Raw genomic sequence first — 57501 nt, forward strand, 5'->3', positions numbered from 1 at the left:
ATGAGCGAAGCTGAGCAGGACCTAGACATTGCCATCGGGCACTACGCAGAGCTTCTCGCGTCAAACCTTCATGCGCAACGTGCGGCCCGCTTCCCTCCCGACGCCAAGAAAGTCATGCGCAGCCTGACTAGCGGCGAGGCGGCAGAGTTGCTTGGCGTCGATCATACCTACCTTCGCAAGCTTCATCGAGAAGGAAAGATCGCTGACGTCGAAACCACTGCGGGCAGCCACCGTCGGTATACACTCGATGATATCTGGGAGATCCGCCACGCCCTAGAGGCAAACGCGAAGAAGCCTGGGACCTACGTGCCGGGGCGTCGTGCCGGTGACGAGCTTCAGATTGTCTCCGTTGTGAACTTCAAAGGCGGCTCGGGGAAAACGACAACATCAGCTCACCTTGCGCAGCGCTTGGCTCTCAAGGGATATCGTGTCCTTGCGATCGATCTGGACCCCCAAGCATCCTTTTCCGCGCTGCATGGCATCCAACCTGAGCTGGACCTGATGGAGGGTGGAACGCTGTATGACGCAGTTCGCTATGATGAACCGGTCCCGATCTCGGAAGTAATCCGTAAAACCTACATCCGAGGCCTCGACCTTATCCCCGGGAACCTAGAGCTCATGGAATTCGAACATGAGACGCCGGCTGCCATCCAGCGAGGCGGCGCCCGCGCGTTCTTTGCCCGTGTGCGTGATGCGCTCGATAGTGTTGAAGCAGACTATGACGTCGTCGTCATCGACTGTCCGCCGCAGCTTGGCTTCCTGACCATGTCTGCCTTGTCGGCGTCCTCCGGGGTGCTTGTCACCGTTCACCCACAGATGCTCGATCTCATGTCTATGTCGCAGTTTTTGCGCATGACCGCTGATCTGCTTGGCGTCATCCGGGACGCCGGCGCAAACCTTCGCTTTGACTGGCTGCGTTTCCTGCCAACTCGCTACAAGGTGGGTGATGCACCGCAAACTGAGGTCATTGCCTTCATCCGGGGTCTTTTCGGCAGGTCCGTTCTGACCAATCACATGGTCGAATCGACTGCGATTTCGGATGCGGGGCTCACAAAGCAGACGCTCTATGAGGCCGACAAGAAGGAATTCACGCGCCAGACTTTCGATCGCGCGATCGATTCCATGAACGGCGTCAACGACGAGATCGCTGCGATCATTCAGAACACGTGGGGACGCAATGGCAAGAAAGCCTAAACTTGGTCTGCCCTTGCAGACCCTGCGCAACGCGCCCGACGCTCTTGAGGGGCGCAGGCTCCGAGGTGGTGTTTTCGAAATCGACCCCGGTCATATCGAGACTGCAGGTCGGTTAGATGACCGACTTCAGATCGAGATCGAGGGTCTGAGGGCATCGATTTTCAAGAACGGCCAACGTGTTCCGATTCTAGTGCGCCCACTTGAGAGTGATCGCTACAGCCTGATCTATGGCCGCCGTCGCCTTGAGGCTTGCAGAGAACTTGGGATCAAGGTCCGCGCAATTGTCACGGAAATGGAGGGTGATCAGGCGCTTCGCGATCAGTTGCTGGAAAACCAGGAGCGGCGAGATCTGAGCTTTATCGAACGCGCGCTCGTAGCCGCTGCCTTGCTTGATGGGGACCACCTGGGCGAGTCAGAGCGCACCAACAAGGGCGTTGCCGAGGTTCTCAATCTGACCGAGGCTGGGGTTTCGCAGTTGTTAAGCGTTGTCCGCACCGTAGGAGAAGATCTTGTCCTGGCCATCGGTGCGGCACCTGGGATCGGCCGACCCCGATGGGAGGAACTCAAGAAGTGTATTGGGGCTGCAGATGTGGACCACGAGCGACTCGCAGCCTTGGCCAATGAAACCAAGTCAATCCATTCGGGTGGAATAGATGAGAAGTCCGACCGGGCATTTTTGGCAGTCCTTTCTGCGGCAGGGAAGACCGAGCACTCCACTTCCTCGATTCGCTCGCGCAGCCAGCCTGAAACGGTCATTCCAGGGGTCGGTGCTGCAACCGTCACGACCGGACGCCGTGGCAAGCAACTCAAGCTCGAGTTGAAGTCCGAGGATACTGAATTTGTCAGCTGGCTTGAGGGCAACGCCCCGCAGCTGCTTACCGAGCTTCATGAGCGCTGGAAGCGCTCAGAAGACTGAGGAAGAGCAACCAACAAAAAGGAGGCACGATACAGGCAAGAATGAAAAAGGCCCCGAGAAGCTAGCTTCACGAGACCTTAATTAGGTTTCGAACGGGACCAGCCCGCTACAAAACTTCAGTTTTCGCACCTCTGAATGTAGCGATCTGGCCCCTCTCCCGCAAGCGCAAAGCGATTCGCGGGCCACTCAAATTTTGCCTTCGTGAATATTTTCATGGAGTACACACCAATTTCGCCGTTTATGCGGCCGATATCGCACGCCCATCTGCGCGTGATCGAGCGGCCCGAGGCATCTGTTCCAGGCAAGCCCGTCAACAAGTGGGAGCTCCTCCGCGAGTTGTCCAAGGCGCAGGCAGCCTTTGGGGTTTCCGAGCGCGATCTGACCGTTCTTCAGGGACTTCTCAGCTTCTTTCCGGACGATGCGCTTGGCGGGAACACCGAAATGGTCGTCTTCCCATCCAACAAGGCGATCTGCGAGCGGCTGAACGGCATGCCTTGCTCGACGATGCGCCGTCACCTCGCCCGGTTGGTAGACGCAGGCTTGCTCATGCGGCGCGATAGCCCCAACGGGAAGCGGTATGTGCGCAAGCGTGGCGAAGATCGCGTGGCCTTCGGCTTTGATCTCTCCCCGCTCTATTGCCGGGCAGAGGAGATTGCACGGGCCGCAGAGGCTGTGCGTGAGGCTGAGGACCGTGTGCGGCGACTGAGGGAGGTGGTGAGCCTCATGCGTCGCGACCTGGCCGCTCTGGCGGAGTTCGGCGAGGAGATCCAGCCCGGGCTTGGCCTATGGGACCAGCTCAGCGATACGGCCTCCCTCACAGCCCGCGCTCTTCGCCGCAAGCTTTCGCTTGAGGATCTGTCGGCATTCCGGACTGAACTGGAGACCCTCCTTGACCAGGCGCGTAATGTCATTGACGGCCCTGAAACAGAAGAAATGAACACCAATGATGCCCAATTTGAGCGTCACCATCATAATTCAAATAAAGAATCTATAGATCTTGAACCTGCCTTAGAAAAAGGCGGAGCGGCGGCGAGTGGCGCGCCTGATATTGATACGGATGAGCCTGTGGCTGACGTTGAAGAGCCTGACACGAGGCGGGTACCGAAAATCCCACTCCACCTGGTGATCGCTGGCTGTCCCTCGCTCAAGACTTTCTATCAGGGCGACGTTCGACACTGGCACCAGCTTTTCGACGCGGCTTGTCATGTACGGCCGGCCATGGGGATCAGTGTTTCCGCTTGGGAAGAAGCGCAGCGCTGCATGGGACCAGAGCAAGCCTCGATCGTCGTCGTGGCCATGCTGGAACGTTTTTCCGACATCAGATCACCGGGTGGATACTTGCGGGCGCTGACGTCCAAGGCCGCGGCGGGCGAATTCTCTTGCGGTCCGATGGTCATGGCTTTGATCGGACGGCGAAGTGCGGCTTAACAGCTGTTAAGTTTCGACGTCGTCGGTGCTCAGTTGGCCAGACTTAACAGCTGTTAAGTCGCCTCTTGGCAACCATCCGATTATCGAGAGGCAAAGGAGTGTTGGTTTGAGGGTGACGGGAAGTGAGATCGGGAGAGCGGCTTCCGGTGCCCGTCGTGGAGAAGATCTGATGACGAAAACTGTCCAGAAAATCACCCTGTCCCCGTCCCGGGATATCCCTTTCGACAAGCTGGTGCTGAGCCAGTCCAACGTGCGGCGCATCAAGGCTGGCGTGTCCGTCGAGGAACTGGCCGAAGACATCGCCCGCCGCGGTCTGTTGCAGAGCCTGAGCGTGCGGCCCGTGTTGGCTAACGATGGGACCGAGACCGGCAAGTTCGAGATCCCGGCCGGTGGCCGCCGGTTCCAAGCATTGTCCTTGCTGGTGAAGCAGAAGCGTTTGGCGAAGACGACGCCCATTCCCTGCATCGTGCGGGATGCGGGGTCCGCGATTCTGGTCGAGGACGATTCCCTTGCAGAAAACATGCAGCGCGTCGCCCTGCACCCGCTCGACCAGTTCCGCGCGTTTGTGTCACTGCGTGACAAGGGTCAGAGCGATGCAGAGATTGCTGCCGCCTTCTTCGTGACGCCGCAGATCGTGAAGCAGCGCCTCAAACTCGCTTCCGTCGCCCCTGCCCTGCTTGAGATCTATGCCGAGGATGGCATGACGCTGGAGCAGCTCATGGCCTTCACCGTGAACCCCGATCACGCGCGCCAGGTTCAGGTCTGGGATGTGATCCATTCATCCTGGAACAAGGAGCCATTCCAAATCCGGCGCATGCTGACCGAGACCTCGGTCCGGGCGTCAGACCGGCGTGCGGTCTTTGTGGGTATTGAGGCCTATGAAGCGGCTGGTGGCACGATGCTGCATGACCTCTTTCAGGGCGATGACGGTGGCTGGCTCGAGGATCCTGCCCTGCTCGATCGGCTGGTGACGGAAAAACTCCAGGCCGAGGCTGAGACAGTCGCGGTTGAGGGCTGGAAATGGATCGAGGTCGCGCTTGACCTGCCCTACGGCTACAGCCACGGCCTGCGGTCTCTGTCCGGTGATCCGGCGCCAATGACGGATGACGAAGGAGCGGCCCATGCCAAACTGCTCGCCGAGTATCGGGCGCTGGAAGAGGAATACGCGGGACAGGATGAAATCCCCGATGAAATCGACACGCGGCTTGGCCTGCTGGAAGCAGAGATGGAAAAGATCGAGACCCGGCCGTTGATCTTCCACGCGGAGGAGATCGGGCGGGCAGGGGCGTTCGTCACGCTCGACCGCTACGGCGCGCTGGCAGTCTATCGCGGCTATGTGCGTCCAGAGGATGAGCCCGTTGAGGAGACCGCGGTCCAGGATGGTACTGATCCTGCGGTGGCGGGGCAGGGGGCTGATCGTGATCTCACCGATGGCCATGGCAGTGCCGCTCATGGCGGAACCGTCATCATGTCGGGTGGCCAGCCGATCGGAGCTGACTTGCCGGAGGATGAGGACGACGGGGCGTTGAAGCCGCTGCCCGAGCGGTTGGTGATGGAGTTGACGGCCCACCGGACGCTGGCGCTGCGTGAAGCGATCGGGCGCTCGCCCGATGTCGCGCTGACGCTGCTGCTTCTGAAGCTGGTGACGGACACCTTCCGCACCTCCTCAGCTTCGGGAAGCTGTCTCGAAGCCTCAGTGCGTCACGTCTACATGTCGGCGCAGGCGCCCGATCTGAAGGACAGCGTGGTGGCAAAGCTGGTCGACGAGCGTCACGCGGAATGGGAAGCCGATCTGCCGCTTGGCGATGATGCGGCACTCTGGGACTATCTGACGGTCCTCGACCAGGGCAGCCGTCTGGCTTTGCTGGCGCATTGCCTCAGCTTCGGCGTCAACGCGCTGCATGAGAAGGTGAACCCTTACGGGGCAGGCATCTCCGCAGGCGGTCTGACCCGGCGGATGGCGCATGCCGATCTCGTGGCGCGCGCCACAGGTCTCGATATGGTCGAGGCGGGATGGGAGCCGACGGTCGACACCTATCTCAACCGCGTGCCCAAGGCCCGCATCCTCGAGGCCGTGCGGGAGGCGAAAGGGGAGGTGACTACCCAACTCCTCGATCACCTGAAGAAAGGCGAGATGGCCAGTGAGGCCGAGCGCTTGCTGAAGGGCAGCGGTTGGTTGCCCGAGGTCCTGCGCCGGAACGATCTCGTGGCGCTGGACGGTGAGGACTGTGCCGAAGGGCAAGGGGCGGATGTCGATGCCGAAGTGGCCGACAGCGTCAGTGAGGCTGACCTTCCCGCGTTCCTGACGGATGACCTGCCTGCTCAAGGCGCGTCGATGCTGGCCGCGGAATAACGTGATCCAGCGGGGGGCGGAGATTCCGCCCCCAATCACACTATAGTGTAACAATATCAATAAGATGAGTGCGATTACTCGCATTCGGAATGAGGAATCATGTCTGCACCAACCATCATCGACACCGCGCCCCTCGGGGCGCTCATTCGCTACACTGACGGCAGTCCCAAGCCGCCAGCACGCTTCACAAAGAAGCTGGCGGCCTGGGAGCGTTCGAACGGTGTCGGCCGCCTTGTGAAAAAGGAGCCACCCCGGCCTTACGCGACCTGGACTGCTCCCGCGTCGTTCACGCTGCATGAGGGTAACCTCTCCTCGGACGGGGTGATCCTCGTCACCATCATGCGCAGCCATTCCGCTGACAGCGCCCTCGTCTTCGAGGTGGCCGAGGAGCCGAAGCCCGGGCAGGTGCGCGTGCTCCTCGACTTCGGCGGCAACACCGAGCTGCTGCATCTGGCGGAATCCATCACCGCGGCCGAGCTTTGGATCGCCAAGGAAGGATACCGCAACGCGCGACTTGAAATCGTCAGCGATGAAAATAGCGAAAGGGCAGGGGGCGCGGACCTAGCCGCCTGAGCCCAACTGAAACCGAGCGGCCCGCCCAAGCGCGGGCCTCTCAACCATCACAACCTTGTCCTTTGAGTTCGCGGGGCACCAAAGGATCCATCCCCACGGAAGGACGTCTTCAACCAAGAGCGTGGCCGGGAGGCTGGCGGCGTTAGAACATCAGCGGGACAATCGGCTCCTGACGTTGGGGGACCATCCCCCGCTCGCCATTCCCTTCCTTGCCCCGAATTCTGTCTTCGAGATCAACCCGCGAGGGGTCGGACTACGGGCAAGCCCGTGCCGCCGGATGGATTCGGACGAGCCGAACGCACCCGGTGATGTCAGCCAGTCTTCGGGCCTGCGGGGTCCTGTCGCGCGAGGGATGGTCCCCCGCCTCCAAAGACGGGAGCCAAACAGATGTCCCGCAAAGACGCACACGCCTTCGCCGCCTCCCTCGCCGCCACGCTCATGGTTTCGATCGTCGTCTTCCAAGTTGGGGATGGAACCTTCGGCGCCGTCCCTGCCGATGAAATCGACGGCGACGAAGTTCAGGTACTGGTTGAGGTTGACCCGTGGGCTTAGCCGCAATAATTCATGAAGCTGCAGCTTTCTGCTTGGGTAGTTGGTTTTCCGGGCCTGGGGGTTCTCGCGCGCATCCGATGTCGGCGTCCGGTTGACAGTCCGGCCGGCGACTTGGTCTTGGGTCATATGGATTGATGTTTCGGGGTTGTCGGGGCGCGCGTGCGTCAGGCTGGCCCTGGCGGGGCGAGGGCATCGAAGAGCAGGCGCAGGAGGCCTTGCTGTGGGCAGGATGCTGGCAGCGTCACGATGATCCGGGTCTTCTTCTCGACGATGGTGGCGGCCAGCTTGGCGAGATACAGGCGCAGCGTGTCGAACTGGGCACGGCGCCACGGAGATTTCTTTGGACAGGCGGCGCGCAATTTCCACCAGATCCAGTAGGCGGCACCGTGCAACATCAGACGCATCTGGTTGGCGGTCGCCTTCGAGCACGAGGTCCGGTCCGAGGCGAGATGGGTTTTCCACGCCTTGATGTGGTTCTCGGGCTGACCGCGGGCGGAGTAGAGCTTCTCGTAGAGGTGCTTGCCGCGCCCGCCCTCGAGATTGGTGACGATGTAGCGGGTGTCGCGCCCATTGGGGCTGACCTCGACCCGGGCGATGACGCGGCGCGTTTTCGACCAGGACCGGGCCGCATAGAAGAATGTCTTGAACCGGCGCAGCTTCTGGCCGGGCTTGCGGGCATAGCGCGCGGCCGTCGAGGTCTCGAGGGGCAGGATGTGCTCCGCCAGACGGCTGTTTTTGGGCAGGCCGAAGACATAGCGCAGCCCGAGCCTGTCACACAGGTCCAAAACCTGGGGGGTTGCGTAGTGGCCATCAGCGCGCAGCAGGATCTCGGTCTTGGGCCAATGCCTGCGGATCTGCCGGATCAATCGGCGAATGTGGGCTGCGCTTTCAGCCCCCTTGGGCCTGCGCGCCGGGCGTAGCAAAGCTCCGACGAGCCGCCCGTCGCCGTCAAAGACAACGATGGGCTGGAAGCCGTATTCGTCGTAGTAGGCATTGAACAGACGCAGCTGCTGATGGCCATGCACCGCGTCGAACGTGTCGTCGATGTCGAGGATGATCTGACCGGGCGGCTGCGCAAAGGACTGGCAGTAAACCCGGACCATCTCCCGACCCATCCGGATCAGCGCGCGCATATCGGCCAGGTTCTCCATCCGCGAGATCGTGGGTTGGGAACACAGCGCCGCCCCGGTCTCGGGGCCGCGCTCCAGGGCCAGCTTGAAGCCGGGATCGTGCCGCAAAGTGGCGGCATCGTTTCCGTCCTCATATCCTGCGGCAATCATCATGATCCGGAAGCGCATGATCTCGGCCAGGTTGTGTTGAACCTTGGCCGGATCACGCGGATCAACCATGCACGAAGCAAGACGCTGTGCCAGACCTGCTTGACGCTCGATCTCGCGCAGCAGGGTCAGCCCGGCATCAGAACTCATGTCCGCGCCATCAAACCAAGCAGGATTGGCTTGCCATTCACAGGTGACAAACGGGGGTGAGAGCGTGTAGATTTGTCCATGGTGAGAAGTGGCTCCTCGAAATCCAGGATTTTGGCTTCAACACTCAAAATCTACACGATCTCAAAACCTTACACCACTCTCACCGCCTCTTCATGAATTTTCCGGGTTAGGCCCACGGTTTCCGCCAAGGTTCAGGTTCGGCGCAAGGGCGCCGACCTGAGTTCTACGCCTGCCAGTCGCCGCAGCTGAACGAGACAGAGTGCCGATGCAGGCCGGCAGATCGTCACCTTCCTCGAATTGTCAGGCTAGTCAGAGCCCTACGGGCCGCCCGAGACGTCTAGGAAGAGTTTCACCAAGGCGACGTTGATGAAGTAGTTATTCTTCCCAGACCGGTGCTTTTCCACAAAGCCCCGCTCCGCCAAGGTGTCGAGATACTTCGCAGCGGTTTGTCTGCTGACATCCAGATCCTTCTGCAGGTATTCGATCCGCGTGTAAGGGTGGCGGAAGAGATTGTTCAGCAGTTCCTGGCTGTAGATCTTGGGCAACTCATACCGCAGCCGATGCTTGACGTCCGCCATTTGCTGCCGGATACCGGTAACAATCTCGAAGGTCGTCGCAGAGGTCTCTGCAACGGCCTCGAGCATGTAGATGACCCAGTTCTCCCAGTTTCCGGTATCACGCACATCCTGCAGGTGCTGATAGTAGTCCGCCTTGTTGCGAGTAATGAAACGCGACAGGTACAGCACGGGGATGTCGAGCAACCCGGTGCGGGTAAGGTAGAGGACATTCAGAATGCGGCCGATTCGCCCGTTCCCGTCTGGAAAGGGGTGGATGCTTTCGAATTGGTGGTGGATGAGCGCCATCTTGATCAGCGGATCAAGGTCGCTGAGACCGTCATCGTTGATAAACCGTTCCAACGCGGTCATGTGGGTGACGATCTCGCGCGCATCCTGAGGCGGCACAAAGACGATCTCTTCGGTCTTCTCGTTCTTCAGGGCGGTTCCCGGTGTTACTCGAAACCCATCACTACGCCCTTTCAGCAGACGAAACATGTCGATGATCGCTGAGTTGGGGATCAAACCGCCGGTTTCACCCAACCGTGCATAGCCAAGCCGGAGAGCATCGCGATAAAGGGCGACCTCTTTGGCCGCAGGGGATTGCGGATCGTCGGGGAAGATGTCCGCCTGAAACAGCTCATCTTGCGTCGTGACGATGTTTTCGACTTCGGAGGAGGCCTTGGCTTCCTGGAGAGCGAGGGTATCGATCAAAATGCCCTGATTTGGGATGGTCTTTGCCTGCCCCTTCAGGTCCGCAAGCGCACGGCTAGCGCGAGCGAGCGCTTTGAGCACAGGAATAGTTTCGATTTCCGCCGTCGGGGGCAGAGTGGGGATGATATAGGTCGGCTTTAACATGTTCCCTGCCTCGTGTTAAGAAAGCGTCGCTTTGCTAACATGATCTTCGTGTCATGTCAGTAAAAAGCTGTTTTCTTAACTTGGGTCTGTGCCCGCCTTGAATGCGTCAACGAACCACTTCGGGTCACGCCCACGGATAGACCGGATGAGCTGTAGGGTTCTTAGGTGGTGAGGATTTCGCAGCGGATTGCACACGGGTGGTTTTCACCTTGGAGCCGACAAGTTCGGCAAGAGAGTAGCCCAGTTCCGGCGCAGGCTTCCGCCTTTTGTCGATCTTGATAGGTGGAAGCCGCCTTCGACATCCTTCTGCATTTTCTTCAGCTCGCTGAGCGACAGGGCCTCGAGATCGAAATCAGCCATTGGTGCGGTCCGTGTCCTGAATGTTCCGATATTGATAGCCCGTTGCAGCATAGGCCCGAAACTTCCGGAAGGCAGGGGCAGAAGGGCGCGAGTCGATGATCGTCATTTTCGTCGCCGCCAGAGTCGCCGCCAGAGAGGTGCAGGGATTAGGTTCAGATAAGTCCGACTGGCAAGATGACAGGGTCTGGCATGGGCTCCCCGTGCCTTTCTGTCCTCTGGGTCCTTACTTCGACTGACAATCCCCTAATCCGGTTCGGTCTCCTGCGCGCAACCCCGCGACAGTCCGGGCCGTGTTGGCCGCCTGTGGCGTCCTGCCCGCACCACCCCGGTCCTTTGGGGGTTTCCGGCGTCCGTGCCGTCCACCGTGCACGTGTCACCCGACGGGCTGTCGAAGGGACGGTCCCGAAGACAGGAAACACAGGAGCTTACCCATGCAGAGCATCGTCATCCTCGCCGGCAACATCGATCAGAACCCCGAAGCCCGCACCACCCAGGGCGGCTCCCAGATCACCAACTTCAGCCTTGCCACCTCGCGCCCCCGCCTCTCGGAAGGTCGCGTGATGCGCGACGACAACGGCTACCGGGTCATGGACACGGAATGGCACCGCATCACCTGCTTCAACGGTCTCGGCAAGACGGTCACGGAGTATTGCGAAAAGGGCATGAAGGTCCTCGCCCACGGTCGTATCCACTACAGCAAGTGGATCGATAGCATGGGCATTGACCGCTACGGCTGCGAGATCATCGCCGAAACTTCCTTAGCCCCCCGAAGTCGACCGAGGGTCAAGACCCCGAGCTGGTCGACCGCGACGACGAGATCCCGTTCTGAAGAACGGTGTCTCCCCTTCGGCCCGGCGGGACAGCCCGCCGGGTACAAAGCGCGCCGTAAACGGTTAGGTCCAGCCTGGTGGCGCTGGCGCACTTATTGACAAACTTTGGCAATCTATGCCATCTTCATCAAAAAGGAGATCAAGATCATGGCCACGATGAATGTCTCTTTACCCGATTCGATGAAGACCTGGGTCGAGACGCAAACCAAGGATGGGCGTTATAGCAACGCCAGTGATTACGTGCGTGATCTGATCCGCCGGGATCAGGACCGCCATCAGGCCATTGCGGAGCTGCAGCAGCTCGTCGATGAGGGCATCGCCAGTGGTCCCGCGAGGCATTTGGATGTCGGGGCATTCCTTGCCCGCAAGCGAGATCAGAATGCCGAAACGAACGGTCACTGAATACCGGCTAACTCCCGCAGCATTAAGCGATCTGGACGCGATCTGGGATTACACCGTACGTATGTGGTCTGTTGGCCAGGCCGAAACCTACATCCGCGCGATTGCCAGTGATATGTCCTTGCTGCTCCGACACCCTGAAATCGCGCGCGAACGGCTCGAAATTCGCCCGCCGGTGCGGGTGTACCGCTCAGGGTCCCATCTCATCATCTATCGGATCGAAGCCAGCTGGCTGGATGTGTTGCGTATTGTGCATGCGCGGCAAAATTGGACGGCTTATCTCAACGAATGATCCTGTCCTTCTGTCCCACAAGCCGACAGTCGACATTTTTCTATCACATGAGGATTTGACCATGAAACCCGCTGACGAAGACCGCATCGCGGCCAATCTTGCGAAGATCATGGCCATGATCTGCATCCGCAATTCGCGCCTCGAAGACCTGCACGCAGGCACGGTGCCAACAACCAGGACGGGGGATTATTCCGATGTCCTCGTGATCGATGCCGAGGGCCGCGAAATACCATGGCTTGAGGCCGCCCATATCGACGACGCCCAGATGGCAAGCCTGATGCGGGACATCGTCAATCGCCTGTTCACGTTTCACATCAAGAGCGATGATCCGGGTTTCCGGGAGGACCTTGATCGCTGGATGGCCGTCGCTGGCAGATGGGACGATCCGGTGCTGGATCAGGCCTTCCTTGATGCGATGGCCAGCTTGAAGTCTCGCCCGAACAGTTAGGTCAGCACCCGGTGTCACTGTGCCTGCGCCGGGCTGCTTGCCAACAGGCGGTACTTCGACCTCGGCCTGCGTTTGAGAGTCAGAGAGGTGTTGGTTGATTTAGCGACCGGTGTGCTTCCTGTTCGGAGTGAGAGGCATTATCATTGGCAAATTCAATAGGTTGAATAGTTCATTGCCGACCTGTAATTCAAATGCCTTTATATCGGAGCAAAAATGCATTCTGCGCTCAAACTTGCTTTTGGAAGTCTTGTCGTTGGGAGCATTGTTCTAGCGTTAAAGACACTGGCATGGCTGATGACAGGCTCCGTGGCGTTGCTCTCGGACGCGCTCGAAAGCACTGTGAACCTCGCAACTGCGTTCGCCGCGCTCGTTGCGATACGGATCGCGGCGCGACCGCCGGACGCAAATCATCCCTTTGGTCACCACAAGGCGGAGTTCTTCAGCGCCGTCCTAGAGGGGGTGATGATCATCGTAGCGGCGATATTCATCCTGCGGGAGGCGTACGAAGGCTTCCTAAGCCCTCGCGCGCTTGGCGCTCCGATAGAGGGCCTTCTGGTGAACGGAACGGCCACGATGCTCAATGCGATGTGGGCCTTCGTGCTGGTTCGAAGAGGGCGTCTACTGAAATCTCCAGCGTTGGTCGCCGATGGGAGGCATCTATGGACCGATGTCTTTACGTCCGCAGGCGTCGCGATGGGAGTTCTTCTTGCACTTGCTACCGGATGGTGGGTCCTTGACCCGCTTATGGCTGCATTGGTTGCGATCAATATCATATGGTCTGGTTCTCGCGTCGTGAAAGAGTCGCTGAGCGGCCTGATGGATGAGGCGGTTCCAGAAGAGATTCTGGCCAGCATACGTGAAGCCATCTCAATCGAAGCGGCCGGAGCGGTCGAAGCGCACGATCTCAGGACCCGTCATGCGGGCAGTGCGACCTTTGTAGAATTTCATCTTGTGGTCCCAAGCGAAATGACGGTTTTCGACGCCCACGAGATCTGTGACAGAGTTGAGGTTGGTATCGCCAAAGCGGTTCCAGATGCGCGCATCACCATCCACGTTGAACCTGAGCATAAGTCAAAGCGCACTGGAATTGTCGTGTTAGAATAGAGCGCGTTGAATGACCATCACATCATCTCAACTGAAAGAATGCTTGGCATGGTGAGCGTTCGGCAAGCCACGTTTCGTCGCAAAAATTTTCCATCAAGCTGCGGAGTTAACAGTCAAAGAGGTGTTGGTTGCTTTCGCGACGGGTTAAAGGCTGGGAGAGTGGCTTCCAGCGCCTATCACGGAGGAATGCCGATGGGTGTTGTGGAATTCTTGGACGCTGTACTACCAACAAGGGCAGGTGGCTATAAGGTAGATGTCAGCCGGGGCGAGCGGAACGGGCGGATGTCGCCCGAATGATTCAGCCGACCCGATGACGAGCAGTATCTTTCACTGGACGATCTCGCAGCCAACGTGCAAGGTCGCTACGCGCGCAGCCGCAGCCGGGTGTTGCAGACCGGCGATATCCGGGTCGAGGCGGTGCGCGACGGCCCCGCCGGTTGCAGTTGATCCTGCCGAAGGGTAAAAAACTGCTGAACTTATTTGTGCAAAACGACATTAACGACTTCGCAACAGCAGTCTTCTTGTCCCACGAACTGATATTTTTGCTGCGTATGACCGGTTTCGCGGGCGGTGGGGCGCGCTGGTTTGCGCCGCGATATCGCCCGCGATCTGCCGTCTCGATCAGCCGGTGATCTTTCCGGTCATCTCGACCAGGCGCCTGGCCTGATGGGTCACTGCCGCCTTCCCAGCATCGTCAAAGCCATTGGCGTTGGTCGAGAAGCCGTAGGGGTTGCCGCCAGCGTCAAAAATCGACTGATCGGTAAAACCCGGCGCGACAATGATGGCGCCCCAATGCATTGCAGTGGTGTACAGGCTGAGAATGGTCGCTTCCTGACCGCCATGCGGATTCTGGGCGCTCGTCGTGGCCGTGAAGGTCTTGTTGGCCAGCTTGCCGGCACCCCAGAGCCCGCCCAGCGTATCAATGAAGGCCCGAAGCTGGCTGGCGGCCACGCCGAAACGGGTCGGTGTCGAGAAGAAATAACCGTCGGCCCATGCCATGTCGTCGGCCGTCGCTTCGGGGATATCGCCCATCTTGTCCAGTTGCGCTTTCCAGACGTCCTGGGTTTCGACAACCTCTTTCGGGGCCGTCTCGGGAACGCGGCGAAGGCGGACATCCGCGCCTGCGTCGCGGGCTGCCTCTGCCGCCGCCAAGGCGACGGCATGGTTGGTTCCGTAGGTCGAGTAGAAGATAATTGCGATCTTGGGCTGTGCCATTGTCTTTTCCTTTTCAGTTGGTTGGTTTTTCGTATCGGGCGGCATCCTCACGCGTGCTTTATGAAGGTGCCGTTGTTCAGTTCGAGGAGTGCCTGGCGCAATTCCTTCTGGGTGTTCATCACGATGGGGCCATGCCAGGCGACAGGTTCCTGAATCGGTCTGCCGGTCATCAGCAGGAAACGGATGCCTTCGTCGCCAGCCTGAACCGTGATCTCGTCGCCGGATCCGAAACGGACCAGCGTGCGGTTTCCGGTCATGTCGCGGATGTTCAGCTCGGTCCCGCGATATTCCTTTTCAACCTTGATGCCTACAGGGTCGCTGGCATCGCGGAAAGTGCCGGAACCAGCAAAGACATAGGCAAGCGCATTGGCCCGCGTGTCCACCGGAAGCACCTTACGCCGCCCGGCTGGGACCGAGACATCGAGCAGCATCGGATTGGCCGCGATCCCGTCCACCGGGCCGGTCTTGCCCCAGAACGAGCCAGTGATCACCTTGACCACCGTGCCGTCGTCATCGCCCTCGACGGGGATGTCGCAGGCGGTAATGTCCTGGTAGCGCGGCGCCGTCATCTTGAGCGACGCGGGCAGGTTGGCCCAGAGTTGGAAGCCGTGCATCTGGCCCTTGGCGTTGCCCGCAGGCATTTCCTGATGCACGATGCCCGATCCGGCGGTCATCCACTGAACGCTGCCCGGGCCGAGCAGGCCGCGGTTCCCAAGCGAATCGGCATGCTCGACCTGACCGTCCAGAACATAGGTGATCGTTTCGATCCCGCGATGCGGATGCCAAGGGAACCCCTTGGAATAAAGCCGAGGATCATCGTTGCGAAAATCGTCCATCATCAGAAACGGATCGGTTAACGAAGGATCGTCGAAGCCGAATACGCGCTGCAGATGCACGCCCGCACCTTCCAGTGCGGGTTGCGCCTTGCTGGTCGCTGCGACTGGTCTGAACGTCATGGAGGCTCCTTTATTCTTATACATCCAAGATGGCCCTTGGAGGCGAAATCGCTGTTGGCGAAGAAGTGGCATCGGCAGTGCGATTGCGCGCAGATCCCAATGCCGCGCAAGCAGGTGCTGTCAGTCGGCCGCGACTACGTCAAGCAAACGCCGGACATGCGCCGGGCCGGCCGGCCGGATGCCCGTCGGATTCAACGCCTTGATCGAATAATAGCCTCGCGTGATGTGATCCATGTTCACCGTTTCCGCGACGCCCGGCAGCCGCAGCACGCGTTCCATATGCGCTGAAAGATGCGGGTAATCCGCGATTTGCCGACGGTTGGTCTTGAACAATCCGTGATAGGCCGCGTCGAACCGGATGAGCGTCACGAAGGCACGAATATCGGTTTCGGTCAACTCGTCGCCGAACAGATACGGGCGGTCGTCACCGAGGCGCCTCTCCAATTGGTCCAGCATCGCGAACACCCCATCGACGGCCTCGTCATAGGCCTCTTGGCTGGAGGCGAACCCGGCCTTGTAGACCCCGTTATTGAGGCTTTCGTAAATCTGCCTGTTCAGCACGTCGATCTCGTCGGCCAAAGCGGCGGGATAGAGACGCAGATCGGATGGGGCGATCGCTTCGAAGGCGGTATCAAACATGCGCACGATGTCGGCGCTTTCGTTGTTCACCATGACGCCGCGCTTCATGTCCCACAGCACCGGCACGGTGGCGCGGCCCGAGACAAGCGGGTCAGCGCGAGTGTAGAGTTCATGGATATATTTCGATCCGTAAAGCGGATCCTCATCTGCGCCGGGATAGCCGCCAAATTGCCAGCCCTGATCGGTCAGCGTCGGATTGAGCACCGTGACCGGGATCATATCCTCAAGCCCCTTGAGGCGGCGTGCGATCAGAGTGCGCGAGGCCCAAGGACAGATCAGCGCGACATAGAGCCGATACCGCCCAGCCTCGGCCTCGAAGCCACCCTCGCCCGTGGGGCCGGGGCGTCCGTCGGGGGTGACCCAGTTCCGGAACTCCGAAACCTGGCGTATGAAACGCCCTTGTTCATCAGCCTTCTGGACCGGCTGCCAGTTCTCGACCCATCTTCCATTCACAAGCATGTCTTGTCTCCTTTTTTACTATCAGCTTCGCAAAGCGCATCACTGCGCCAGCGCGAAGGCGGTGCCCCAGGGATCTGAAAAGCGATCGCCGCCAAGGCGCTGTGTGATCGCCTGACGCGCTGTCGGATCGACGCCGAGGGTGATTTCGCTCAGCCCCGCCTCGGACGCGTCCCGCGTCCCGGCCTGGCGGCTGTTCCAGATGTTGCCGGCCAACTGGTGGTGATAACCGCCGCTGCCGTAGAAACTAGCGCCCGGATAGGTCGCCGCGATGTCGAAGCCGAGGGCGTCGCGGTAGAAACGATCCGCCTCTTTCGTGTCGCCGACCTGCAAGTGAACGTGGCCGACGATGCCGCCTATTGGGAAGCCGGTCCATGTCCGGCCCTGCGCCGTACGCATCAGATCCTGAAGGTCCAGCGGGTCCGTGGCCATGCGGATATCGCCGGCGCTATCGCGCCACTGGCTTGGCGGTCTGTCGACATAGACCTCGATGCCATTGCCTTCGGGATCGGCCAGATAGAGCGCTTCGCTGACGATGTGATCCGATGCGCCCTGCAGCCGCACGTCCGTTTCGGCCACATGGCCAAGCCAGCGGGCCAGATCGCCGCGCGAGGGCAGCAGGAAGGCGGTGTGAAACAGCCCTGCCTGTTTGGGATCGCGTGGGCGCAACGCCGGGTCGCCATCAAGATGGAGCAGCGGTGTTTCTTCGGTGCCCAGTGTGACGCTGCTTCCGGCCTCTGCCAGCGGCACCAGCCCCAGAACGTCCTGGTAGAAGGATGAAACGGCATCGAGATCCCGCACCCTGAGCCGAACGGTATCGATGCGGATCGGCGCGGCATTCATATCGAACTTTTCGGTTGAATTGGTCATCGTGAAACCTCTTTGCGGAAGCGTGCGGGGCTGATTGCCCCGCACCATGAGGACGGATCGGATCAGGTCCGGCTGCGCTTGAGTGCATAGGCGCCGTCGCCCAGCAGGGCCTGCACGACCAGTGTGATCGCCCAAAAAGCCGGATACTCCCAGCCGCCGCCTTCATTCGAGAAGAAGAAGCCGGCCGCGCCATGCGGCGCGTAGATCGAGCCGAGCAGGACCGGCACCAGAGCGAGCGACACCCAGCGGCTCCAGACGCCGAGGATCAGCGCCACGCCGCCGGCAAGCTCGGCGGCCATCACGAGATAGGCAAGCGCACCCGGAAAGCCGAGGCTTTCGAAGAAGGCGGCGGTTCCAGCCGGCGTGAAGATCGCCAGTTTCAGCCAGCCATGGGCTATGAACAGTATTCCCAGAGTCACGCGCAGGATTGTGGCTGCCAGATCGGCATTTGCCACGCCGGGGATCACCGGCGATTGGGGGGCGTTTTGAAGGTTTGCGTTGGACATTGTCTTTTTCCTTTGTTCGGGAGGTTGGGTCAGGCGGCAAACTGCCAGCGCGGCGCGATCTCGGTGCCTTTTCCATGCACATAGCCGAACTGGATATTCAGGAAGCCGAGCGGCTCCAGCTGCCGGGCGGTGGACAGGGGGCCGGCATCGACCGGCTCGAATCCGGCCTCTGCGGCCAGCGTTTTCACGGTGTCGCGCGCCGTCTCGTCGTCGGCGGCGACAAAGGTCTGCAATGGCTGACCGTCCAGCTTGAGATCCCCCGCATAGTGCTGGGCGAAGATTGTGTTGAAGGCCTTCACGACGAACGCTCCCGGAACGAGCGCAGCGATCGCCTCGGCGGCCGACGTGGTGGTGCCGAGTTGCAGGGCCGAGAAATCCTCGGTGACGGGGTTGGACACATCGATGACGATCTTGCCGGTGAAGTCTGCCTGGTCGGCGATTTCGGCAGCTGCCCCATAGGGTGTCGCGAAGATAACGATATCGGCCTCAGTCACGGCCTTTGCCACATCGTCGGCGCGACCAAAGGTCCCTACTTCATGTTGTGTTTTGCTCAGGATATTTGCCAGACCGGATCCGACATTGCCGTTACCAATGATTGCGATTTTCATGACTTGTTCCTTTCAGTGCGCGCCTTCAGGCGCTGTTTGATCTGTCAGGAAGATACGCCTTGCCTTTAGGCAATGAAATGGCGACTATGGAGAATGACTATCCACAAAATGTACTAAGTAATTTGCCATGGATATCGTCGATGAACTCCGGGCCTTCGTGGCCACCGCGCAGACGGGCTCGTTCACCGCGGCCGCCCATCAACTGGGCGTGTCGAACCGGCTGACTTCCAAATATGTGGCTGCGCTCGAGCAACGCCTCGGTTCCCGCCTGCTTCAGCGGACAACCCGCAAGGTGGGGCTGACACCGGCGGGTGAGGACCTGATTGCGCGGGCGCCGGCGCTGCTCGATGATCTAGATGAGCTGCTCGGCAGCGTTGCCGAAGGATCGCGCGGCCTGACCGGCGTCATTCGCATCTCGGCTCCTGTAACCTTCGGCGAAGTCTATGTAACGGGGATGTTGGCACGGTTTGCCCGACAAAACCCGGATCTTACACTCGATTTGCGGCTCGATGACCGCTATGTCGATCTGGCCAGCGACGGCTTCGACCTGGCTTTTCGCATCGGCCGGTCCGACATGCTGTCACTCAAGACGCTCAGGCTTGGCACCTTCAGCAGCCTTCTGGTGGCCAGCCCGGACTATGTCCGAGCACACGGAAAGCCCGGCTCACCCGAGGAACTGGCTGACCATACCTGTATAGTGGACACCAACCGGCGGGTTCCGCACAGATGGATCTTCGTCAGGAACGGGGTCGAGACAAATGTTCAGATCCACGGGCGGTTCCAGGTCAACTCCGCGCGCGCGGCCATGGATCTGGCCATCGGCGGCCTTGGGATCGCCAACATTCCGCGCTTCGCCCTGAGCAACGCCATCGAGACCGGATCGTTGGTCCCCTTGCTGGAGGAGTTCGGAGGCGACAGCGGTCCTGTCAGCGCGGCCTATCTCGAGGGCCGGGCCTTGCCCCGCAAGATCCGCGCACTGATCGACTTCGCCGCCGAGGATATTCGGTCTACCACGACCCTCTAGAGCATCGAGCCTTTAACTTGATCCATTTCCTGCTTCGCAGAAGTAATTCCAGCATTCAGGCGGTGTGAACAGATCGCAGACTCCGCGAATGCGTCGAAAATCTGGTCGAATGTTCTGGCCCCTGTCCGTCGCAAGTGCGCCTTGAGTTTCGAGAGCGCCATTTCGATTGGGTTCAAGTAGGGTGAGTACGGCGGCAGATTGTCAATCTGCATCAAAACTGGGTTAGAGCCGATCATCAACGCCGACGGCTCAGTTTGTGAAGGCATCGATAAGGTTGATGACGGACAGGATCTTTCTGGTGTCACGATCAACCCGATAGGCCCGGTTGCCCTCTCGATAATAGCGCCAATCGTCACGCGGTTCTAGATTTAGCCTACGGGGATCGCGGATAACCACGTAGTCACCGATGCGAAGGACATCCCCGATTCTAGAGCCGTAGTGATCATAGGACTTGCGTGCCTGCCCCGGCGGCACACAGGGCGGGTTCTTTTTTGCAAGTCCCGGCGGGCAATGTCCTGCAAATCCGTTGGGGTGATCGCCGCGCGCCTTGCCCTTGCCGTGCCCAGGGTCTGCCGATGCAGGCACGGCGGCCATCGATACGGCTGCAATCGCCATTACGGCCAGTGTTCGAGAAAATCTCATAGCTCGCTCCGTTTCAAGTGTTGTCGGATAGATAGCGCTGAGCACGACAGAAGTCAGGCATAACGAACATCACCAGGCCATAATGCAGCAGAAACGGCGAGCTTCCGCCGGCCTCGTTGCCGCCTGCGAACAACGAAAGGCTGGGTCGATAAGCCTGGACGGCCCGGCCTTGAGCTAAGTCAGTTTAGCATTCGGCATGATGCGGGCAGAGCTGGACCGTGGTGCTCGCGGCCTTAATTGCTTATCTCGGTGCGGTGCTGGAGCCGAAGCCCAATAGCGTGTCCGGTGCAATCATCACGCTTCTTGCGTTGTTCCTGCCTGGCTTTGCGCGAGAACAGGACCGCGCTTGATCTGCTGACAAGCATGCAGGCGTGTCCCGAGTTCGCGTCTTGGGCGCGCAACACGGGCGGATTTTTCGAGGATTGGGGTGATATGCATCGGTTTGCCGACCATCTCATGCTGATGGCGGAATTTCGGCGCATGCCTGGAACGTGACGCAGGAGCGAATGGGAACACAGGTGGCAACGGCGGTTGAGGGCCCGTTGGTTTTGAGAAGGACAGGGTCCGTGCCCAGGAAAAGTGAAAGTGTCCTTCGGGTTTTGTGACTGACGGATGAGGGCCTTTGGGGTCCCTCAGATGGGTCCGGGCCGGATTCCGGTCTGCCGTTCCTGATGAGGGGCATTCCGATGCAAACAGGTGTCTTGCGCGTGTTGCGCGCGACCGCTGCCTCGTGGTGGCGACACAAGGAACTACGCCGAACCGGCCAGACGGGCCAGGCACAGCAGCTCGAGCGCGAGACTGTCCTGCGTGATCTCGGCTATCTGAAGCAGGCGGCGTCATTGCCAAACGCGCATGTGATCTGCGGAGAGGGCGGGACATTCATCTATCTTGGTTGGACCACCGTGTCGAGTTTCGCACCGATCGAGCGCTTTCCCTTGGCCACTCTTGCGGTCGCACGAGGGACCCCGTTCATCGATATCCGACCCGTCACCGATGTCATCGCCTTCGCGAACTTGCCGCGGGTGACGCGGGACGGATCGGTCGACCCTGAACCCTGGGGCCCTGGCAGGTCCGTCTCGCTGACCACCTACAACGACACGGTCGAGGGGCTTGGTGCGAGGATCATCAACGATCCGAGGCCCCGTCAGTCAATCTGATCACCATTCCCTCTCACCAAAACTCGAAAGGAGGCCAGCCATGCCCCGATCCCGCACGCCCAAATTCGATGCCTCCGAGGCCATCACCAACGAAGTCATCCGCATCATCGAGCGCGGCGTCCTGCCGTGGCGCAAGCTCTGGACCGCAGGTGGCAGCTCCCGCCCTCTGCGCGTGGGCGGTGAGCCCTACCAGGGGGTCAACAACTTCCTGCTGACAATGCGCACCGTTCTGGCAGGCCACAGCTCACCCTTCTGGATGACGCTGCCACAGGCGAATGCCTTGGACGCAAAGGTCCGCAAGGGCGAAAAGTCCTCTGTCGTCGTTTATTACGGTCAAAGCCGGAAAGGCGTCGACGGCGAGGACGACCGCAGCGACGGGGATGATCGCTCCGAGGAGGCCCGCATCTTTCGCTTCCAGAAATCCTACCGCGTGTTCAATGCCTGCCAGATCGAGGGCCTGCCCGACAGCTTCTTCCCCGATCCTGAGCCAGCGCCCGAACACCCGCCGTCCGAGCCCATCCCGCATATGCAGGCGTTTTTCGAGGCCATCGACATCACGACCGTCTTCACGGGGACGGAAGCCTACTATCTGCCCCCCGTGGACAAGGTTTACATGCCATCCATCACGCGGTTCCACGACCCACGCAATTTTTACGGGGTCTGGGCCCATGAGCTCGCACATGCCACGAAAGCTCCGCATCGGCTCAACCGCGATTTCGGGCTCTCGAAGTTCGGCAACACCTCCTACGCGCGCGAGGAGATCGTCGCGGAACTGACTTCGGTGTTTCTGGGTCAGACGCTCGGCTTCACGGCGCATACGCTCGAGATGAATGCCGCCTATCTCCACAATTGGTTGCGCGTTCTTCGGTCGGACAAGGGTGCGATCTTCAAGCACGCCGCGGATGCGCAGCGCGCCTGCGACTATCTGATCGCCAGATCGGAGACGGGCGGGGCAGGGCGCAGTGCCGAGGCCGCCTGACCACACGGAGAACGGAGACTCGCATGTCACGCAAGGAACCCAAGACGCTGCGGGTGGCCTGCTTCAAAGACGGCCGCCGCAAGATCATCACCTTCAAACGCGGTGCCTATTGGTGGAGCCAGTCCGAGGGCGCTTATCCGTTCTCGGCAGCGCTCGAGAGCATCACGGACCAGGGCGGCTGGATCGAAACCATCCCCTACCCGAATCACAGACCCAAGGGGCAGTTCGGGTAGGGCACCTTCTCCTTCGGTCCTGCCGCCAGGCGGAAAAGTGAAAGCGGGCTTTGTGAAGGGTGTTTCAACTTCTCAAAGGAATGTCCGATGACCATCACCGCACAACCCCAGCCAGACTGCCCGGATCCGAGTGTGATCGCCGCGCAGAACGACGCGTTTCGCAAGCTCACGTGCCTTGGAGTGCCGCCCGCGCAGCCCATCCAGGGTCGGATGCATGTCACCCGCTCGCTTATGGAGGCCAGCGACGGCTTCATGGCCGAGGCGGTGAAGGCAACCGCCGCGTTTGCCACGTTCGAGCCTGAGAATGACCCTGAAGGCTTTCACGATTTCGGGGCGGTCGAGATCCGTGGCGAGACCGTGTTCTGGAAAATCGATCTCTATGAAGCGGATTCCGATTTCCGCTACGGGGCTGAGACCCCGGACAACCCCGCCACCACCATGCGCGTGCTGACCATCATGCTGGCGCGCGACTGGTAGGGCAGGGGACACCCCATCCTGACATCTGAGACGATGAAGGCCCGCTGCCCCCAAAAAGGCAAAGCGGGCCTTTTGTCGTGGTGATCCCCGAAGCCGGGGATTGGTCACGCCCGCGCGCGCGCGGGCCACACCTCACCCACCTGGAAGGATATCCCATGACCACAAGTTTTGCCCCTCTCACCGTCGCGATTGGCGATCTGACAGCGCATCCGGCCAATGTGCGCAGCAACTCCCCCGAGACCTATGACCCCGAAAACATCGCGCATCTGAAAGCCAGCATCGCGGTTCTGGGTCTGCTCCAACCGCTGCTCGTCCAGAAGCTCGACGGCAAATACGCTGTGCTCGCCGGCGGCCGACGCCATGCCGCGCTGAAGGAACTGGTCGCGGACAAGGCAGCCAAAGAATTTGCCGCAAAGACCAAGGTGGACTGCCGCCTTGTGCCGGAGGACTGTGACGTCACCACGGCGCTGTCGCTCGCCGAGAACGTCACGCAGGCGCCGATGAACGCAATCGACGAGTTCGAGGCTTTCGCGCGGATGATGGAGCTCGACGGACAGACGCCGGAGACGATCGCCAAGACTTTCGGTACCACGGTGGCAGCTGTCAAAGGCCGGTTGCGCTACGGGCTGATCCACCCCGACATCCGCGCCGCAGCCCGGGCCAAGGTGATCACGCTCGATACGATGAAGGCTTTTGCCGAGCACCCCAGCCAGGAGGTGCAGCGCGAGGTCTATGAGGCGCTCACCAAGGACGGTGGCTATCTGCAGGCCTATACCGTCCGGCAGGCACTCAAATCCCGCGGTGTGCAGGTCAGCGACGATATCGGGGCCTTCGTGCGCGCGGACTACGAGGAACGCGGCGGCGCCGTCGCGGCCGATCTTCTGGAGGACCATTCCGTTCTCGAGGATGCGGCGCTGGTCGAGACCATCCTGCTCGAGAAGCTCGGGGCCGCCGCCGAAGAGGCCCGTATGAGGCTGGGCTTTGCCTGGGCCGATGCGATGGTCCGCTATGATTACACGACCATGGCCGAGTATGGCCGCGTCTATCCCGGCCCCGTTGAGCCCGACGAGGCCGCCCAGAAACGCATCGATGAGATCACCGCTGAGCTCGAGAAACTGCAGCTCGAGATGGAGGATGAGGGGCTCGAGGACGGTGCCTACAACGCCATTTACGACCGCGTGGACGCCTTGGAAGAGGAAGCCCGCGATCTGCAGGAGGCCTACAGCGCCGAGGATCTCGCCCGCGCCGGGGTTATCGCGTCCTGGTCGGGCGGGCAAGTGACCCTCCATGTGGGCCTCGTGCGCCCGGAGGACATCGTGAAACAGGAGGGCGTTCGTGGTTCCTCGGCCAACACGTGCGGGGAGGAAGCCCCGCACGCAGGCGAAATTACCTACCCGGCCTCGCTGGCTGAGGACCTCAAGACCGAGCGGGCCATGGCTCTTGGCGCCGCGATGGCGCTGCATCCGGAGGCCACGCTTGATCTGACGCTCTTCAAGCTGGTCAGTGACGTTCTGGCCAGTGGAATGAGTGTCACGCAGGCGATCAAGATCGATGCCCGCAAGGAATACCGCAGCCATGCCAAGATCGACGAGATCGACGAGACCTCCCTCGATCAGGTGGCGGCGGCGCATGATGCGCTTGATCTCTTGTGGCTCGATGACACCCGCGCGCCCGCCGATCAGTTCGCGGCGTTTCGCGCGCTGGAGGCCGGCGAGAAGGCCAAGCTCGTCGCCTTTGCAACCGCCAGCACAACGCAGTCCTGCTTCGCGCGGGACCGCCAGCGCGACAGCCTGATGCATGCGTTCGAGATCGAGGTCATGCCCGACATCCGCGCCCACTGGACGCCGAATGCGGCGCTCTTCAACCGCTTCAAGAAGGCTTGGCTCCTGAAGATCCTCGGCGAGGATCTGGGTCTCGCCCAGGAGGCGGTGACGCTGGCCTCATCCAGCAAGAAGGAAATCGTCGCCTTCTGCGACAAGCTCTTCGCCGAACCCTTCGCCACACTCACGGACGCGCAGCGCGCTGCCGTGGCCGCCTGGTGCCCGCCGATGATGCAGACCGCCGGTGTCGCGTTTGATGAGGCGGAGCCCACTGCGGAAACCCCGGAGCCTGACAGCGAGGTCGCACAAGCGGCCTGAGCAACCACGCGACCCGCGCGTGGACCATGCCGCCCGTGCGGGTCGACCCCCTCAAACTCTATGGAAAGACATCCCCATGGCTATTCTCAAGTTTTCTGCGTCCGCTGTCGCGACGCAGATCGCTCATGCGCGCGCCTGCCAGACCTTCCTGCCCAACTGGAACGGACCCGTGGACAGACCCGCCTTGATCCTCATCGTCGGCAATGGTGTGCATCTGCGCTCGAACGGCATCGATTGCACGACCACCCGTATCGTCACCACCGAACAGGCCGATCCATCCTTCGCCTTCGCCGACGGCATGAATCCGTTCCGGGACACCGACTGGATGGCGCAGCGCCGCATGGCGTTCCGCGATCTGACCGGCCAGTTCTACACCGACATCCTCGACGATGTGCAGGTGCTCATCGACCGGGGGCGGGGCGCGATCCGGCTCGCCACCGATGGCCACAGTATCTGCGTCTTCGTGAGCCGGGCCTCGGACTATCTCATCGGCGGCACCTTCCGGGTCATCCTCAAGGATGCCTGCGATACCTTCGCAATCGTTCAGAACTGCGGCAATTCGGCGTTTTGGGAATACGAAGAAGAAGATGCAGCACCAATGTCCCGAGAGCGCGCAGCGCGGCAGGGTATTGGTGCTTCAAATCATTCCCATAAACGTTGCGAGGATTTCGACGCCATGCAGCCCTACCGCGTGCCGCTCGATGCGCTGATGGAAATCGATGACCGGAGGGCGGCGTAACGCGCCCTTTCTCAAACAAGCATCGCCAATACCCTGCCGGGCCTGCGGCCCTCTCGGGACATTGGCGACAACAGTTTTCCAAACGAGAGAAAGGACTCTGAAATGGGTTGGCTCTTCTACACCGACGGCCGCGTCCAGACCTACGCGGATGAGAAAGCGGAGATTGCTCGGCTGTGCACCTTCGAGGGCGAAAGGCGCAAGACGGAACTGGTCAAAGCCTGCAAGGTGGGTTCGACTTGGTACGCGGCGGCAAAGGTCACAAATATCGACGGCACCCCTGTCGAAGACACGACCTATGTCACCGATGCGGATGGCTCCATCACTTTCGCCGCCGTATTCCTTACCCGATATGATGACGGCTGCTGGGGCTACAAGGACATGGAGGAAAGCGCTGGCCCGAACGAGGCTCGCGCGCCCCTTGGGCTGATCGAACTTCTCTCCGACTTGAAAGACCCGGACAGCTACGCCCAGGACTGGCGTCAGCGCTGCCGGAATTGGGCTGCGATCCCGGACTACGAGGAAGGCGACAAGATCAGGCTCGCCACGCCCGTGACGCTCACCGATGGCAGTACATGCCAGATCGTCACCGCGACGTACTACAAGCGGGGGCGGCAAAAACGCCGCTGCTACCGCATCGAGGAAACCGGTGGGCTCGTACGCCTGTCGAAGGCCTCGCTTGCGGGCTCAGAGCTGCTCAGCTCCGCAAAGGGCGCGGCCAGTCCTGTGCTGGCGGAATTCCTAGCGGGGCGGGACGCTTAGGGGCGCACTGCGAGTAGTGCGCGCACCGTCTCGATTTCCAGCACCCAGTTGCTGGTCGTTTCGTTGCGCCATCTTATGCAGCGGATGATCCGATCAAAATCATCCTGAAGGGCGCGCGGAAAAACAGGCTCATGGTGTGCGATTCTGTTGCGGAGCCTCCTCACGGCTTCAATGTTAGACCTTAATTCAGATCGGCGCTGGCTGGCAGCGACACCACGAGGCGCGTCCGGAAACACTGCGTAGAAATGATCGTCCCACAGTCTGCCTTGGTGCCTGTTTGTCAGCATCTTCTCCCAAAACACGAACTTCAGTTCGGCGACGACCTTTCCGGCAGTGGGTTGCTGTGCTGCGCAACCTTCGAGGTCTCGTTTGGGGCTGTATGCCGGACCGCGCGGGTTCGGTAACGAACGGATGAAGCCTTGTGTCCAAGGCCATGTTCCTCCATGGACAGCTTCGATTGCTTCCACGATCGCGTTTCGCAGCGCAACTTCCAAAACATGGAGTGGAACCATGAACGCGGCTGATACTTGAAGATTCCAGTGGTATAGGTGGAGAGCTCGCGTCCTATCATTGCCGGTTTCGCGCAGATAGGTCGCAAACCTAGGTGCGGATAGGACGTTCGGAAGGTGGTGTTCTTCATCAGCCGTGAACGGTGGATACATTGACAGTAAAGACTTTCGGTGCCATATAGAGCGTGAGCTTTGAGATTGCGGGCACTATGCCTCCCCTCATTGCACAAAGAAAGCAAAAGCCCGTCGCATTGCGGCGGGTTTTTCAGTTTTCTAATCCAACTCCGAAAAACCGTTTGATTGGCCGGCCGTAGATTGGATGCCTCTTGGTCTGAGCTCATCATCCCGAAAAGCGAAAGCGGGCTTTTTGTCCTTTGGAACTCAGACCCTGATCCAAAGGAAACCCCCATGTCCAAGCCCAAACCGGCAAAAACGGCTCTCTCAATCTCCGACACTGACCTCGCCTCTGCCCTCGTGCAGATCGGTGCGGAGGTCGACCACCAACCCCTGCGCAGCTCAGCGCTGGCGCGCATCATGCGCGAGACGTTTCATGGCAGTGATGCCGGGGGCGCCTGGGACTGGCGCATAGCCTATGACATGATGCAGGCTGCGGCCATCCAGGTGCTGCTGGGTGGGGACGGCGCGGCAGGTGACATCGCCGCTGCAAAGCTCCTTGCCTCACGGCTTCTCACGGAAACGCGCCGGTCAGAGCAGCAGATCCGGCTGCAGCAGTTTTCCACGCCGCTGCCATTTGCGGCGCTGGTCTTGCGGGCTGCGGCGATCCGCAAGGGCGAGACCGTTCTGGAGCCCTCGGCTGGCACCGGTGCCCTGGCTGCTTTCGCTGCCCAAACCGGTGCCACGGTTGTGCTCAATGAGATCGACCCCTTTCGCCAGCGCCTCCTGCGCGCGGTTTTCGGCGGCGAGGTGACGGGCCATGACGGCGAGCATATCGACGATCTGCTGCAGTCGCCGGTTCTACCCGACGTCGTGGTGATGAACCCGCCCTTCGCCTCCTCGGTCGATCGCTCCCGAGACAAGCACATCGCCGCCAAACATCTCGTCGCGGCTGCAAAGCGTCTGGCACCAGGTGGGCGCCTGGTGGCGATCATGCCGCCGGGATTCGCGCCCGAACGCGATGCCGCGCATTGGTCACGCGCCTGCGGTCTCCTGACGCCGCGCTTGGCGTTGACGATGCCGGGGCAGGTCTACCGCAAGCTCGGCACCTCTGTCGAAACCCAGCTGATGGTCTTCGACAAGGTGCAGGAGGACGGCGAAATGATCCGCGTCCCTGTGCGGGATCTGGATGAAGCCTTGGCATATGTCGATGCTGTGGCCTCAACCCGGACGGAGATGCGCCCCGTACAACAGGCAGCGGCGATCCCTAACGGGCGGCTGACCGTTCCATCCTCTGCTCCGCGCAAGACCGCCGCTGCGCCTGTCGCCGCCTCCAAGCCTCGGGCCAATGCCGTTGTCCCGCTAACTTTCACGAGCTTTGATATCCCGCGCGACAACACGCCCATCTCGGACATCTATGCGCGCTACCGTCCGCAACGGATCGAGATCGCGGGTGCGCAGGAACATCCCACCCCGCTCGTCGAGAGCATCGCCATGGCCTCGGTTGCCCCGCCCATGCCCTCAAATACGGGTCGTGATGACTTGCGCCTGCCCGCACGGTTGGTCGAGGAGGGTCACCTCTCCGAGGCGCAGCTGGAAACCATCATCATGGCGCATGACGCCCATGGGCGCGACCTGCCCGGTCGGTTTACCATCGATGACGACCAGACCAAGCTGACGCGCGCCGATGATGACCCGGATGCACGTGCCTATCGCCTTGGCTATTTCCTCGGCGACGGCACCGGTTGCGGCAAGGGGCGCGAATGCGCGGGGCTCATCCTTGTCAACTGGCTGGCCGGGCGCAGGAAGGCGATCTGGGTCTCCAAATCCGCCACGCTCATCGAGGACGCCATCCGCGACTGGACCGATCTCGGCGGCTCGCCCGCCGACATCCAGCCGGTCTCCAAGTGGAAACCGGACCAGTCCATCCCGATGGGCGACGGCATCCTATTTGTCACCTACGCCACGCTGCGGTCCGCGGGCAAATGCGGCACCACGCGACTGAGCCAGATCCTCGCCTGGATGGGCGAAGACTTTGAAGGCGTGCTGGCCTTTGATGAGGCCCATGCCATGCAGAACGCGGCCGGGTCCGAGCAGGGCAGGGGGGTCAAACCCTCCCAGCAGGGCCTTGCTGGCCTCCGGCTGCAACTGGCAGCACCCCGCGCTCGCGTCTTCTACATCTCGGCCACGGGTGCGACGAGCGTCCACAACCTCGCCTATGCCGCGCGGCTGGGGCTCTGGGGGCAGGGCCCCGAATACCCCTTCCCAAGCCGCGAGAGCTTCGTTTCTGCGATGGAAGCCGGCGGCGTGGCTGCCATGGAGGTGGTCGCGCGCGATCTCAAGACGCTCGGGCTCTACACGGCGCGTGCCCTCAGTTTTGATGGGGTGGAGTATGACGTGCTCGAACACGCGCTGACCCCGGCCCAGATCGAGATCTACGACGCATACGCGGGTGCTTTTCGGATGATCCACCACAATCTCGAAGCGGCGCTGACTGCGACCGGCGTCAACGACGCCTCGGGGGAAACTAATGCGTCGGCCGCACGCGCCTCGGCCAAGTCCCGCTTCGAGAGCACGAAGCAGCGCTTCTTCAACCATCTCCTGATGGGCATGAAAGCCCCGACCATCATCCGTGCGATCAAGGACGACCTGGCGGCAGGCAATGCTTGCGTCATCCAGGTTGTCTCGACAGGCGAGAGCCTGCTGAAGCGTCGGCTTGAGGCGATGGACCCGGAGGATGAACTCGTCGAGGGTGCCTTGACGCCGCGCGACTATGTTCTGGGCTACCTCGAACAGGCCTTCCCGATCCATGCGCAAAAGCTCGTGGAGATCGACGGCAATATGGTGGCGGAACCCTTGCGGGATGAGACCGGGGCGCTCGTTGTCTCGCGCGAGGCGCTCGCTTTGCGTGACGCGGCCATGATGGAATTGATGACGCTGGCGCCGATCCCCTCGGCGCTCGATCAGATCCTCTGGGCATTTGGCGATGAGGCCGTGGCAGAAGTCACGGGGCGGTTCATCCGGCCACTCAAGGCCGAGGATGGCCATCTCTTCATCGAGAAGCGCAGCGCCAGCAGCAATTCGTCCGAGACCCAAGCCTTCATGGACGGCGAAAAGGATATCCTGATCTTCTCCGACGCGGGCGGTACGGGCCGGTCCTATCACGCGGCGCAAACGGCGAAGAACCAGAAACGGCGGCGGCACTACCTGCTGGAGCCCGGCTGGCGCGCCGATGCGGCCATCCAGGGGCTGGGCCGTACGCATCGCTCGGCTCAGGTCAGCGCGCCCTTCTTCCGGGTCTGCACCTCGGATGTGCATGGCGAAAAACGCTTCACCTCGACTATAGCCAAGCGCCTCGATCAGCTGGGGGCCCTGACCAAGGGTCAGCGCGAGACCGGCTCGCAGGGCATGTTCCGCGAGGAGGACAATCTGGAAAGCCCGATCGCACGGGCCGCGCTGCGCGGGTATTTCGCCGATCTTGCCGCCGGGCGGGCCGAGGCGATGAGCTACGAGAGCTTCACCGACTGGACGGCCTTGCGGCTGATCGACAAGGATGGGGTGCTCCTTGAGGAGCTTCCCCCGATCCAGCGGTTTCTGAACCGGGTTCTGGCCCTGCCCATCCACATGCAGAACGCGCTCTTTGCCGAGTTCATGCGCCGGATTGCCGATCAGACTGAACGGGCGCGTGCGGCGGGCACGCTCGATCTCGGCGTGGAAACCCTGCGTGGCGAAAGGATCGAACAGGTCTCCACGGAAGATCTCTGGACCTGCCCGAAATCTGGCGCGGTGACGCGGATCATCGGGCTTGAGGTGACCGACCCAGTGCATTTCCTGGGCGCCGAAGAGGCCATGTCGCGCAATCCCGACAAGCTGCCGATGGTCAACCGAGCGTCTGGCCGCGCGGCGCTCATCTCGGCGCGGCCCATGCAGATGTATGACGAGGATATCGTCACGCTCATGCGCAAGGCGGTGCGGCCCAATGGCTCCAGCTACCTCGAAGAGACGCGCTTCGAGTCCTCGGCCTGGGAAGACATCGGAAGGCCCGAGTTTGCAGGACTTTGGGATGCCGAGGCCGCATCCCTGCCCAAGACCACCACGACCAAGCTCTACCTGTTGACAGGACTGCTGTTGCCGATCTGGAAGGACATCCCGACCACCAATGAACGCATCTACAGGGTCACGCCGGACGGGGCGACAGCGATGATCGGGCGCACGCTGAGCGAAGAAGGGGCGGCCGCGCTGCGCGCCCGCTTCCTCGTCTCAAACCCGCAAACACCGCAGGAGATGTTGACCGCTGCGCTCGGCGCCACGGCGCCGGTCGATCTGGGCCAGGGTCTCACCCTGACCCGTCGCCGGGTCGCAGGCGAGATGCGTCTCGAGCTGGGCGGTGCGGATCGGGGCATGATTGAAGGTCTCAAGGCCATGGGGTGTTTCACGGAGATCATCGCCTTCCAGTTGCGGGTGTTCCTGCCGCATGGGGATGGGATCGACACATTGGGCATCCTCTCCCGGATTGTTGGAACCGGACCAGACGCCACGCGGGACGTAACTTCAGTGGCAGCAGAATAGGCGAGGGGACGATCATGACACTCGAAGAGATCAAAGCCGCCATCGATGCCGGTCGGACCGTGCATTGGGCCAACACCGGCTACCGCGTGCACAAGGACAGCCTCGGCCAATACCTGATTACGTTTGAGCCGAACGGCAGCACCATCGGGCTGACCGACCGGAGCGGGCAGCGGTTGAACGGGGAGGAAGCAGAGTTCTTTATCGCTGGACCGGAGGGTGGCGACGAGAAGAGCCAGGACAGCCAACTGAGAGCAGACGGGCAGGGGAGGGGCGTCGTACCCGGCGGGGAGGTGGCAGAATCTCTCAGGCGACAGCGCTGAACTGAAGGTTGGGAAGAAAGGAAAGCGAGCTTTCTGGTTTGTGATCCCAGGAGGGGTCGAAAAAGCAATCCCGGATGCGCTGGCAAGGACGTCAGGCACCGGCCAATCCAAAAGGAAACATCCCATGTTCGCAGGAACCCTCACCCGCAATGTCGAGACCGCAGCCGCTCAGTACACCGGCATGATCCACTCGACGCGCTTTGACATCGCCATCCAGTTGGAGGCGCGGGCCAAGATGTCCGAACGCAGCCCGGATTTTGACGTGACGGCAGTCAACAAATCAGGCCGCAAGGTGCGCATCGGCACGGCCTGGAACGAGACCGGCAACACCAGCGGCAACCCCTACATCTCGATGCAGATCGATGTCGGCTTGGGCCCCTTCCGGGTCAACGCGGTGCAGACGAAAGAGGCGCGCGCGGCCCAAAGCGGCGAATTCGAGATCATCCCTCTGGTCTCGAACGGCCTGATGAAATCCGGCTCGATCTCGGGGGAGCTCACCGCCATGGACGCCGACAACGCCTTCACCGGCTACATCGCCAACATGATGTTCGATCTGGAGTTCATGCTGATCGAGAACAGCTACAAATCCGAGGAAACCCACCCCGATTACCGTATCGAGGTCAGCTCGCCCCGGGGCACACCGATCCGCGTCGGCTCGGCCTGGATGGCGAAAAGCAGCCGCACGGGCAATGACTACCTGTCGCTGCTGATCAACACGCCCGATGGCGACCTGCGCGTGAACGCCGTGCAGAACGAAGAGCAGCGCGGCGGGCAGGCCTTCTCCATCATCCCGTTCATCGACAGCGGTGAGCAGCCGCAGGACGCAGGCACGGGGCTGTCGTTGGTCGCCTAATTGGCACGCGAGGGCGAGACGATCTGAACCCAAAGGGGAGCCGTGGGATCACGGTTCCCCTTTTTCCATGTTTGGCTGCATGACGGGCGCCATCTGCTTGCGATCTGCTGAATATGATATACGATAATATATTATCGAATGGACGAAGGTAGGCGCATGGTGGCGAGACTGGGAAAAGCTCCGTGGTTCGAGAGCTTTGATGTAGAAGCAGAGGTTGCAGAGCTTCTTGCTCATATCGAGCGTTGCACCGGATTTGCGCTGCTTGACCGCAAGCGTGATGTCATCATGATCCATGCAAGGGCAAAGCTCGACAGGACAAGGCAGGCATTTCTGGAGGCCAAGGCGGCGGGAAAGCCGGTGTCCACATCGCGGCGTGCGTATCTGACCGAAGTTCAGGACACGATCTTCATGGCGATCCCGGAGGAGAACCTCGCGCGGATGCCGCTGCGCGAGCAGGTTCTCAACGACCCGTCATTTTACGCGGATGCCATGCACCGCGCCGCTGCGATTAGCGAGGATGAGCTTTTCATGGCGCTGTCATCTTCGCTGAAAGACATGACAGTCCAAGACGCCCGCGCGTTCGTCTCGAAGCTTTGGCACGGCACGATCGATGACAATGCCCGCAAATACGCCGAAGCCCTGAAGCGCCCCGAGCGTGAAATCATGCCCCTACGGCCTCGGAACTCACTGTAGAATCGACGCTGCTATCTTGGGTTGGGCTGTGGTCACGTTGGCCGCCCTGACTTCCGGTCCCGCAGCCGCATCCCCGGTACCGCGCGAAAGCCTTTGAAGGCATTGCCAAGTTGTCTACTGTCGTCGCCATGACGAACAGGTATCACATGCGCGCTTTCTTGGGGCGCACCGCGGCGCTTGCGGCTTTTGTCGCGCTGCTCTGGGCGGTTCAGGTCGTCAATTGGATCACCGGCTACGGTTTGAACCCGGCCTTCGGCTTGATCCCCCGTCACGTCAGCGGATTGGATGGTGTCATCGCCATGCCCCTCCTGCATGGAAGCTTCGCGCATCTTATGGCCAATACGCCGCCGCTTCTGGTGATGGGTGGTCTGCTGGTGGCAACGACCACGCGGGCCTTGTTGCCGGTGAACGCCGTGGTGATCGGCCTCGGCGGCGCTCTCGTCTGGCTGTTCGGAAGCTCCGCCATCCATATCGGTGCGTCAGGGCTGGTCTTCGGCTGGTTTGGCTTCCTCGTCGCGCGCGGCTTCGTGGATCGCTCATTGATCACGCTGGGCGCGGCACTGGTGGTCGGTGTCCTCTATGGCTCAATTCTCTGGGGCGTTCTTCCGGGCCAACCCGGCGTCTCGTGGGAGGCGCATCTCTTCAGCGCCATCGCGGGCGCGGCCGCTGCAGCCCTTGTCCGGACGCATGTCCATGTGCCGCGCCTCGGCGGTGTCGATCTGGACTGAAGCGGGCCACTCGACCCAAAGTAGCCAGTTGTTTTTGGCGCGGCGCATGCCCGCTCCTAGTTTGTTGCAGACCTTTGGATCACGATGCAGCAATCAGATACAGTCGTCGGATAAGTCGACATCATCGTCGCTTGTCGGGGAGTCAGCGCCTTACAAGAAGGCCTTAACTTCAGTTGGCTCAACCTTTCAGATCTGTCACCTCATTAATTTTCAAAAGGAAATTTGCTTTTCGCATCGACCCGCAAGGTGCTTTCGTTGCAGGCTAGTTCGGACGCCGCCGCCTCCCACGTGCCGTAGCGCTCCTTTGCCCAGAGTGCGAGCCGTGTCTGAAACCAGTGAAGCCGCTGCTTGCGGGTGCCGGTTCCAAAATCTCCCGGCGGGGGGGCGCCGACAGCGCGCCACTCTTCGAGTGCCTGGCGTTGTAAGGAGACGTTCCATGGCCCATCGGGCCGCGTTGAAACGATGATCGCGGCAAGGCGCTGCAGGTCGCGGATGTTGCGCGGCAGACGCGCCTCTGTGAGAGCGCGCTCCAGCGTCGGGCTCCAGGGCGGATCACCGGGAAAGCCGATCTCGCGCCAGACGCGACCCCAGTCGGCTTGTAGGTCCGCAGGGCAGTCGCGCAGGGGCGGCAATTCAACCTGTAGATGGGCGATGCGGTCGAAGAAATCCGGATCGAGCGACTTCTCCAGTTCGTCGATCGGAAGGTTTGAGGCGCAGACAAGATCGAATTGTGCATCCTGGTGCTCGGTCTCGCCGAGCCGTCGCCAGCGGCGCACCCCGCCTTGCAGCGCGAGTAGTAGAATGCGCTGGGTGTCCCTCGGCAGGTCCTGCACCTCGTCAAGGAACAGGATCCCGCCGTCCGCTTCGTGCAGCAGTCCTCTGCCAACCGCAGACACCTTGTCATTGGTGGCCGCCACACGGCCGAACAGCAACGCTTCGACACCTTCTCCCCTCAGGTGGCCGCAAGAGACCGTAACGACGTGTCGCCCCCCTTTTAGCCTCGCTACAAGGCTTTCAACTACCCGTGTCTTGCCCACGCCACGCTCACCAAGGATCAGAAGCGGCACTCCCGGGACCAAGGCATAGCGCGCGAGCCGATCCAGCGCAGCGCGCCGGTCGGCCGAGAGCGCATCAGGGTCGTAGGTGGCCTGTTCCGGGGTCTGCGCCAGATCTGCACGCAGGGCCGAGAGCCAGGTTGTTGGCGCGAATTCGACCGGAGAGATCCGTGCCGGCGCTCCCGGATCGGGGCGCTGCGAGGACCACAGCCGGGTGCCGGGCGGGAAGGCACCGCCTGCCGCCAGCACAAGCCAGACCGCATGCATCGCAGGCGTGCCGGGCGAGACATTCACATGCAGCGGTTCTTCCAGTGCCGAGATCTGCGGCAGAAGCTTCGCCCGCAGGGTTAGGTAAAGCGTGGCATGGTCTGTAGGGTCGGCGACAGGGAGCGCCATAGTCTCGATCTGCAGGTGCTGTGGTAGGTCTTCGGGGGCCTCTCGCCCTTCTTGCAATAACAGTAGCACCCGCTCGATAGAATGGCCGCGCCTGGCCAAGGCCTCCAACGCCCCGGTCAGGACCGACGTGCCGTGATTGACCGAAGCCCAGCACAGCAGGGTTTCACCGCTCATGTGGCACTCCTGGTCATAACCACGGCCTTTGCGCGGGCCGTTTCGAACAGACGCTCAGCGGCCTCGAGTTGCGCGAGATTCGAGATCACGACCACCCGACGCCCCGAAGGCTCGCGCATCAAGGCAGGGAAGGTCGTAGGCGCTCTATCATCTTTTTCCTTCTTCAATTCCTTGCCATTCGCGTCAATATGGATCGCCCGTGTGGCGACTTGGGGCGGATCGATGCGCCATGTCACGCTCAGCGCACGTGCCAGCGGCAGTTCGGCGGGCATAGCCGGGCGATCGGGGAGCGGGTCGGTGAGTGAGCGCATCGTGACGGTGCCAAGATTAACAGAGCGGTTGGCTGGGATTTCCAGATCCTTCAGATATCCGTCCTTCCACAGCGTCACCTTTTCCATGTCCTGCGTGACCTTCGCTTCGGGATCAAGCCAGGCCTGCGCTGTGCCGGCCCACCCTTCAAGGATTTGCCGCAGACTCTCCGCGCGGTTGCCATCCAGAGAAAGACCAAGTTCGAAGCCTTCCTCCATCCCATGACGTTCAATGTTCGCCGTCATGATCATGGCGCGGTCGCGGTCGGTCCAGATTGCCTTCGCATGGAGCCATTTGAATCCGTACACTTCAGCGCCGGCTTCGGCCAAAGCGGCTAGCGCGGGCATTGCCGCGGGTCTGATCCGCGCGAGTACAGTGACCTTCACCCCAACGTTCGCGCGGGCAATCAGGGCTTGGGTGACCGGATGATCCAGCGCCCAGCCGAAGGAGGAGACTATGATCCGCCTTTCTGACTCTTTGATCAGTTCAAGGGCGGTGTCCTGAATCGAGCGGCGTGGCGGGGAAGTCACAAGGGCCCGACCCGCAGCGGGGGACTCGACGGCTCCGAGGGGCTTTGCGGGTCTGAAATCAGTGCCGCTCATCCGGTGCTCGGCGCGTTCCCAGAAAGCATGACGCAACTCGACGAAGACTGAGCGGACTTCATCGGACGTCAGGCGAAGCCCCAACTCCTCGTTGCGGGTCAGGGCCTCGTCAGTGATGTTGGCGGTCAGTAGCCAACCCTGCGCATTCGGACCTTTGGGGTCGATCAACACTGACTTGGCGTGATAGTCCGCCGCGCTGCGGATCATGGCATGCGGGGCGAGGCGGCGCAGCATCTCCTCATGATGTTCGCGGCAGTGTTTCGAGAAGTCATCCTCCTCTCTCTCCTGCCCGAGGCGGGCTTCCGAGGCGAGCATCATGTAAACCCGCACGCCACGATGAGCGGCAGCCTCCAGCGCCGCGATCATACGGTCCGAGGCAAGCAGGAAGCTGCACAGCACGACCATCTCTTGCGCAGCGCCGATCATTTTCACCAGCGCGTCTTCGAGACAGCGGCTGGAATCGGCGGGCAGCAGGTCGTCATTCCCGAGGCTCTGTTTTGATACGGATCGTGGTTGCGGCACCCAGGCCATGCCGAGCGGGCGACCGATCTGTGAAACGGTTTCGGTACGGGGAGCTTCAGAATCGATATGGCGGTCTACCAGCATCACAGGTTCCAATCTTCGGCGGCGGTCAGGTTCCAAGCGACAGCGCTCAGCGGTGCGCCCGTCTGGACGGGACGGGTGCGGGCGGCAAGGACTGCCCGGGAAGGGAGCCTGAGCGACGCAAAAGCCGCGAAGGGTGCGGCGGCCTGTGCGCACCACGCTTCAAAGCGCCTTGAGCAGGCGACCTCATCGATGCTGTCCTCAAGGCGCCAGGCAGCCCAAGCATCAGCATCGAAGTGGTTGCGGGTGTTAATCTCGATCCTACGCACAGTCGTCTGGTCAAAATTCCCATAGTCAAGCAACTGAACGGGACGCGCAAAAGTGATATCCTCGCTCATATCGCGCCGAGACTCGTCTGGCAGGTTGGCGAAATCTCGGTGCAAAACTTCAGCTTCTGTATCCCAGTCGGAGGTCAATCCTGCTGTTTCCAGAAGCGCCTCGAAGGTCGCTTTATGGGAAAGCTCCGGAGCAGGAAGATCGAAGCTCTTCTCGCCAACCTTCAGGCTGAGGCTCTTTTTTGCGACTTCCCATGTGAGCGTCCCGGTCTTTGACGTGAGCCGTTCCACATTGTTCGGTAAATCGTCGATGCGCTGCCTCTGGCCGCCCATGATCGGCGCGAGGGGCAGACCCTTAAGCGCGTCGAGCGTGGTGTGCGGACGTTCCGTATTACGCTTCGGTGCGTCATACCGGACCTCGTCGAACGCTTTCGATTCCGAATAATCAGTCAACTGGATCAAATTGTGTGGCAGCAGCGGATCACTGGTATGCCAGACCTCCCAGCTACCACGTTCTGCGATGAACACAGCTTCCTTCTTCAGGGCCTCGTGGCCCGCCTCGGTGAGTTTGAAGCCCTCATTTCCCTGCGCCTCCAATGTGCCGGACCGCTCGAGTTGTTCCAGAAGCCGTTGGGCGATCTGCCTGCGCCCCTCGCGTGCGCCAAGCAGGTGGCCTGCTGCTGAAGCCGAAGTAATCCCGTCAGTGTCGCGCGCCATCAGCAGGAATGGCATCAATTCGGGCCGCTTTTCCTCCTTGGCGACCTCACCGGCGAAACGAGTGACATGGATCTCCATGGACCGTGTCAGGGTAAAGGCGGGGATCATTCTTTCTCTCCTTTTGCGATGCTGCGGCCCCAAGGTGCGGCTTCGGCCAGAGATCCGAGCGCGCCGCCGGCCCTCTTGAGGCCAGCACGATGGCCGAAGATCACCAGCCGATGGCGCGCCCGGGTCAGGGCAACGTTCAGCCGGTTGGGCGCGCGCAGGAAGTGCGTGCCGTGAGTATTGCCAAAGCTCAGCAGAACCATATCGGCCTCTTGGCCCTGAAATCGGTCCACGGTGCAGATATCGGCGACGCAATACGGCCCGAACTCGATGCGGCGCGAGCGCGCGGCTCCGCCCGCCAAATTCTGTACCGCACGGCGAAGCGCCCGTTCCTGTACCCGGTAGGGCGACAGGAGCGCGACCTCCCATGCCCCGCCGCCCGGAGGTGGATTGGTCTTCGTCCAGTCGACGAAGGCGCGCAACTCGCGCAGCATCTCCTTGACCTCAGCACGATTGCCGCCCTCTCGTGCGTTGAAGCGCCCGGGAACATGGCTCCAAGTCATGCGCGGCTCGTCCTCCCGCCAGCCCCAGGGGCGGTCGGACATCGTGTCGGCGGTATGCAACGCCTGGCCGCCATAGAATGCCTTGCTAGGAAAGTCGGCGATTTCGGGGTGCATCCGATGTTGCCAAGACAACAGCACATGGCGATTTTTCAAAACTTTTTCGGGCAGCCCGTCTGTCAGCGCATTGCCGCGATCGCGATCCCCGCTGCGCTCAAACCCTTGGCGCAAAGTTTCGAGCACCGAAGGCAGCGCGATTCGACGGGTCAGCGCGATCGCGTTCTTCAACTTGTCATCCGCCGCAGCAGGCAACAGCTTTTCAGTCTCTTGGCGTAGGATTTCCGCCTTGACGCCGGTCTCGTCGCGGAGGCTGTAAAGCGTCACTTGACGCCAGGCGAGCTCATGACCCCAACTGGGTGGCGTCTTGTCGCCGTTGGCCGCGTGGCGCCGGCGCAGGGTGGTCAGCGCATCACCAGAAGCGCGAATAGTTTCCAGATCAAGGCGAAGCGCCTGCGGCCGGGCCTCGAGGGCCGCCGCAGGGCCTATCACGATATCGGCGAGGGCAGCGTCAGGGTCCTCGGGTACCCGGATTGCGACGCCGCGCGCCTCGGCCTCCTCGCGCCAGATCCTATCCTGCTTCGCATTCGCGACCACCGCAGCCGCGCCGCGCTTGCCGGTCTGTGCGTAGAAGCTGTCGACACAGGCATTGCGGCGGTCTTCATCGGGAAGGCAATCGTCGAGCGCGGCGGCAACGCCGTCATCATCGACATAGGGCGACAACTGCTTCGGATCACCCACCAGCACCCAACGCTGCGCGAGAAGTGCGGGCACGAGGAATTCCTGAAAAGTTGTCTTGGAGGCCTCGTCCACGATCAGTATGTCGAAGACTGGCGTGGCTTGGCGGCCCTTCTTGATATCGGGATGTTGCAGGATGCCGATCGTCGATCCGCAGACAAGATTGGCCCCGTCGAGCAACAGGCGTTCGACAATGTGATCCCCATGGGCCGCCCGCAGTTCGTCCAGCAATTTCTGCTGGGCGGCATCGGGCGTCCCAATCCCTCCGAGATAGGCCAGAAGGCGCTGCCGTTCCTGCTTCGTCAGTCGTTCTAGGGTCCATTTCTTTGCTTCGTCGGAAAGGCTTGCATCGCGGCCGATCCGCACTGGAATGACAAGGTCGCGATGCGCACTGCCTTCCGCCATCAACCTTTCCAACACGTTGTCCACTGCGACATGGGTCGACGCGCAAAGGAGCACCCGCTTGCCCATACGCGCCATTTGCAAGATCAGCTCGCAGATCACCGTGGTTTTGCCTGATCCGGGCGGGCCTTCCATCAAGGCGAAATCGGGGGTGGAGAGGGTGTAGCGCACGAAGTCGCGCTGCTCGGACGCGCCGGGGCGGTGGGGATCAGTCAAGACCAACCACTCGGGCTCCGGCACTGGCACGGGGGGTGGCCAGTTGGCAAGTGACTGCGGCTGAAGCAGCCGCAGCAGCGGGCGATGGGCAGGATGCGGTTGGTTCTGAAGCGCCGAGATCGCCTCGAGCTGCTTGCGCAGTTGATAGCTGTTCGGGCGCAGGGTCAGCGGCTCACCTTCTGGCGGCAGGGCGGCAAGGCGCAGGCGTCCAGCATCGGGGTCATGCTCGAGTATGTCGATTTCAGGAAAGGTCGGTCTCTCGCTACCGTTTCTGGTTGGCTGCTTCTCGATCCAGGCAACCCTCTCGACGTCCGGGTCGGTAAAGAGCCGCAGTTCGGCCTCGGACAGTTCTTCGCCGCCACTCTTGTGCAGGCGCACCCAGAAACCGTCGCTCTTTTTCCCCGGCTTCTTTCCTTTGCGACCATTGGAGTGCTGCGGGTTTTTTTCATAGGGGGCTTCTTCGGCGGTCCATGCGACGTTCGGAAGATTGTCGGGATCCTCCAACCGCTTCTTCGCGCCAAACAGGAATTCATAGGGAGCCTTGAGCCCGAAAAACGCGTTCTTCATCAATATGTCGGCTCGATGCGGCTCGATCGCCGCGAAGTTGAGAAATGCCATCGGGTTAACTACTTTCTTGTTCAGTGCGCCTGTTTAACGCTCTATCGGACCATCCATAACGGGCGTCGAATATAAATTGAACTCGGCTATGCGGTTAAATTTCCAGATATTGCGGGTGGATTCACCCGTATATTTTTTGTCGGGTAGGTTCAGTCAGGGCGCATCGCCGCAGGATGCAAGTGCGGGTCATAATCTTTGCATTCGGTCCGAGAAGGGCATCACATCTGAAAAGACTGGATAGAAGAGGTACGTGTCACCGGGCATTGTTCGGGCCGTCATCTCCGAAACGACGCAAATTCGGTATGATCCGATATCGGGACTGCGGAACAGGGTTATCGCACGCAGCGACCGGGTAACCGTTCCAGCTGGTCAGCAGGGGCGTGCAACGCTCAAGGACCTTTTTCACGGTGGTTGAAACCTGGATAGTCAATTTGGGCCGATCCTATAGCGTGAAAAAAGGGTCTTCAGCTATAAGCCGAGATATAGCGGGAATGCGGCCGAATATAGCATTTTGCATGCCGCAAGCGAGTGAGGACCATCACGTTCGTAGGCGCGCATTGCTACAGTTCTTGTGTGATGCAGAAAACTGGTGTTTTCCGCCATCACTTCGAATGCTGCGAAAAGTAATTCATATAATCGCCAGCGTAGTCGCCTGCAGATCGACCTTGGTCTAAGCCTGTCGGCCTCCCCAGCTCGGCTTCGCGTGTCGCAGGGGAGAACGGCCCTTCGGTCCGTCGCGCATTCGGCCATGCGGCCTCACCGCGGCGTCGCGCCTGGCATCCCGGTTTGCCCGCCTCGCGAGCACGTTCCTCCCCGGCCGCTCCGCCGGATTGCGCTCTGGTCTGTTTTGGCCCGAGGCCAAAACGATCCCGCCGCTCCATCCGTCTCCCGCGTCCGGTCGGGCCGTTTGCCTGCTCGGGTCGGGCAAACCTACCGTCAAAACACACACACATGAGCGCGGAAGCATATCCTCCGGATGGCCCCCAAATCAGCCCGCGTCAAGGATCGCAAAACTTTTCGGCGAGGGCGGCGCCAGTGGTGCGGGGCGGTCCCGTGCGTGAGCGCGCGCATGTGTCGGGTGTTGCGCGCGGAAAACTTTTGCGCCCGGCAAGCCGGCGGCTGCGCCGTCCCTGACCCGGGCAGATTCGGAAACCAGGCATTCGGCCATGCCCCCACACTCACGTGGCGGCCTTGGAACCGAACACTGGAGACCAGACATGGCTTACGACACCGTAAACACCTACGAGACCATCGAACTTTTCGGACTGACCGAGAAGGACGCGCAGCTGCCGATCCCGGAAGATCACGTCCTGACCGACCGCATCATCCGCGAGAGCTTCGAGGCTTTGCTCGGCCAGCTGCGCGGGACCGGGCTTGAAGCCGAAATCGAACCGCTGGCCCATGGGCTCGCGACGATCCTGCAGCGCCGCAAGGTGGCACTCGGCAAGGAGGTCGACCGCACCGCCGACAAGATCGGCGCGCTGGCAAAATCCCACGACGGATCGGAGATCGCCGAGACCGCGCTCGAAGAGGCGCAGGCCCGTTTTCTGCAGCTGCGCGAGATCGTCGGCGCCATCGAGGTTATGAGCGAGGCAGCGGCGGAATGCTACGAGATCGAGACGGGTCACGCCTTCATCCCGGCAGCCGGCTCGCGCGCAAGCGTCCGGGCGCAAGAGACCGGGGCGGTCTTCGAGGCACGGCAGCTCCTGGAGCAGCACGACCGCGAGACTGCCGAGAAGTCGAAAGTCGAGGGGGTGCCCCTGATCGTCTCAGGCGCCACCGACTGGACCGATGTTGATGTGATCTTCAACACGCTCGACAAGGTTCGCGAACGGATCAAGCAGAACCGCAATCAGGAGATTTTCCTCTGCCACAAGGGTGGCAAGCACGGGGCGGAGATGATTGCGGCTCGGTGGGCTCGGGCACGCGGGGTCGCACAAGCGCGCTTCGATCCGCGCTGGTCCGCGCACGGGCGGGCGGCACCGTTCAAGTGCAACGACGAGATGCTGGACGACAAGTTCGCGGCGACGGGGGTTGTACTCTTCGGTGGCAACGGGGTCGCGCTGAACCTCGGGCAGAAGGCGGAAGCGAAAGGTCTGACGGTCATGCGGGTTGCGGACCCGGCGAAGAAGACTGCGCAGGATTGAAGAGAGGGGGTCGCGCTTGGCGCGGCCCTTTCGTCATGTCTCATGGCGCGTGCGGTCGGTCACGCGTGATCGACAGGCTGCGGCGGCCGGCACTGTCATCACTCTACCCGGTCCGTCAGTGTTCGGTCCATCCGCATTGGTGCGGGCTGGGGACGGGACGCACCTCACGCACATCGAAAGCAGCGCAAGGCGCGAGGGGTCGAGACGTCGCACATGAGGCTGAAGCCCTGCACGTTCCTCGGGGCGTGTTTCGGACCATCGCATCCACGCGGGCGGGCTCCGTCAGCTCCCCGGCCAGGCTTGGCGGGACGCGGACGGGGATGGTGGCGGCGGTGTGATGGCTAGGGTCATCCGGGTCTCTCCTTTTTGCTCATAGATGTGGATCGCACGGGGTCGGCCCGTTCGTGCCCTCAGCTCACGCTTCGGCAAGCACAAATACGGCTTCCACGGCGGGGCCGCGGACCCTCCGCATTTGCGCTTGCGACCGGTCCTCTTGCCCCCGTGCTGGGTGATCCTCATCGCAATAAGGAGTAACCCAAATGACCAACCACTACGTCGCCACCGTTCCCGTCAAGTTCACCGATACCGATGGCCAGGAGCGCACCCGTTTTCAGCGCGTCGGCGCCATGTTCCGCAACACCCGCAACGGGGACGGCTCGGAGTTCTTCAGCCTCAAGCTCGACTTCCCGGTCGCGGTCTCGGAGCTGGTGATGTTCCCACCGAGCGCGAAAGATCCCCAGGACTAAATCCTCTGGCGAGGATGGGCCGCCCCAGGACGATCTTGGGGCGGCCCGATCCCTGTTCCTGGGATGCCGTGTCCGGCGGTCAGTTCGCCCGAGGTGGCCTCCTCTTGGTGCCGGTCGCTGCGCGCGCAACGGACGATCACCGCTCGGAATGATCAGGCCGCGACAGACCGGCCAGTCAGCCTCAAGGGGGCCATCCACAAAAACCTATCGGCTAGGGCCTCCCGGTTTTTGCGGCAGAGATTTGGCGGAGCCAAATCTGGCCCTCCTTGACCCTGCCTGTCCGCCCTGTCGGTGGGGTTTGCGCCCGCCCGCGGTTCCGTCCGAACACGTGCGTGTTCGGCCAGACCCTCGGGCGGGGCTGGCGGACGGGACCCCCTAGGACGGGTGCGTCGCCCGAGGGTGAGGGGAGAGGCCCGCGCCCCTGCGGGCCGCGGGGGAAGCGGACACCAAGGCTGCCTGATACTGCATGCAACATAAGTATATAATTGACATCTTGGTATATTATCGTAAGGTAGGGGCAGCCTTGGTGGAAGGTGGCAGGAAATAGGGGGTCTTTCTTCCGCATGTCCCGAACAAAACGCCTGACAGAGATCGAGAAGATGCAGATCGTCCGCGAGGCCGCGGAGGGTGTGTCGACATCTGAGCTGGCTGAGCGTTTCGAGGTCACATCGCGGGCCGTGCGCTACGTTCTGAAAGCCGATGCCGAGCGTCAGATGGATGCCGCGATCCCGGTCTCGGCGGTCAGTGTGAAGGTCACGGCTGCGGAGCTTGAGGCGCTCGACGCGGTGTTGGCGAAGGCGGGGATCGAGAGCAGGGCCGAGGGGCTGCGGCGGCTCATCCAGGCGGCAGGTGGGGTGTTCGTTCCGGACGCGCAGATGGCAGCAGAGATGGCGCGCTACCGCGCCTCTCTGCACGAGGTTGGCAATGGGGTCGCGCAGATCGCCAAGCAGATGACGCGGGCCAACCAGATGGGGCAGGGGGCTAATGGTGGCACGCGTGCGGAGTTCTCCGAATTGCGCCTCGCGCAGATGCGCGGACTGGCGCGGTTCATCCTCGACTCCGCGGATGAGATCGACCTGCTCCTTCGGCGCCGTCGGGACGCGATGCAGCTCGAGGCCACGGCCGCGCTGAGGGAGTTTGCCCATGCGGCTGAATGATGCGGTTGACGCGGTCACCGGGGAGGTCTTCAGGGATGGCTGGAGCCGAATCCGAGGCTCGATGCAGGGGCTGTATGTCGCCAAGCAGAGCCAGCTTGCGCGCGCGGCAGCAGGGCATCGGCCAGCGGTCTTCAAGGCGATCCAGGGTGGGGGCACGCATACCAAATCGCAGCTGATGAACCAGCTCGACTACCTCACCACCAAGTCTACCCATATCGTGGACAGTAGCGGGTTCCTCGATGGCAAGGCGAAGCTCGAAGCGAAGGACATCAAGGACCTCACCGAGCGCTTTGCCAAGCGGTGGGACGCGGGCTTCAAGCCCAAGCTTGGTCAGACCACTCACATGCTCATGTCCTTCCCCATCGGCACGCGGGGCGAGGATGTGCGCGACATCGCGACGGATGTGGCTGAGCGGTTCTTCCAGACCGATGCGGGGCATTTCGACTACATCATCGCGGTGCATGAGGACCGCGATCATCCCCATGCGCATCTGGTGCTGAACCGCCGTTCGCAGGAAGGTGAGTTCTTCTTCCTCGGGCGCAACCATCGGTTCAACTATGACGATTTCCGCCTCGCCATGGTCGAGGAGGCGGAGAAGTATGGTGTGCGCCTGGAGGCCACGCGCCGGGTGGATCGCGGGGTTGTGCATTACCCCGCCCGGACCAGCGAAGTCTATGCGGCGAAAGAAGAGGGGCGCGCACCCCGCGAGCGGGAACGCGTGGGGCAGGACCTGACCCGGACGCTCGCGGAGATCGCCAACACCAGAACCGTCTACCATTCGCTTGCCGCGGAGGCTTCGCGCGAGGCCCGCGAGGATATTGCCGCAGCCCTCTTCCGCGCGGGCGAGGTGCTGGCGCGGGGCGGGCAGGTGGATCGAACAGGAGATGTCTATATGGCCGAGGATCAAAGTTTCGAGGATCTGAGAAGCCTCTATGCGGAGAAGCTGGCGCGGGTGCAGGGCATGATTGCCGAGAAGCCCGATGCGGAACGTCCAGTGCTGGAAAAACGCCTCATCGAAATTCAGGCGCAGGTCCAGCACATGCAGCCTCTCGGTTTGCGATCATCCACGCTGTCAGAGACACCCTCGGATGGTGGGATCTATTCCGAGGCGAACATCGACACCAACCAGCTTGAGCGTTTGGCCGAGCCCGACCTGAGAGCGCGCATTGACGCGGCGCTGCGGGGCACCGGGATCAGCACATCGGAAGTGGTGGCCCGGATCGAGACGGGCGCCTCAAATGCGGCTCTCGAGCATCAATGGATCGCCGATGATCTCTCCAAGGTGGCCGAGGCGCGCGATCTGAACCTCGAACGCCGCGCCGACTTGGAAAAGGCGCGTGACATCCTGAATGACGTGCATGTCGAGCTTGGCACGCTTCTGGAACGGCAGAACGTGCTGCGCCGGGATGGGGTCGTGGAGGAGAAAGCGGTCAGCGAGCGCTTCCACTATCACGAGGACGCGGTCCGGGCGATGGAAGGGACAATCCGACAGGAGATGCGCGCAGACGGCCTGACAGCGCAGCAGATCGAGGACCGGGATTGGCAGGTCGTCTCGCGGGCGGAGCGCCGGATCGAGACGGAGCAGCGCGCGTATCTCGAGGCACACCCGGAGCTGCTCGCACGTCCGGGCGATGTGATCGACCGGTCTGAGCCCTATAGGGAGTCCATCACTGATGCAGCCCGCGCCAGCGAGATCACCCGCGAGGTCGACCGGATCATGGAGGCACGCGACGTCCGCACGCCCGTTGCAGATGCAGTCGCGGATGACTTGCGCGCGCGCTATCCGGACATGCCGTCCCATCTTGCCCGTGGTCTCGGCGCGACCTATGCGGCCGTCGTCGAGATCCGGGACACGGAGGTCATCAATCAGGTCCGCCGCGAAACCGAGATGCGCGACAGGCTCGGGTCTGGCACGCGCGACGCACTCCTCGCAGCCCGCGGTGGGACTGCGCCGCAGTCTGACCGTGCCGACCGCCTTGCAGACGAGATTGCGCGTGTCCTGGACCATGAGCGGGCGGGGGAGTTGTCCGCGCCCTTCGAGACCGAGGCGGAGCGGGACGCTTTCCGGGGCGAGATCGCGCGGGTGCTTGATAACCGTCAACTTGAGCGGCTCACATCTGGCGATGCCGATGCGCTGGAAAAGGTTCTCGAGGACCGCCTCGACCGGCTCTATGTCGCCAAGGTCTACCTGCAATCGGATGCAGCGACGGCCAACACGGAGGCCCTGCGCCAGGTGGTCGATGATCTCGCCGACGCCGAGTATGAAAAACACCGCACCACAGACGTGGATGGCGAGACCGAGCGGGGTCAGGTCCATTGAGCGCCTCCATGGGAAAAGCGCGGATCGCCACAGGCGTCCTGTTGGTAACGCTGGTGACCGGGGCCATGGGCTATACCATCGCCTCGGCGGTGCTGACCTACCAGGATCTCGGGTTTGGGGCCGAGATCGATTTTGCCTATATCGCGCAGAACTATCTGGCGATCCTCGATCGCCGCCCGGAGGACGCGCAACTTATTCACCTGATCATCGGCAGCTTCGCCGCCGCCGGCCTCATGCTGAGCCTCGCCCTGTCGGGGTCCGCCCTGACACGCTTTGGCCAGACCCATTGGCAGAGTACGCGCGAGATGAAGGCCAATGGGTTCTTCGGGGCGCCAGGGACCGGGTTCATCCTCGGCAAGCTGGGGCCGCCGGGTTCCCGCGCCAATTACATTTGCTCGAAGGTTTTCCCGCATGCGCTGATCGTGGCGCCCACGGGCCGCGGCAAGACCACGGGCTTTGTCATTCCGAACCTGCTGACCTGGCAAGGCTCCGCCGTGACGCTCGATGTGAAGGGCGAGTGCTTTGAGGCCACGGCCCGTCACCGCGCAGCCCAGGGCGACAAGGTCTATCGTTTTGCCCCCACCGATTGGGAGGGTAAGCGCACGCATCGCTACAACCCGCTCTTGCGCATCTTTGAGTTGAAAGATCCCGCACGCCAGCAGATGGAATTGCAGCTCCTCGCGACGCTCTTCTTGCAGAGTGACAACGACCGGGTGCAGGGTCTCCTCAAGGGCGGGATCGATCTCTTCGTGGCGGCAGGCCTGTTGGCGTTCCAGCGCAAGCGTCCGACCTTGGGCGAGATCTACCGCATCGCGGCCTCGGGCGGGAACAAGCAGAAGGAGTATTTCGCGCGGGGCCATGAGGTCGACAACAGGGCCGCCAAGCTGATCTTCACGCGGCTCGCGTCGACCAACAACGATACGCTGACGTCTTACGTCTCGCTCCTGATGACCTCGGGGCTGGACCAGTGGCAGAACCCGGCCATAGATGAGGCGACGGCGGTGTCGGATTTTGATTTCCGCACGATCCGGAAAAAGCCCTTTTCGGTCTATCTCGTGGTCCAGCCGCTGATGGTAAAGCCACTGGCACCGCTGATCCGGCTCTTCTTTTCCGATCTCCTCTCCGCCATGCAGGAGAAGGATCCCGGGCCGGATGAACCCTGGCCCGTAATGATCATGCTCGACGAGTTCAATCGCCTCGGCAAGATGCCCATCGTGGTCGAGAGCATCGAGACCCTGCGTACCTATCGCGGCCATTTGGCCGTGGTCACCCAAACCATCCCCGCCCTCGATGAAATCTATGGCGAGAACACCCGCCGCGCCCTGCAGGGCAACGCGGGCGTGAAGCTCTACCTGACGCCCTCGGATGAAAAGACCGTCGAAGAGCTGAGCAAGGCGGTTGGCAAGACCACCAAGACCGTCATCACGCGCTCGCAGTCCATTGGCAAGAACCCCTTTGAAGGGCGCAGCCAATCCACACGGACCGAAGAAAGTTCCTTGCTGCCCGAAGATGAGGCGCGCCGCCTTCCCCTCGACGAGATCGTCATGGTGGTCGATGCGCAAATGCCGGTCCGGGCAAAGCGGATTCAGTACTTCGACGATCGGCTGTTCAAGGCGGTCCACGGGGCGCAGACAGGGGAGTTGCCGTTTCCGGAGTCGGGGGGAGGGGGGTTGCAGGGCACGCTGCCGCTGAGTGTTCAAGCGATGCCTTTGATCCCGCGTTCGGGTGGGGGAGCAGAGGATGAAACCATATCCGAAAGCGCGGATCAGGTGCGCGGCGAGGCAGAAATGCCACTGACGCGAGTTGACACCTCGCCAAAGAAGACAGCAGCTGTGGTTCAGGCGGTGGTCGCGGAGGAGCAGCGGCAGATGGAGATGGATTTTGTGTGGCAGATGCCATCGGATGATCTGACGCAAGGCACAGTTGATGAGGATGTACGGACGGCCGTGGATGGTCTGAGCGAGTTGGAGGCGACTTTGAAACAAAGCCTTTGAGGCGGTCTACCGATTTGTCGGGCGAGGGCTTTGATCGAAGTGAAAGGTAGGGCGAGGCTACGCTTCATTTGGAATGGTTCGCTGCTCTCTTAGTGAGATTGGACGCCCACATTTGCGGGCTGTGTGGTGGGCATGGCTACAGATACTGAATTTGCTAGTTCTCAACGTAGAACTGCGTTATTTGACCGGGAAATTTGGTTCCTAAGGAAAAAGCCGCTCCAAGCGCCCTTTCCGAATTGACTTCCAGAAGGACTTCCATAGACTTCCAGCTGCAACAGCAGGGGGTCTCATGAGTGGTAATTTCTACAATTTTGCAGCTATACGCGGCGTCCAGGCTGGAACCGAATATTATGTGATCATGGTGCCGCTCAAGATGGTGCCAAAGATTTTCGAATTCGACAGCCAAAACCTGCCCGCTGACCTGCGCGCTCAACGCGTTTTGTCAAATGTGCGCGTTCCCCAGATCGCATCCTATCTTTCGGAAAACTTCGAAGAATATACCCTTTCGTCGCTCTGCGCATCCGTGGACGGAGATCTGGAGTTTTCCCCGGCCAGCGACAGCCTCCAGTTTCGCAATGTCGGAGAGCTACGCCTCTCGATGACAGCCCGCATAGTCTTGAATGACGGTCAACACCGCCGCGCGGCAATTGAAGAAGCCTTGAAAGCGCGGCCCAAGCTCGAAAATGAAACGATCTCGGTAGTGCTCTTTGTGGATGAAGGCTTGGAGCGCTGCCAGCAAATGTTCGCAGACCTCAACAAGAATGCAGTGCGCCCATCCGGGTCCTTGAACGTCCTTTATGACCGCAGGAATCCCTTGGCGCGTTTGAGCACGCGGGTGCTGGAGGGCATACCGTTCTTCCAGGAATTCATTGAGCTTGAAAAAACGTCACTTTCAAACCGAGCCAAAAAGCTCTTTACCTTGTCCAGCCTGAATCAAGCCAACAAATGGCTGGCGGGACAAGAGGCGGACCGGTTTGGTGAAAACACCGAAAGCACTGTTATCGCGTATTGGCGTCAGGTTTCTGAAGTGATCCCAGACTGGCATAAACTGATGCGAGGCACGACAACGGCTGGTGATTTGCGCAAAGAAACGGTCCATGCCCACGGCGTCATGCTGCAAGCCTTTGGCGCCTTGGGGGCACGTCTCATCGCAGCAAAGCCAGATGGATGGGCGGAATGTTTGGCGCCCCTTGCAGAGATCAATTGGAGCAAGCGCAATGCGCAACTGTGGCGTCCTCGCGTGATGGGTGCGCGTGGCATGGATGGCAGCGTGAAATCCGTACATCTGGCGGCAAACGTCCTGATTGGGGCTGTTGGCTTGCCGCTAACTGAAAAAGAACAAGCGAATGAAGACGACTACTTGGCGTCATTGGCTGAGGAGAAAGTCGTCGCATGACAGCAAACACAGATACAAACTTTGCAAAAAAGGCAGGCATCGACCTAGTCGCCCTGCAGGATCATATCCGCACCGTTTACACGGCCGATGACCGGCCATGGGTGATCGGATACAGCGGCGGAAAAGATTCAACCTGCGCCCTGCAGCTGATCTGGAGTGCCGTGCGCGCGCTCCCAGAAGATGAACGACGCAAGCCAGTCTTCGTCTTGAGCTCCGACACGCTCGTCGAGACGCCGGTCATTGTAAACTACATCGATGACACCTTGGCCGCGATCAACGCAGCAGCGGCAGATCAGAATATGCCGATAACCGCGCAGAAGGTGGTTCCAGAGACCTCCGACAGTTTCTGGGTCAATCTGATCGGACGTGGATATCCCGCACCTTCAAAACGCTTCCGCTGGTGCACGGAGCGGCTGAAGATTGACCCCGCCAATGCTTTTATCAAGAACCGCGTTGCTGAATACGGCGAGGTCGTCATGGTTTTGGGCGTGAGGTCCGCTGAAAGTGCAACCCGTGCTCAGGTGATGTCGCTTCACAAGATCGATGGAACGGCTTTGTCACGTCATTCGACCTTACCGGGGGCTTTCGTGTTTACGCCGATCGAAGCGTTCAGTGTGGATGATGTCTGGGCCTTCCTCCTGCAAAACCCGTCGCCCTGGGATTCTGACAACCGCGACCTGCTCGCCATGTACCGGAATGCTCAAGCCGGCGAATGCCCGCTTGTGGTCGACAAGCAAACCGAAAGCTGTGGGAATTCCCGTTTCGGCTGTTGGGTCTGTACCGTCGTGACCAAAGACAAGGCGATGGAAGCGATGATCGACAATGGCGAAGAGTGGCTCGAACCCCTTCTCGATTTGCGTGACGAGCTGGCGGAAACGCAAAACCCGGACAGAAAAAGGGAATTCCGAGACTTCAAGCGGCGGGACGGTTCCGTGACGTTCGTTGGCGACTCAGAGACATCGATTCCGGGTCCTTACCTTTTTGCCTACAGAAAGGAACTGCTTCGCAAGGTCCTTGAAGCCCAAGAGCAGGTGAACGCCAAGGCACCTCCGGGGGAAAAGACGGTTCTCATTCAAGTCGAGGAGCTTCGGGAAATCCGTCGCATCTGGCGCAGTGAGCAAGGTGACTGGGGCGATGCTGTTTCTGAGACCGTGAAAGCGGTTACGGGCAAGGAGCTTCCTGCGGAAGCCGCTGATGGATTTGAGTTTCATGCTGATGACGCGAAAGTCCTCGCCGAGGTTTGCTCCAAGCATGACCTACCACCACGTCTCATGGCCCAGCTCCTGGAAGCAGAACGTTCTGTACGTGGTCTAAAGCGACGCACCCTCATTCACAGAAAAATCGCTTCCGTTCTTGAGCAGGAATGGCGTGACGAAACAACGGTCCTGAACGAACGCAAAGAGCGGCTGGAAAAGAACAAATCGACATCGTCCAACCCGCTATTTGAGATTGAATCATGATCCTCCAATCCCTACGTCTTGTGAATTTTGGTCTCTACGGCGGTGAGCACTGTTTTGAACTGGCTCCAGATGCAGACGGTAAGAAGCCCGTGGTTTTAGTGGTTGGACACAATGGAGCGGGAAAGACAACTTTCCTGGAATCTGTACGTTTGGCCCTTTACGGCAAACGCGCCCTTGGTGCCCGGGTTGGCCAAGTCGAATATGAGCGACATCTGCTCAAACGGATCAACAACTTTGCCACGGATCGCAGCGCCTCTGTCGCACTGGCCTTCAAGAGCCAACACCTCGGCAATGAGGATATATACACCGTGCGACGTTCTTGGGCCGCCCGCGGTGCGAGCGTAGTCGAAAGCCTCGAATTTGAACGCAATGGCGCCTCGGTCGACGATATCCCAAGCGAGGATTGGAACCACTATCTCGAGGACCTCATCCCGGCTGGAGTGTCGCAGCTCTTTTTCTTCGACGGAGAAAAGATCCAAGACATTGCGGACGACCAAGAAAACACTGGTCTGACCGATGCCATCAAATCCCTATTGGGGATCGACATTCTTGATCAGCTTCGGGGCGACCTTGCGCTCTACAAGTCACGCAGCATGGACCAGGAAGGGGATAATGACCTTGAAGGTCTCGGACGCGACCTGGAGATCGCCAAGTCTGATCTGGTCTTGGCTGAAGAAGAGATTGGATCTCTGTCGGCCAAACGTAAGCGGCTCGCACGCCGAAGTGAAGCATCACAAAAGGTCTTTGAGCAAGAGGGCGGCAGCATTGCGTTGAGCCGCGACACTCTATCGGAGGAACTCAAGCGCGTCGAAACTGACCTGACCAAGCAAACCAATGCACTCAAATCGCTTGTAAACGGCGTTGCACCTTTCGCCCTGGCTCCAAAACTCTTGGCAAGGTTTTCAGCCGATGTGGAGCTGGCCCGCGGACAGCAGTCGGCTCCCGCGATCGATGCCTTTGTTTCCAGTTTTCAGGAGGCTGTGGGCAAAGAGGACGCAAAATGGACGAAGGCTCATTTTGTGCGGCTTCGTGATTTCGCCGATCGCCTCCAAAGCTCTGGGTCAAGAATGGTCTTGAGCATGGAACCAGACTGGGTGATGGCGAAATTTGCTCAGGTCTCTGATGAACGGGTCAAGATGGCCACGCTTGCTGTACAACTGGCAGAGCTACAGAAGCAACGCACGATCTTGAAGGACCAGTTGAAGAACTTCCGGCCAGGCGCGGCGTCCGGTGCTTTTGAGGACTTAAAGAGCGCCGAATTTGAGCTCGGCGCTGTTGAAACAGAACTCAATCGCAAACATGCCGAGGCAACGCAGGCGCGTGCGCTGGTCGAACGCTTGGAACGTGAGTTGCGTAAGTCGCAAGACGCTGTCTTTGCTATGGTCAAGGCAGAAGAAAAGCGAGACTTGGCGACGCGGGCGCAGGCCGCGCTTAACGATTACGAAGAGCGCATTGTTGAACTGCGCCTCGCCTCTCTTTCCAAGCACTTCATTGACGCCTTTGGCGGGCTCGTTACGCGTAAGTCCCTTGTGCGCGATGTCATTGTCGATCCCAACACGTTTCAGCTGAAGCTTTTGGGCGAAGAGGGCAGAGAGATTACCCCGTCAGAACTCTCCGCTGGCGAGCGGCAACTTTTTGCTATCTCGATGCTATGGGCGCTTGGCCGAACAAGCGGAAGAGAACTGCCGATGATTATCGACACGCCATTGTCGCGCCTGGACCGACAGCACCGGACAAACCTGATGGCAAATTACGTGCCGCGGAGCTCTGCCCAAGTTATCATGCTGTGCACTGATACAGAGCTGACACCGGATCTAGCGGATATCATCACGCCTTATGTGAGCCGTCGCTTTGAGATCGGTTCGGTAGGCGGCGGACAGCGCACGGAGATTACTGTGCTGGAACCAGAGCAGGATGCACAGGTTTTGTTGGAGACGACCGATGCACATTAACAAGTTTCGAATTTCATCGACGGCCACAGGCCAGGTCAGGATCATCTCACAAAGATCAGGTCTCACACCGAACCTAGTGTGTCGTATGGCGATTTTGTCATCCTTTGAAGCAGGGCCCATTTCCGGCGTGGCTGATGACACAAGCGAGGGTCAAGAATTTAATGCCTACACGCTGTTTGGCGACTTCCAGCCTCTCTTCATTGACCTCTTGAAGTATGTTGAGTTTGGTCCCGAAGAGATCGAGACAGACGACACTGATTTGCTGGATCGCCTTCGGCTCCACATTGATCGTGGTGTTCGGCAACTCTCGGTCCGCCTCAAATCCCCTGCAGATGCGGCCGAGCTGGTCGCGGGGAGTGCGTAACGCGATGTCGGCACCGATTTATCTTGACCACAACGCTTCCACACCGATTGATCCGGAAGTCTTGGAGACGGTCATACGGGTCAGTCGGGATACATATGCCAACCCATCAAGTGTAGAGCACAGCCAAGGTTCAGCGGCAGCACGGGTTGTTGAGACTGCGCGCGGGCAGATTGCGGGCCATCTCAATTGCAAAGAAACCGAGCTTGTATTCACAGCCGGGTCCACTGAGGCAAACAATCTTGCGATCCTCGGTGCATTTCCTCGACTAAAGGAGGCAGGGCGCGCGCATCTGATCACCACGAAAATTGAGCACCCATCAGTTCTCGCCTGTTTCGATCATCTCGAAGGCCGCGGCGCGCGGGTCACGCGATTGGGCGCTGATGAAGGTGGTCAAGTCTCGCTCGATGAGCTGGTAGAGGCCTTAACCGATGAGACCGGCTTGGTCTCTATCATGGCCGCCAACAATGAGACGGGTGTGCTGCAACCCATCCTGCAAGCAGGTCAGCTTGCTGAGAACGCAGGGGCGCTGTTTCATACGGACTTCTCCCAGGCTTCGGCACTGGTGCCACTTGATCTAAAGAACTCGCCAATTCATCTGGCGAGTTTCTCCGGACACAAGGCCTATGGCCCAAAGGGAGTAGGGGCCCTGTACCGTTCGATCAGAAAGCCACGGGTGAATTTGGCCCCTGTGATGTTTGGCGGCGGGCAGGAGAAGGGCTTGAGGGCAGGGACCCTGAATACGCCTGGGATTGCGGGACTTGGACATGCATTTGAGCTCATCTCAAAGCACGTAGAACGTGACCGGGAACGGATTGGTGCCCTTCGAGATCAACTTGAAAGAGAACTCAAAGAGACCCTCCAAGTGCAGATTAATGGGAACACCCAGGCTCGGTTGCCCAACACGATTTCCATCACAATTAATGGTGTTGTCCCGCAGGCATTGATGCAAAAGCTCAGGAACGATCTTTGCTTCTCCGCATCGAGCGCCTGCGCAACAGAACATGTTGAAACCTCACATGTTCTGCTTGCTATGTTTGGCGACACTCCGAGAGCACGTAACGCGTTCCGATTGGGTCTGGGACGACAAACTCGCCGAGAAGACATCTCTCGGGTAGCTGATCTTTTTGGTCAAGCGGCTCACGAGCTTCTGCTCTTACGCAGTGCTTAGAGCGGCAAGCATGGCAATCGCTGCTAGACGTAGTGAATGAACTTCTGATCCATGAACAAGCCGGGCATGTCTGTTTCTTCTTCAGTGTGATCGACTGCATCTTCCGGAATTTCTTTTTGAACCGAAAAGATGAGTTCCTCGACCAAGTCGCCTTCATTAAACCAAACTTCATGATTTGCCTCCACTCGTGCAATAATAGCTTGAAGGAGAAATAGTACGAGGCGGATCTGAGCATGGAACAGCTCGGTCTGCGTATGACAGGTCTTGTCGTCAGAAGCCTCCCAATCTCGAGGTTCCAAACTCTGGATTTTTCCGTGAAGGATATCGTTCCGGAACTGGCGCAGTAATTCAGCTGAAATACCCAAATAACTGCCCGCAGCGATGGCCTCCTTGAAGGGCTTCTCTTGCGTGTTGATATAAGTACAAGCCCGCGAGTGCGCCTCAAACATTGCTTCATTAAGCCCAAAAATCGGCTGGTGGCCAAACCTTTCGAGTTTATGACGGACAGCCTGTGACGTTGGTTTTTTCCCACGCAAAAACAGAGCCTCACCCGCAATTTCAAAAGCGTTCCAAGCGCCTTGAAAGACAAGTTGTCCGGCAACAAACCTTTCTTTCACATCTGAGACGGCATTGTCGTAGTCGCGAGCCGAGCTGCACATCATACTTTCGTTGAAAACGTCGGTGTAGAGACCAACGCTCTGCAGAGACAGCGCTTGGTGAAGGTTATGATACACTCCGTCCCACGCTGGGCTGACACCTCCCCCTGAAAGACTGGAAACCACCCGAAGAACTCGCAGAGCGTGAGTTCTCAGGGGCGCCAAGTGAGTACCATCAGAGATCCTGGTTCGGCATGCCCAAAGCGCGTCGAAAGGTTCACTTTGCCGCCGTAACTGGTCTTGCAAAATGGTTTCCTGATTGTTCATTCTATATCCAAAGGCGTTTTCGAAGAGGTCGCAATCACTGCGAGCAAGATCCTAGACTTACTCTCCTCAAAACACATAGCGTTTGGAGGATTCAATTGGTAGATTGAAGGGATAGTGGGGCTCTTTTTGGTGCTTTTCTAGTGAGTTATCGGGGAGCCGTAAGCGGAAAACATGCTTTCAAGACTGGGCAAGAAACTCAAAGCTCTCGTGAGCAGGGAAACAGTGAAGACTGTGCCAACCGCTCTGGCCGCCAAAATAGGTGGGCAAAGTCGCTTGATCGCATCCGATGCTGAGAACGTCCCAAAGACTTGGTCAGCTGAACCTGAACCAAGCGGAGCCCCAACGGAATCACGTCAGGATCCGAAACCGGCTCCCGTGCTTGTCTTGGAGAACGTTTCTAGAACGCTTGACCAAACTGAAAGCACCCAGCTTGAAGAAACTACTGAAGCAAGCCAGACAGAAACAGCTGAGGCGAAGGTTGACGACACAGCGCCCGATAAACGGTTAGAAGCCAGGGCAAATTCTGACGACGATTTGACCGTCTTGAGGCTGGGCTTGGCCATCGATGAACCTCTTCATGGCATCTATTCCAAGAAGCCGGCCACGTACACTTC

General features: G+C 60.5%; 49 protein-coding genes and 4 pseudogenes (1 of these 53 only partly in view). 36 read left to right on the plus strand and 17 right to left on the minus strand.

Annotated features, from left to right (window positions below; translation table 11 throughout):
- From repA to G8E03_RS16085, 6 genes are all read left to right on the plus strand, one after another.
- Complete coding sequence (gene repA, locus G8E03_RS16060) at positions 1-1194, plus strand: plasmid partitioning protein RepA (RefSeq protein ID WP_120352559.1); 1194 nt, start codon at positions 1-3, stop codon at positions 1192-1194.
- Positions 1178-2110: a plasmid partitioning protein RepB gene (repB, locus tag G8E03_RS16065; RefSeq protein ID WP_120352560.1), complete on the plus strand. Its 933-nt coding sequence runs from the start codon at positions 1178-1180 to the stop codon at positions 2108-2110. Before repA ends, repB begins: the two co-directional genes overlap by 17 nt.
- A 213-nt stretch (positions 2111-2323) precedes the next feature.
- Positions 2324-3538: a plasmid replication protein RepC gene (gene repC, locus G8E03_RS16070; RefSeq protein WP_166195010.1), complete on the plus strand. Its 1215-nt coding sequence runs from the start codon at positions 2324-2326 to the stop codon at positions 3536-3538.
- 169 nt (positions 3539-3707) lie between these two features.
- Positions 3708-5891, plus strand: coding sequence for a ParB/RepB/Spo0J family partition protein (locus G8E03_RS16075; RefSeq protein ID WP_166195013.1), 2184 nt, complete (start codon positions 3708-3710; stop codon positions 5889-5891).
- Positions 5892-5990: 99 nt separating this feature from the next.
- Complete coding sequence (locus G8E03_RS16080) at positions 5991-6464, plus strand: hypothetical protein (protein WP_120352563.1); 474 nt, start codon at positions 5991-5993, stop codon at positions 6462-6464.
- 387 nt (positions 6465-6851) lie between these two features.
- Complete coding sequence (locus G8E03_RS16085; protein WP_162931916.1) at positions 6852-7016, plus strand: hypothetical protein; 165 nt, start codon at positions 6852-6854, stop codon at positions 7014-7016.
- 164 nt (positions 7017-7180) lie between these two features.
- On the opposite strand, the pseudogene G8E03_RS16090 reads toward G8E03_RS16085, so the two are convergent.
- The 3 genes and pseudogenes from G8E03_RS16090 to G8E03_RS17540 all read right to left on the minus strand — a co-directional run bounded on the left by G8E03_RS16090 (position 7181) and on the right by G8E03_RS17540 (position 10236).
- Positions 7181-8523 (minus strand): annotated as a pseudogene (locus G8E03_RS16090) (IS1380 family transposase).
- Between the two features lie 258 nt (positions 8524-8781).
- Positions 8782-9876 carry a Fic family protein gene (locus tag G8E03_RS16095; RefSeq protein ID WP_166195016.1) on the minus strand — a complete coding sequence of 365 codons (1095 nt, stop codon included), beginning with the start codon at positions 9874-9876 and terminating at the stop codon, positions 8782-8784.
- Positions 9877-10080: 204 nt separating this feature from the next.
- Complete coding sequence (locus G8E03_RS17540) at positions 10081-10236, minus strand: hypothetical protein (protein ID WP_240910506.1); 156 nt, start codon at positions 10234-10236, stop codon at positions 10081-10083.
- A gap of 431 nt (positions 10237-10667) precedes the next feature.
- On the opposite strand from G8E03_RS17540, the pseudogene G8E03_RS16105 reads away from it, so the two are divergent.
- The 6 genes and pseudogenes from G8E03_RS16105 to G8E03_RS16130 all read left to right on the plus strand — a co-directional run.
- Positions 10668-11065: pseudogene (locus G8E03_RS16105) on the plus strand (single-stranded DNA-binding protein).
- 148 nt (positions 11066-11213) lie between these two features.
- Positions 11214-11468, plus strand: a complete 255-nt coding sequence (locus G8E03_RS16110; protein WP_166195019.1) for a type II toxin-antitoxin system ParD family antitoxin — start codon at positions 11214-11216, stop codon at positions 11466-11468.
- Complete coding sequence (locus G8E03_RS16115; RefSeq protein WP_166195022.1) at positions 11446-11757, plus strand: type II toxin-antitoxin system RelE/ParE family toxin; 312 nt, start codon at positions 11446-11448, stop codon at positions 11755-11757. The genes G8E03_RS16110 and G8E03_RS16115 overlap by 23 nt, the downstream gene beginning before the upstream one ends.
- Positions 11758-11818: 61 nt before the next feature.
- Entirely contained in the window at positions 11819-12205 is a 387-nt protein-coding gene (locus tag G8E03_RS16120; RefSeq protein ID WP_166195025.1) for a hypothetical protein, read from the plus strand.
- Between the two features lie 213 nt (positions 12206-12418).
- Positions 12419-13309 (plus strand): cation diffusion facilitator family transporter, encoded by an 891-nt coding sequence (locus tag G8E03_RS16125; protein WP_120352568.1) that lies wholly within the window; start codon positions 12419-12421, stop codon positions 13307-13309.
- Between the two features lie 192 nt (positions 13310-13501).
- A pseudogene (locus G8E03_RS16130) lies at positions 13502-13776 on the plus strand (DUF932 domain-containing protein); the annotation flags it as partial.
- Positions 13777-13930: 154 nt separating this feature from the next.
- On the opposite strand, the gene wrbA reads toward G8E03_RS16130, so the two are convergent.
- The 6 genes from wrbA to G8E03_RS16160 form a co-directional block, all read right to left on the minus strand.
- A complete protein-coding gene (wrbA, locus tag G8E03_RS16135) occupies positions 13931-14524 on the minus strand; it encodes an NAD(P)H:quinone oxidoreductase (RefSeq protein WP_166195028.1) in 594 nt (197 codons plus the stop codon).
- A 47-nt stretch (positions 14525-14571) separates the two neighbouring features.
- Complete coding sequence (locus G8E03_RS16140; protein ID WP_166195031.1) at positions 14572-15480, minus strand: pirin family protein; 909 nt, start codon at positions 15478-15480, stop codon at positions 14572-14574.
- Positions 15481-15600: 120 nt separating this feature from the next.
- Positions 15601-16578, minus strand: coding sequence for a glutathione S-transferase family protein (locus G8E03_RS16145; protein WP_166195033.1), 978 nt, complete (start codon positions 16576-16578; stop codon positions 15601-15603).
- A 39-nt stretch (positions 16579-16617) separates the two neighbouring features.
- Positions 16618-17445, minus strand: coding sequence for a VOC family protein (locus G8E03_RS16150; RefSeq protein ID WP_166195036.1), 828 nt, complete (start codon positions 17443-17445; stop codon positions 16618-16620).
- A gap of 62 nt (positions 17446-17507) precedes the next feature.
- Positions 17508-17951: a DoxX family protein gene (locus G8E03_RS16155; protein ID WP_120352572.1), complete on the minus strand. Its 444-nt coding sequence runs from the start codon at positions 17949-17951 to the stop codon at positions 17508-17510.
- Positions 17952-17980: 29 nt separating this feature from the next.
- Positions 17981-18559 (minus strand): NADPH-dependent F420 reductase, encoded by a 579-nt coding sequence (locus G8E03_RS16160; protein ID WP_166195039.1) that lies wholly within the window; start codon positions 18557-18559, stop codon positions 17981-17983.
- Between the two features lie 127 nt (positions 18560-18686).
- On the opposite strand from G8E03_RS16160, the gene G8E03_RS16165 reads away from it, so the two are divergent.
- Positions 18687-19583, plus strand: coding sequence for a LysR family transcriptional regulator (locus tag G8E03_RS16165; protein WP_166195042.1), 897 nt, complete (start codon positions 18687-18689; stop codon positions 19581-19583).
- A gap of 12 nt (positions 19584-19595) precedes the next feature.
- Here G8E03_RS16165 and G8E03_RS16170 read toward each other — a convergent pair.
- Positions 19596-19780 (minus strand): annotated as a pseudogene (locus G8E03_RS16170) (IS630-like element ISSpo6 family transposase); the annotation flags it as partial.
- Between the two features lie 52 nt (positions 19781-19832).
- Positions 19833-20198 carry a hypothetical protein gene (locus G8E03_RS16175; RefSeq protein ID WP_240910507.1) on the minus strand — a complete coding sequence of 122 codons (366 nt, stop codon included), beginning with the start codon at positions 20196-20198 and terminating at the stop codon, positions 19833-19835.
- A 713-nt stretch (positions 20199-20911) separates the two neighbouring features.
- On the opposite strand from G8E03_RS16175, the gene G8E03_RS16185 reads away from it, so the two are divergent.
- The 7 genes from G8E03_RS16185 (at position 20912) to G8E03_RS16215 (ending at position 26707) form a co-directional block, all read left to right on the plus strand.
- Positions 20912-21382: a hypothetical protein gene (locus tag G8E03_RS16185; protein ID WP_240910508.1), complete on the plus strand. Its 471-nt coding sequence runs from the start codon at positions 20912-20914 to the stop codon at positions 21380-21382.
- 40 nt (positions 21383-21422) lie between these two features.
- Entirely contained in the window at positions 21423-22361 is a 939-nt protein-coding gene (locus tag G8E03_RS16190; protein ID WP_166195048.1) for an ArdC family protein, read from the plus strand.
- A 23-nt stretch (positions 22362-22384) separates the two neighbouring features.
- Complete coding sequence (locus G8E03_RS16195) at positions 22385-22594, plus strand: DUF6330 family protein (protein ID WP_166195051.1); 210 nt, start codon at positions 22385-22387, stop codon at positions 22592-22594.
- Between the two features lie 87 nt (positions 22595-22681).
- Positions 22682-23071, plus strand: a complete 390-nt coding sequence (locus tag G8E03_RS16200) for a DUF3768 domain-containing protein (RefSeq protein WP_166195054.1) — start codon at positions 22682-22684, stop codon at positions 23069-23071.
- Between the two features lie 155 nt (positions 23072-23226).
- Positions 23227-25209, plus strand: coding sequence for a ParB/RepB/Spo0J family partition protein (locus G8E03_RS16205; protein WP_166195057.1), 1983 nt, complete (start codon positions 23227-23229; stop codon positions 25207-25209).
- A 76-nt stretch (positions 25210-25285) separates the two neighbouring features.
- Entirely contained in the window at positions 25286-25948 is a 663-nt protein-coding gene (locus G8E03_RS16210) for a regulator (protein ID WP_166195352.1), read from the plus strand.
- A 102-nt stretch (positions 25949-26050) separates the two neighbouring features.
- Positions 26051-26707, plus strand: a complete 657-nt coding sequence (locus tag G8E03_RS16215; protein WP_150282765.1) for a DUF6927 domain-containing protein — start codon at positions 26051-26053, stop codon at positions 26705-26707.
- Here the strand turns inward: G8E03_RS16215 and G8E03_RS16220 are convergent.
- Positions 26704-27219, minus strand: coding sequence for a hypothetical protein (locus G8E03_RS16220; RefSeq protein WP_240910509.1), 516 nt, complete (start codon positions 27217-27219; stop codon positions 26704-26706). The two genes, G8E03_RS16215 and G8E03_RS16220, sit on opposite strands and share 4 nt — an antisense overlap.
- Positions 27220-27624: 405 nt before the next feature.
- On the opposite strand from G8E03_RS16220, the gene G8E03_RS16225 reads away from it, so the two are divergent.
- The 5 genes from G8E03_RS16225 to G8E03_RS16245 all read left to right on the plus strand — a co-directional run bounded on the left by G8E03_RS16225 (position 27625) and on the right by G8E03_RS16245 (position 34493).
- Positions 27625-31899, plus strand: a complete 4275-nt coding sequence (locus G8E03_RS16225; RefSeq protein WP_166195063.1) for a strawberry notch-like NTP hydrolase domain-containing protein — start codon at positions 27625-27627, stop codon at positions 31897-31899.
- 14 nt (positions 31900-31913) lie between these two features.
- Entirely contained in the window at positions 31914-32219 is a 306-nt protein-coding gene (locus G8E03_RS16230) for a hypothetical protein (RefSeq protein WP_166195066.1), read from the plus strand.
- Between the two features lie 124 nt (positions 32220-32343).
- Positions 32344-33072, plus strand: a complete 729-nt coding sequence (locus tag G8E03_RS16235; RefSeq protein ID WP_093362910.1) for a DUF736 family protein — start codon at positions 32344-32346, stop codon at positions 33070-33072.
- A 156-nt stretch (positions 33073-33228) separates the two neighbouring features.
- The gene (locus G8E03_RS16240; RefSeq protein ID WP_240910510.1) at positions 33229-33765 is read left to right on the plus strand and encodes a hypothetical protein; all 537 of its coding nucleotides are present in this window, start codon (positions 33229-33231) and stop codon (positions 33763-33765) included.
- Positions 33766-33911: 146 nt separating this feature from the next.
- Entirely contained in the window at positions 33912-34493 is a 582-nt protein-coding gene (locus tag G8E03_RS16245; RefSeq protein WP_240910511.1) for a rhomboid family intramembrane serine protease, read from the plus strand.
- A 203-nt stretch (positions 34494-34696) separates the two neighbouring features.
- On the opposite strand, the gene G8E03_RS16250 is transcribed toward G8E03_RS16245, so the two are convergent.
- From G8E03_RS16250 to G8E03_RS16265, 4 genes are read right to left on the minus strand one after another with little or no spacing between them, the layout of a single operon-like run.
- Positions 34697-36118 carry a sigma 54-interacting transcriptional regulator gene (locus G8E03_RS16250; RefSeq protein WP_166195069.1) on the minus strand — a complete coding sequence of 474 codons (1422 nt, stop codon included), beginning with the start codon at positions 36116-36118 and terminating at the stop codon, positions 34697-34699.
- Positions 36115-37635, minus strand: a complete 1521-nt coding sequence (locus G8E03_RS16255; protein WP_166195072.1) for a phospholipase D-like domain-containing protein — start codon at positions 37633-37635, stop codon at positions 36115-36117. The genes G8E03_RS16250 and G8E03_RS16255 overlap by 4 nt, the downstream gene beginning before the upstream one ends.
- The gene (locus G8E03_RS16260; RefSeq protein WP_166195077.1) at positions 37635-38732 is read right to left on the minus strand and encodes a hypothetical protein; all 1098 of its coding nucleotides are present in this window, start codon (positions 38730-38732) and stop codon (positions 37635-37637) included. Before G8E03_RS16260 ends, G8E03_RS16255 begins: the two co-directional genes overlap by 1 nt.
- A complete protein-coding gene (locus G8E03_RS16265; protein ID WP_166195080.1) occupies positions 38729-41260 on the minus strand; it encodes an AAA domain-containing protein in 2532 nt (843 codons plus the stop codon). Before G8E03_RS16265 ends, G8E03_RS16260 begins: the two co-directional genes overlap by 4 nt.
- Before the next feature lie 1217 nt (positions 41261-42477).
- Here G8E03_RS16265 and G8E03_RS16270 point away from each other — a divergent pair.
- The 10 genes from G8E03_RS16270 (at position 42478) to G8E03_RS16315 (ending at position 55964) form a co-directional block, all read left to right on the plus strand.
- The gene (locus tag G8E03_RS16270; protein ID WP_166195083.1) at positions 42478-43407 is read left to right on the plus strand and encodes a DUF2493 domain-containing protein; all 930 of its coding nucleotides are present in this window, start codon (positions 42478-42480) and stop codon (positions 43405-43407) included.
- 539 nt (positions 43408-43946) lie between these two features.
- Positions 43947-44153 carry a hypothetical protein gene (locus G8E03_RS16275; RefSeq protein WP_007120662.1) on the plus strand — a complete coding sequence of 69 codons (207 nt, stop codon included), beginning with the start codon at positions 43947-43949 and terminating at the stop codon, positions 44151-44153.
- Between the two features lie 563 nt (positions 44154-44716).
- Positions 44717-45310: a transposase gene (locus G8E03_RS16280; RefSeq protein ID WP_166195086.1), complete on the plus strand. Its 594-nt coding sequence runs from the start codon at positions 44717-44719 to the stop codon at positions 45308-45310.
- Positions 45297-47630: a relaxase/mobilization nuclease domain-containing protein gene (locus tag G8E03_RS16285; RefSeq protein ID WP_166195089.1), complete on the plus strand. Its 2334-nt coding sequence runs from the start codon at positions 45297-45299 to the stop codon at positions 47628-47630. Before G8E03_RS16280 ends, G8E03_RS16285 begins: the two co-directional genes overlap by 14 nt.
- Positions 47631-47638: 8 nt before the next feature.
- Positions 47639-49624, plus strand: a complete 1986-nt coding sequence (locus G8E03_RS16290; RefSeq protein ID WP_166195092.1) for a type IV secretory system conjugative DNA transfer family protein — start codon at positions 47639-47641, stop codon at positions 49622-49624.
- A gap of 289 nt (positions 49625-49913) precedes the next feature.
- Positions 49914-51020, plus strand: a complete 1107-nt coding sequence (gene dndB, locus G8E03_RS16295) for a DNA sulfur modification protein DndB (protein WP_166195096.1) — start codon at positions 49914-49916, stop codon at positions 51018-51020.
- Positions 51017-52480, plus strand: coding sequence for a DNA phosphorothioation system sulfurtransferase DndC (gene dndC, locus G8E03_RS16300; RefSeq protein WP_166195099.1), 1464 nt, complete (start codon positions 51017-51019; stop codon positions 52478-52480). Before dndB ends, dndC begins: the two co-directional genes overlap by 4 nt.
- Entirely contained in the window at positions 52477-54432 is a 1956-nt protein-coding gene (gene dndD, locus G8E03_RS16305) for a DNA sulfur modification protein DndD (RefSeq protein WP_166195102.1), read from the plus strand. The genes dndC and dndD overlap by 4 nt, the downstream gene beginning before the upstream one ends.
- Complete coding sequence (gene dndE / locus G8E03_RS16310) at positions 54422-54796, plus strand: DNA sulfur modification protein DndE (RefSeq protein WP_166195105.1); 375 nt, start codon at positions 54422-54424, stop codon at positions 54794-54796. Before dndD ends, dndE begins: the two co-directional genes overlap by 11 nt.
- Before the next feature lie 4 nt (positions 54797-54800).
- Positions 54801-55964: a cysteine desulfurase family protein gene (locus G8E03_RS16315; protein WP_166195108.1), complete on the plus strand. Its 1164-nt coding sequence runs from the start codon at positions 54801-54803 to the stop codon at positions 55962-55964.
- 23 nt (positions 55965-55987) lie between these two features.
- Here the strand turns inward: G8E03_RS16315 and G8E03_RS16320 are convergent, their stop codons facing one another.
- Entirely contained in the window at positions 55988-56887 is a 900-nt protein-coding gene (locus G8E03_RS16320) for a hypothetical protein (protein WP_166195111.1), read from the minus strand.
- Between the two features lie 171 nt (positions 56888-57058).
- Here G8E03_RS16320 and G8E03_RS16325 point away from each other — a divergent pair, with 171 nt between their 5' ends.
- A protein-coding gene (locus G8E03_RS16325; protein ID WP_166195114.1) for a sigma factor-like helix-turn-helix DNA-binding protein crosses the window boundary here: on the plus strand, positions 57059-57501 show its 5' end (the start). 2611 nt of this gene lie beyond the right edge of the window; the window shows 443 of its 3054 coding nt (coding positions 1-443); its start codon is at positions 57059-57061; its stop codon lies off the right edge, out of view.

The organism is Pontivivens nitratireducens, from assembly GCF_011290545.1.
Taxonomy (GTDB): Bacteria; Pseudomonadota; Alphaproteobacteria; order Rhodobacterales; family Rhodobacteraceae; genus Pontivivens; species Pontivivens nitratireducens.

Excerpts from the sequence above, each read along its gene's own strand:
- G8E03_RS16120 (WP_166195025.1), top strand. The coding sequence starts at position 11,819 with ATGAAACCCGCTGACGAAGACCGCATCGCGGCCAATCTTGCGAAGATC.
- G8E03_RS16195 (WP_166195051.1), top strand. The coding sequence starts at position 22,385 with ATGTCACGCAAGGAACCCAAGACGCTGCGGGTGGCCTGCTTCAAAGAC.
- G8E03_RS16315 (WP_166195108.1), top strand. The coding sequence starts at position 54,801 with ATGTCGGCACCGATTTATCTTGACCACAACGCTTCCACACCGATTGAT.
- G8E03_RS17540 (WP_240910506.1), bottom strand. The coding sequence starts at position 10,236 with ATGGCTGATTTCGATCTCGAGGCCCTGTCGCTCAGCGAGCTGAAGAAA.
- G8E03_RS16245 (WP_240910511.1), top strand. The coding sequence starts at position 33,912 with ATGCGCGCTTTCTTGGGGCGCACCGCGGCGCTTGCGGCTTTTGTCGCG.
- G8E03_RS16260 (WP_166195077.1), bottom strand. The coding sequence starts at position 38,732 with ATGATCCCCGCCTTTACCCTGACACGGTCCATGGAGATCCATGTCACT.
- G8E03_RS16320 (WP_166195111.1), bottom strand. The coding sequence starts at position 56,887 with ATGAACAATCAGGAAACCATTTTGCAAGACCAGTTACGGCGGCAAAGT.
- G8E03_RS16235 (WP_093362910.1), top strand. The coding sequence starts at position 32,344 with ATGTTCGCAGGAACCCTCACCCGCAATGTCGAGACCGCAGCCGCTCAG.
- G8E03_RS16240 (WP_240910510.1), top strand. The coding sequence starts at position 33,229 with ATGGTGGCGAGACTGGGAAAAGCTCCGTGGTTCGAGAGCTTTGATGTA.
- G8E03_RS16095 (WP_166195016.1), bottom strand. The coding sequence starts at position 9,876 with ATGTTAAAGCCGACCTATATCATCCCCACTCTGCCCCCGACGGCGGAA.
- G8E03_RS16205 (WP_166195057.1), top strand. The coding sequence starts at position 23,227 with ATGACCACAAGTTTTGCCCCTCTCACCGTCGCGATTGGCGATCTGACA.
- G8E03_RS16215 (WP_150282765.1), top strand. The coding sequence starts at position 26,051 with ATGGGTTGGCTCTTCTACACCGACGGCCGCGTCCAGACCTACGCGGAT.
- G8E03_RS16285 (WP_166195089.1), top strand. The coding sequence starts at position 45,297 with ATGCGGCTGAATGATGCGGTTGACGCGGTCACCGGGGAGGTCTTCAGG.
- G8E03_RS16110 (WP_166195019.1), top strand. The coding sequence starts at position 11,214 with ATGGCCACGATGAATGTCTCTTTACCCGATTCGATGAAGACCTGGGTC.
- dndC (WP_166195099.1), top strand. The coding sequence starts at position 51,017 with ATGACAGCAAACACAGATACAAACTTTGCAAAAAAGGCAGGCATCGAC.
- G8E03_RS16185 (WP_240910508.1), top strand. The coding sequence starts at position 20,912 with ATGCAAACAGGTGTCTTGCGCGTGTTGCGCGCGACCGCTGCCTCGTGG.
- G8E03_RS16220 (WP_240910509.1), bottom strand. The coding sequence starts at position 27,219 with ATGGTTCCACTCCATGTTTTGGAAGTTGCGCTGCGAAACGCGATCGTG.
- G8E03_RS16230 (WP_166195066.1), top strand. The coding sequence starts at position 31,914 with ATGACACTCGAAGAGATCAAAGCCGCCATCGATGCCGGTCGGACCGTG.
- dndB (WP_166195096.1), top strand. The coding sequence starts at position 49,914 with ATGAGTGGTAATTTCTACAATTTTGCAGCTATACGCGGCGTCCAGGCT.
- G8E03_RS16255 (WP_166195072.1), bottom strand. The coding sequence starts at position 37,635 with ATGCTGGTAGACCGCCATATCGATTCTGAAGCTCCCCGTACCGAAACC.
- repA (WP_120352559.1), top strand. The coding sequence starts at position 1 with ATGAGCGAAGCTGAGCAGGACCTAGACATTGCCATCGGGCACTACGCA.
- G8E03_RS16140 (WP_166195031.1), bottom strand. The coding sequence starts at position 15,480 with ATGACGTTCAGACCAGTCGCAGCGACCAGCAAGGCGCAACCCGCACTG.
- G8E03_RS16155 (WP_120352572.1), bottom strand. The coding sequence starts at position 17,951 with ATGTCCAACGCAAACCTTCAAAACGCCCCCCAATCGCCGGTGATCCCC.
- G8E03_RS16265 (WP_166195080.1), bottom strand. The coding sequence starts at position 41,260 with ATGGCATTTCTCAACTTCGCGGCGATCGAGCCGCATCGAGCCGACATA.
- repB (WP_120352560.1), top strand. The coding sequence starts at position 1,178 with ATGGCAAGAAAGCCTAAACTTGGTCTGCCCTTGCAGACCCTGCGCAAC.
- G8E03_RS16290 (WP_166195092.1), top strand. The coding sequence starts at position 47,639 with ATGGGAAAAGCGCGGATCGCCACAGGCGTCCTGTTGGTAACGCTGGTG.
- G8E03_RS16160 (WP_166195039.1), bottom strand. The coding sequence starts at position 18,559 with ATGAAAATCGCAATCATTGGTAACGGCAATGTCGGATCCGGTCTGGCA.
- G8E03_RS16145 (WP_166195033.1), bottom strand. The coding sequence starts at position 16,578 with ATGCTTGTGAATGGAAGATGGGTCGAGAACTGGCAGCCGGTCCAGAAG.
- dndE (WP_166195105.1), top strand. The coding sequence starts at position 54,422 with ATGCACATTAACAAGTTTCGAATTTCATCGACGGCCACAGGCCAGGTC.
- dndD (WP_166195102.1), top strand. The coding sequence starts at position 52,477 with ATGATCCTCCAATCCCTACGTCTTGTGAATTTTGGTCTCTACGGCGGT.
- G8E03_RS16080 (WP_120352563.1), top strand. The coding sequence starts at position 5,991 with ATGTCTGCACCAACCATCATCGACACCGCGCCCCTCGGGGCGCTCATT.
- G8E03_RS16075 (WP_166195013.1), top strand. The coding sequence starts at position 3,708 with ATGACGAAAACTGTCCAGAAAATCACCCTGTCCCCGTCCCGGGATATC.
- G8E03_RS16150 (WP_166195036.1), bottom strand. The coding sequence starts at position 17,445 with ATGACCAATTCAACCGAAAAGTTCGATATGAATGCCGCGCCGATCCGC.
- G8E03_RS16280 (WP_166195086.1), top strand. The coding sequence starts at position 44,717 with ATGTCCCGAACAAAACGCCTGACAGAGATCGAGAAGATGCAGATCGTC.
- wrbA (WP_166195028.1), bottom strand. The coding sequence starts at position 14,524 with ATGGCACAGCCCAAGATCGCAATTATCTTCTACTCGACCTACGGAACC.
- G8E03_RS16085 (WP_162931916.1), top strand. The coding sequence starts at position 6,852 with ATGTCCCGCAAAGACGCACACGCCTTCGCCGCCTCCCTCGCCGCCACG.
- G8E03_RS16115 (WP_166195022.1), top strand. The coding sequence starts at position 11,446 with ATGCCGAAACGAACGGTCACTGAATACCGGCTAACTCCCGCAGCATTA.
- G8E03_RS16165 (WP_166195042.1), top strand. The coding sequence starts at position 18,687 with ATGGATATCGTCGATGAACTCCGGGCCTTCGTGGCCACCGCGCAGACG.
- G8E03_RS16225 (WP_166195063.1), top strand. The coding sequence starts at position 27,625 with ATGTCCAAGCCCAAACCGGCAAAAACGGCTCTCTCAATCTCCGACACT.
- G8E03_RS16190 (WP_166195048.1), top strand. The coding sequence starts at position 21,423 with ATGCCCCGATCCCGCACGCCCAAATTCGATGCCTCCGAGGCCATCACC.
- G8E03_RS16210 (WP_166195352.1), top strand. The coding sequence starts at position 25,286 with ATGGCTATTCTCAAGTTTTCTGCGTCCGCTGTCGCGACGCAGATCGCT.
- G8E03_RS16125 (WP_120352568.1), top strand. The coding sequence starts at position 12,419 with ATGCATTCTGCGCTCAAACTTGCTTTTGGAAGTCTTGTCGTTGGGAGC.
- G8E03_RS16270 (WP_166195083.1), top strand. The coding sequence starts at position 42,478 with ATGGCTTACGACACCGTAAACACCTACGAGACCATCGAACTTTTCGGA.
- G8E03_RS16250 (WP_166195069.1), bottom strand. The coding sequence starts at position 36,118 with ATGAGCGGTGAAACCCTGCTGTGCTGGGCTTCGGTCAATCACGGCACG.
- G8E03_RS16175 (WP_240910507.1), bottom strand. The coding sequence starts at position 20,198 with ATGGCGATTGCAGCCGTATCGATGGCCGCCGTGCCTGCATCGGCAGAC.
- repC (WP_166195010.1), top strand. The coding sequence starts at position 2,324 with ATGGAGTACACACCAATTTCGCCGTTTATGCGGCCGATATCGCACGCC.
- G8E03_RS16200 (WP_166195054.1), top strand. The coding sequence starts at position 22,682 with ATGACCATCACCGCACAACCCCAGCCAGACTGCCCGGATCCGAGTGTG.
- G8E03_RS16275 (WP_007120662.1), top strand. The coding sequence starts at position 43,947 with ATGACCAACCACTACGTCGCCACCGTTCCCGTCAAGTTCACCGATACC.